Annotated in this window: 46 protein-coding genes; 25 read left to right on the plus strand and 21 right to left on the minus strand. The window is 72.2% G+C overall.

From position 1 onward, the window contains the following. Positions 1–56: 56 nt before the first annotated feature. The 5 genes from E1287_RS23895 to E1287_RS23915 all read right to left on the minus strand — a co-directional run bounded on the left by E1287_RS23895 (position 57) and on the right by E1287_RS23915 (position 3,525). Positions 57–449, minus strand: a complete 393-nt coding sequence (locus E1287_RS23895; RefSeq protein WP_131967290.1) for a nuclear transport factor 2 family protein — start codon at positions 447–449, stop codon at positions 57–59. A gap of 91 nt (positions 450–540) precedes the next feature. Further along, positions 541–1,713, minus strand: coding sequence for a geranylgeranyl reductase family protein (locus E1287_RS23900; protein ID WP_131967328.1), 1,173 nt, complete (start codon positions 1,711–1,713; stop codon positions 541–543). 46 nt (positions 1,714–1,759) lie between these two features. Continuing rightward, a complete protein-coding gene (locus E1287_RS23905; protein WP_131967291.1) occupies positions 1,760–2,176 on the minus strand; it encodes a CBS domain-containing protein in 417 nt (138 codons plus the stop codon). Positions 2,177–2,259: 83 nt separating this feature from the next. Next, positions 2,260–3,168, minus strand: coding sequence for a PAC2 family protein (locus tag E1287_RS23910; RefSeq protein WP_207934418.1), 909 nt, complete (start codon positions 3,166–3,168; stop codon positions 2,260–2,262). A gap of 177 nt (positions 3,169–3,345) precedes the next feature. Further along, positions 3,346–3,525, minus strand: coding sequence for a hypothetical protein (locus tag E1287_RS23915; protein WP_131967292.1), 180 nt, complete (start codon positions 3,523–3,525; stop codon positions 3,346–3,348). A gap of 127 nt (positions 3,526–3,652) precedes the next feature. On the opposite strand from E1287_RS23915, the gene E1287_RS23920 reads away from it, so the two are divergent. After that, entirely contained in the window at positions 3,653–4,852 is a 1,200-nt protein-coding gene (locus tag E1287_RS23920; protein ID WP_131967293.1) for a saccharopine dehydrogenase NADP-binding domain-containing protein, read from the plus strand. 129 nt (positions 4,853–4,981) lie between these two features. Here the strand turns inward: E1287_RS23920 and E1287_RS23925 are convergent, their stop codons facing one another. From E1287_RS23925 to E1287_RS23950, 6 genes are all read right to left on the minus strand, one after another. Continuing rightward, the gene (locus E1287_RS23925) at positions 4,982–6,040 is read right to left on the minus strand and encodes an ion channel (protein ID WP_131967294.1); all 1,059 of its coding nucleotides are present in this window, start codon (positions 6,038–6,040) and stop codon (positions 4,982–4,984) included. Between the two features lie 105 nt (positions 6,041–6,145). Next, the gene (locus E1287_RS23930; protein WP_131967295.1) at positions 6,146–6,496 is read right to left on the minus strand and encodes a hypothetical protein; all 351 of its coding nucleotides are present in this window, start codon (positions 6,494–6,496) and stop codon (positions 6,146–6,148) included. A gap of 54 nt (positions 6,497–6,550) precedes the next feature. Further along, entirely contained in the window at positions 6,551–7,039 is a 489-nt protein-coding gene (locus tag E1287_RS23935; RefSeq protein WP_131967296.1) for a peroxiredoxin, read from the minus strand. A 142-nt stretch (positions 7,040–7,181) separates the two neighbouring features. After that, on the minus strand, positions 7,182–7,610 hold the full coding sequence (locus tag E1287_RS23940; protein ID WP_131967297.1) for a DUF3052 domain-containing protein: 429 nt from the start codon (positions 7,608–7,610) through the stop codon (positions 7,182–7,184). Positions 7,611–7,868: 258 nt separating this feature from the next. Beyond that, positions 7,869–8,276, minus strand: coding sequence for a secondary thiamine-phosphate synthase enzyme YjbQ (locus tag E1287_RS23945; protein WP_131967298.1), 408 nt, complete (start codon positions 8,274–8,276; stop codon positions 7,869–7,871). Positions 8,277–8,392: 116 nt separating this feature from the next. Next, positions 8,393–8,590, minus strand: coding sequence for a DUF1918 domain-containing protein (locus E1287_RS23950; RefSeq protein ID WP_131967299.1), 198 nt, complete (start codon positions 8,588–8,590; stop codon positions 8,393–8,395). A gap of 316 nt (positions 8,591–8,906) precedes the next feature. On the opposite strand from E1287_RS23950, the gene aceE reads away from it, so the two are divergent. Beyond that, positions 8,907–11,696: a pyruvate dehydrogenase (acetyl-transferring), homodimeric type gene (gene aceE / locus E1287_RS23955; RefSeq protein ID WP_131967300.1), complete on the plus strand. Its 2,790-nt coding sequence runs from the start codon at positions 8,907–8,909 to the stop codon at positions 11,694–11,696. Between the two features lie 121 nt (positions 11,697–11,817). Here aceE and E1287_RS23960 read toward each other — a convergent pair whose 3' ends face one another. After that, positions 11,818–12,195 (minus strand): VOC family protein, encoded by a 378-nt coding sequence (locus tag E1287_RS23960; RefSeq protein ID WP_131967301.1) that lies wholly within the window; start codon positions 12,193–12,195, stop codon positions 11,818–11,820. After that, complete coding sequence (locus tag E1287_RS23965; RefSeq protein ID WP_165969158.1) at positions 12,192–12,671, minus strand: ATP-binding protein; 480 nt, start codon at positions 12,669–12,671, stop codon at positions 12,192–12,194. The genes E1287_RS23960 and E1287_RS23965 overlap by 4 nt, the downstream gene beginning before the upstream one ends. Before the next feature lie 207 nt (positions 12,672–12,878). Between E1287_RS23965 and E1287_RS45795 the strand changes: the two genes are divergently transcribed. From E1287_RS45795 to E1287_RS24010, 8 genes are all read left to right on the plus strand, one after another. Further along, positions 12,879–13,748, plus strand: a complete 870-nt coding sequence (locus tag E1287_RS45795) for a DUF5753 domain-containing protein (protein WP_243719390.1) — start codon at positions 12,879–12,881, stop codon at positions 13,746–13,748. Continuing rightward, positions 13,745–13,942: a DUF397 domain-containing protein gene (locus E1287_RS23980; protein WP_131967305.1), complete on the plus strand. Its 198-nt coding sequence runs from the start codon at positions 13,745–13,747 to the stop codon at positions 13,940–13,942. Before E1287_RS45795 ends, E1287_RS23980 begins: the two co-directional genes overlap by 4 nt. Next, positions 13,939–14,124, plus strand: coding sequence for a DUF397 domain-containing protein (locus E1287_RS23985; protein ID WP_131967306.1), 186 nt, complete (start codon positions 13,939–13,941; stop codon positions 14,122–14,124). The genes E1287_RS23980 and E1287_RS23985 overlap by 4 nt, the downstream gene beginning before the upstream one ends. Then, complete coding sequence (locus E1287_RS23990) at positions 14,121–14,321, plus strand: DUF397 domain-containing protein (RefSeq protein ID WP_131967307.1); 201 nt, start codon at positions 14,121–14,123, stop codon at positions 14,319–14,321. The genes E1287_RS23985 and E1287_RS23990 overlap by 4 nt, the downstream gene beginning before the upstream one ends. A 300-nt stretch (positions 14,322–14,621) precedes the next feature. Further along, entirely contained in the window at positions 14,622–15,524 is a 903-nt protein-coding gene (locus E1287_RS23995; RefSeq protein ID WP_131967308.1) for a hypothetical protein, read from the plus strand. Beyond that, on the plus strand, positions 15,521–16,123 hold the full coding sequence (locus E1287_RS24000; protein ID WP_165969159.1) for an ATP-binding protein: 603 nt from the start codon (positions 15,521–15,523) through the stop codon (positions 16,121–16,123). The genes E1287_RS23995 and E1287_RS24000 overlap by 4 nt, the downstream gene beginning before the upstream one ends. Then, positions 16,120–17,658: an ASCH domain-containing protein gene (locus E1287_RS45800; RefSeq protein ID WP_243719392.1), complete on the plus strand. Its 1,539-nt coding sequence runs from the start codon at positions 16,120–16,122 to the stop codon at positions 17,656–17,658. The genes E1287_RS24000 and E1287_RS45800 overlap by 4 nt, the downstream gene beginning before the upstream one ends. A gap of 219 nt (positions 17,659–17,877) precedes the next feature. Continuing rightward, positions 17,878–18,435 carry an aminoglycoside phosphotransferase gene (locus E1287_RS24010; RefSeq protein WP_131967310.1) on the plus strand — a complete coding sequence of 186 codons (558 nt, stop codon included), beginning with the start codon at positions 17,878–17,880 and terminating at the stop codon, positions 18,433–18,435. 67 nt (positions 18,436–18,502) lie between these two features. Here the strand turns inward: E1287_RS24010 and E1287_RS24015 are convergent, their stop codons facing one another. From E1287_RS24015 to E1287_RS24030, 4 genes are all read right to left on the minus strand, one after another. Beyond that, complete coding sequence (locus E1287_RS24015; protein ID WP_131967311.1) at positions 18,503–19,132, minus strand: DUF4360 domain-containing protein; 630 nt, start codon at positions 19,130–19,132, stop codon at positions 18,503–18,505. 126 nt (positions 19,133–19,258) lie between these two features. Beyond that, a complete protein-coding gene (locus E1287_RS24020) occupies positions 19,259–19,969 on the minus strand; it encodes a YafY family protein (RefSeq protein ID WP_131967312.1) in 711 nt (236 codons plus the stop codon). 29 nt (positions 19,970–19,998) lie between these two features. Continuing rightward, positions 19,999–20,949, minus strand: a complete 951-nt coding sequence (locus E1287_RS24025) for an alpha/beta hydrolase (protein WP_131967313.1) — start codon at positions 20,947–20,949, stop codon at positions 19,999–20,001. Positions 20,950–20,965: 16 nt separating this feature from the next. After that, positions 20,966–21,994: a PHP domain-containing protein gene (locus tag E1287_RS24030; protein WP_207934412.1), complete on the minus strand. Its 1,029-nt coding sequence runs from the start codon at positions 21,992–21,994 to the stop codon at positions 20,966–20,968. 84 nt (positions 21,995–22,078) lie between these two features. Between E1287_RS24030 and E1287_RS24035 the strand changes: the two genes are divergently transcribed. The 10 genes from E1287_RS24035 (at position 22,079) to E1287_RS24080 (ending at position 32,249) form a co-directional block, all read left to right on the plus strand. Then, entirely contained in the window at positions 22,079–23,377 is a 1,299-nt protein-coding gene (locus E1287_RS24035; protein WP_131967314.1) for a sensor histidine kinase, read from the plus strand. Next, positions 23,374–24,039: a response regulator transcription factor gene (locus E1287_RS24040; protein WP_131967315.1), complete on the plus strand. Its 666-nt coding sequence runs from the start codon at positions 23,374–23,376 to the stop codon at positions 24,037–24,039. Before E1287_RS24035 ends, E1287_RS24040 begins: the two co-directional genes overlap by 4 nt. Positions 24,040–24,170: 131 nt before the next feature. Beyond that, positions 24,171–25,136 (plus strand): alpha/beta hydrolase, encoded by a 966-nt coding sequence (locus tag E1287_RS24045; RefSeq protein ID WP_207934413.1) that lies wholly within the window; start codon positions 24,171–24,173, stop codon positions 25,134–25,136. Then, positions 25,126–26,256 carry an acyltransferase gene (locus E1287_RS24050; protein WP_243719394.1) on the plus strand — a complete coding sequence of 377 codons (1,131 nt, stop codon included), beginning with the start codon at positions 25,126–25,128 and terminating at the stop codon, positions 26,254–26,256. Before E1287_RS24045 ends, E1287_RS24050 begins: the two co-directional genes overlap by 11 nt. Positions 26,257–26,304: 48 nt before the next feature. Beyond that, on the plus strand, positions 26,305–27,315 hold the full coding sequence (locus E1287_RS24055; RefSeq protein WP_131967316.1) for an alpha/beta hydrolase: 1,011 nt from the start codon (positions 26,305–26,307) through the stop codon (positions 27,313–27,315). A 64-nt stretch (positions 27,316–27,379) separates the two neighbouring features. Further along, entirely contained in the window at positions 27,380–28,552 is a 1,173-nt protein-coding gene (locus tag E1287_RS24060) for a helix-turn-helix domain-containing protein (RefSeq protein WP_131967317.1), read from the plus strand. A 93-nt stretch (positions 28,553–28,645) separates the two neighbouring features. After that, positions 28,646–29,566 (plus strand): ACP S-malonyltransferase, encoded by a 921-nt coding sequence (locus tag E1287_RS24065; protein ID WP_131967318.1) that lies wholly within the window; start codon positions 28,646–28,648, stop codon positions 29,564–29,566. Next, positions 29,563–30,531, plus strand: a complete 969-nt coding sequence (locus tag E1287_RS24070) for a beta-ketoacyl-ACP synthase III (RefSeq protein WP_131967319.1) — start codon at positions 29,563–29,565, stop codon at positions 30,529–30,531. The genes E1287_RS24065 and E1287_RS24070 overlap by 4 nt, the downstream gene beginning before the upstream one ends. A gap of 56 nt (positions 30,532–30,587) precedes the next feature. Continuing rightward, positions 30,588–30,854, plus strand: a complete 267-nt coding sequence (locus E1287_RS24075) for an acyl carrier protein (protein ID WP_131967320.1) — start codon at positions 30,588–30,590, stop codon at positions 30,852–30,854. 87 nt (positions 30,855–30,941) lie between these two features. Continuing rightward, positions 30,942–32,249: a beta-ketoacyl-[acyl-carrier-protein] synthase family protein gene (locus E1287_RS24080; protein WP_131967321.1), complete on the plus strand. Its 1,308-nt coding sequence runs from the start codon at positions 30,942–30,944 to the stop codon at positions 32,247–32,249. Between the two features lie 201 nt (positions 32,250–32,450). Here the strand turns inward: E1287_RS24080 and E1287_RS24085 are convergent, their stop codons facing one another. Then, entirely contained in the window at positions 32,451–32,945 is a 495-nt protein-coding gene (locus E1287_RS24085) for a DUF3145 domain-containing protein (RefSeq protein ID WP_131967322.1), read from the minus strand. Positions 32,946–33,269: 324 nt separating this feature from the next. Here E1287_RS24085 and E1287_RS24090 point away from each other — a divergent pair, with 324 nt between their 5' ends. From E1287_RS24090 to E1287_RS24105, 4 genes are read left to right on the plus strand one after another with little or no spacing between them, the layout of a single operon-like run. Next, the gene (locus E1287_RS24090) at positions 33,270–34,511 is read left to right on the plus strand and encodes a S8/S53 family peptidase (RefSeq protein ID WP_131967323.1); all 1,242 of its coding nucleotides are present in this window, start codon (positions 33,270–33,272) and stop codon (positions 34,509–34,511) included. A gap of 33 nt (positions 34,512–34,544) precedes the next feature. Beyond that, positions 34,545–35,072: a sigma-70 family RNA polymerase sigma factor gene (locus E1287_RS24095; protein ID WP_131967324.1), complete on the plus strand. Its 528-nt coding sequence runs from the start codon at positions 34,545–34,547 to the stop codon at positions 35,070–35,072. Continuing rightward, positions 35,069–35,521 (plus strand): hypothetical protein, encoded by a 453-nt coding sequence (locus E1287_RS24100; protein WP_131967325.1) that lies wholly within the window; start codon positions 35,069–35,071, stop codon positions 35,519–35,521. The genes E1287_RS24095 and E1287_RS24100 overlap by 4 nt, the downstream gene beginning before the upstream one ends. Continuing rightward, positions 35,518–38,037, plus strand: a complete 2,520-nt coding sequence (locus tag E1287_RS24105; RefSeq protein ID WP_243719396.1) for a CHAT domain-containing tetratricopeptide repeat protein — start codon at positions 35,518–35,520, stop codon at positions 38,035–38,037. The genes E1287_RS24100 and E1287_RS24105 overlap by 4 nt, the downstream gene beginning before the upstream one ends. Positions 38,038–38,055: 18 nt before the next feature. On the opposite strand, the gene E1287_RS24110 is transcribed toward E1287_RS24105, so the two are convergent. The 3 genes from E1287_RS24110 to E1287_RS44870 all read right to left on the minus strand — a co-directional run bounded on the left by E1287_RS24110 (position 38,056) and on the right by E1287_RS44870 (position 40,762). Beyond that, the gene (locus E1287_RS24110; protein ID WP_207934414.1) at positions 38,056–38,886 is read right to left on the minus strand and encodes a sulfurtransferase; all 831 of its coding nucleotides are present in this window, start codon (positions 38,884–38,886) and stop codon (positions 38,056–38,058) included. Between the two features lie 110 nt (positions 38,887–38,996). After that, positions 38,997–40,103, minus strand: a complete 1,107-nt coding sequence (locus E1287_RS24115) for a nucleotide pyrophosphatase/phosphodiesterase family protein (RefSeq protein WP_243719398.1) — start codon at positions 40,101–40,103, stop codon at positions 38,997–38,999. 77 nt (positions 40,104–40,180) lie between these two features. Next, positions 40,181–40,762: a DUF5998 family protein gene (locus tag E1287_RS44870; RefSeq protein ID WP_207934416.1), complete on the minus strand. Its 582-nt coding sequence runs from the start codon at positions 40,760–40,762 to the stop codon at positions 40,181–40,183. 36 nt (positions 40,763–40,798) lie between these two features. On the opposite strand from E1287_RS44870, the gene E1287_RS24120 reads away from it, so the two are divergent. Continuing rightward, the coding region (locus E1287_RS24120) for a hypothetical protein (protein WP_207934417.1) at positions 40,799–41,037 on the plus strand (239 nt) is incomplete at its 3' end.

Below are 41,037 nucleotides of genomic sequence, written 5' to 3' on the forward strand. Positions count from 1 at the left end.
GCTCAGACCCGCTTCCTGTGGGGGGACGACCCCCCACACCCCCCGGTTCGCTCCGCTCAGACCATGGCCTGCCGGACGAGGTGCGTGTCGCAGAACTGCTCGAAGCCCGTGATCGCACCGTCCCGCACCCGCCACACATGGACGAACCGGACGCGCATCGCCTGTCCCGTCGCGCGGTAGGTGCCGGAGTAGTGGCCGATCGCGACGACCGTCCCGTCGCCGCCGTCGATCAGTTCCTCGGCGTCGGCGCGGAAGCCCTTCCAGTCCTGGCCGAGCCGACCGAACACCCCGGCCTTGATCGCGTCGGTGCCCACATAGGTGCCCGCGTAGGGGAACCCGGCCATCTCCGTCCAGGCGATGTCGTCGGCGAACGCCTCGACCATGCCGTCCAGGTCGCCGCGGTCGGACGCCGCGTAGTGGGCCTTGATGATGTCGTAAGCCTCGCTCATGTGCTGCCCTCCGTTTTTCGAGCAAGTCCAGCGTCTCGTCCGGCCTGGGCTCTTGGCCATGCCCGAACAGTCCTTGTCTGTGGCGGCATGGTCAGGAGGCCGGGGTGATGCGGGTCAGGGCGGCGGCGAGCCGGTCGGCCGCGGTCGGGGCGGCGGGGGCCGGGAGCCCGCCGACGATCTTGAGCGCGAAGCGCATCAGGGCCGGATGGGACAGGCCCTGCCGGGTCGCCAGGCGCATGATCCGCGGGTCGTCGATGGCGCGGGTGAAGGCGCGGCCGAGGGTGAACGAACCGCCGTTGGCGTGCTTGATGGCGGACGGATACTTCCGCAGGACCCGCTCCGGGAACGCCGACGAGAACGCGGTCGTGATCACGTCGGCGGCGATGCGGGCCGCTTCGAGCGCGTACGCGATGCCCTCGCCGTTGGACGGGTTGACCATGCCGCCGGAGTCGCCGACGAGGAGCAGCCCCGGCAGGTAGTGCGGCTGGCGGCTGAACCCCATGGGCAGCGCGGCGCCGCGGACGGGCCCGACGGCGTTCTCCTCGGTGAACCCCCACGACGGCGGGAGCGGGGCGAGCCAGCGGGAGAGGAGCCGGTGGTAGTCGGGGTGCTCGCCGCGGAGCAGCGCCACGCCGACGTTGCAGGTGCCGTCGCCCATGCCGAACACCCAGCCGTAGCCGGCCGGGGCCAGGTCGAGCCAGCATTCGAGGTGGTCGTCGTCGTGGCGGGGGCTGCGGAAGTAGCGGCGGCCCGCGATGCCGATCGGACGGTCGCGGCGCGCCCGCAGGCCGAGGGCGACGCCGAGCCGGGACGATGCCCCGTCCGCGGCGATGACCAGGCGGGCCTTGTGCTCGGCGTCGTCGGACGTGCGGACGCCGGTGACCCGTCCGTTCGCCTGGAGCGGGGCGGTGACCTTGGTGTTCTCCCGGAGGTCGGCGCCGGCGGCCGCGGCGCCCCGGGCGAGAAGCTCGTCGAGGTCGGCGCGGGTCCGGGTGAGGCCGTGGCCGTCCGGCCAGGGGAGTTCGAGGCGGCGGCCGGCGCCGATGAGGCGGACGCCCTTGTTGGGGAACCAGCCGGGCCCGGTGAGATCGATGCCGAGCGTCCGGAGTTCCTGGACGGCCCGCGGCGTCAGGCCGTCGCCGCAGATCTTCTCGCGCGGGAAGGACGTCTTCTCCAGGACGAGGACGTCCAGGCCGGACCGGGCGAGGTGGCGGGCGACTGCGGATCCGGCGGGACCGGCGCCCACGACGATGACGTCGCGCATCACGGACGCCGATTGAACCACTCGGCGCCCGGCGGGCTCAATGCGGTCACGTATTGGGCGGTTCCGCGCTGATGTCGGCGAGGGCCGATCGTTCGTCGCGCTGGACGGCGAGGTCCCCGATCGAGACCATCCCGATCGGGCGGTCGCCGTCCACGACCGGGATACGGCGTACCGCGTGCCGCCGCATGAGCTGGACGGCGACGTCGGCGTCGGCGTCCGGCGCGACGGTGACGATGTTGGTGCTGCAGATGTCGGCGACGGCCGTGGACATGTCCTTCTGGACGGCGACGGCGCGGACGACGATGTCGCGATCGGTCACCAGGCCCCGGAGCCGCCCCTCGTGGACGACGAGGACGTCGCCGATGCCGTGCTGCCGCATGAGGTCCCCGACCTGCGCCAGCGGCGTGTCCGGGGACACCGCCACGGGCACCGGCGTCATCACCTCGTTCACCTTCTGGGCCATGAGCGAGCCTCCCCTCTCGGGGGCTCGCCTACCCACCGGCGACCGGGATATGTCCACGGCCCGGCCCCGCCGAAGCGCCGGTCCTAGGACTGCGCGTCGGGGCCGTCCTGCTCGGCGAGGAAGCGTTCGAACTGCGCGCCGAGCTCGTCCGCGGTCGGCATGTCCTGCGACTCGGCGAGGAGGCTGTCGCGCTCGGCGGCCCCTGCGAACGCGTCGTACTGCTGCTCCAGGGCACGGACGACCTTCTCCACCTCGTCGTTGCCGTCCACCTGCTCGGCGATGTCGGCGTCGGTCGCGGCGGCGGCCTCGCGGAGCGGCTCGACGGGCAGCACCAGGCCGGTGGCGTCGACGACGGCATCCAGCGCGGCGACGGCGGCGGCCGGGTAGGCCGACTGCGCGAGGTAGTGCGGGACGTGCACGGCGAGCCCGACGGCGTCGTGGCCCGCCTCCCCGAGCCGCAGCTCCAGCAGCCCGGCGACGCTGCCCGGAACCTGGACCTTGTCGAACCACGAGTTCCGGGTGACCAGCTCGGGCCGCGTCGCGTGCGAGGTGATGCCGACCGGGCGGGTGTGCGGGACGCCCATCGGGATGCCGTGGAAGCCGATGACGAGCCCGATGCCGAGCCGCTTGATCAGGTGCAGGACGGACGCGGTGAAGCCCTCCCAGAGCCGGTCCGGCTCCGGCCCGGACAGCATCAGGAACGGGCTGCCGGCGTCGTCGCGGAGGAGCCGCACCACCAGCTCGGGCGCCTCGTAGGACGCCCAGTGGTCGCGGTCGAACGTCATCGGCGGGCGGCGGGCCCTGTAGTCGATCAGCGAGTCGACGTCGAAGCGGGCGACGACGCGGTGCTCCAGCGCCTCGAGGAGGTGCTCGCGCACGAGCTGACCGGTGGACCCGGCGTCCACGAAGCCGTCGAGGCTGTGCAGCAGCACCGGACCCGTCATCGGCGGCAGGTCGGCGTCGAGCTCGTACAGGTCCTCAGGGTTCAGCAACTTCTCCCCCACATCTCCATGTCGTCGTCACAACAGTAGGACATGCGGAGGCCAATCCCCGGATCGCCTGTGACGCCGGTCACCCGAGAGACGCCGCGCCCGGCGCGGGAAGGCGCGGCACCCGAAGCGGTGCCCGGCGCGGTGCCGGACGCGGTGCCGGGAAGGCGCACGACGTCGCTAGGGAAGGCTCCACAGGGAGACCGACAGCAGGCCCAGGCTGACGGCGATGAGGAGCATCGCGACGGACTGGCCGCCCCCGTCGGCGGCGGGCACGGTCCGGCCGCGGGTCACCAGGGCCACGAACCACGCGAAGAAGCCCACGGCGACGACGTCCATCGCCACGGCGAGCCCGGTCACGAGAGCACCATCCTCCTCATCCGAGCAACCCTAGACGAGTGCGGTCGCTCACATCTCCGCCTTGGCGTGCGCAACCCGCGGCATTGGATACAGAATCTAGTTCGGAGACCTGGGAAGGGGCATGCGCATGACCGCCGACCGCGCGTACGACATCGTCCTGTTCGGCGCCACCGGCTTCACCGGCGCCCTGACCGCGGACTACCTCGCCGAGCACGCCGATCCCGGCACGCGGTGGGCCCTCGCCGGGCGCAACCGCGCCAAGCTGCGGGCCGTCCGCGACCGGCTGGAGAAGCTGAACCCCGCGTGCGCCGACCTGCCGCTGCTGCACGCCGACACCACCGACGCCGCCTCGATCGAGGAGGTCGCGAACGCGGCGCGGGTCGTCATCACGACGGTCGGCCCGTACACCGAGCACGGCGAGCCCCTCGTCGCGGCGTGCGCGAGGGCCGGCACCGACTACGTCGACCTGACCGGCGAGCCCACGTTCGTCGACCGCATGTACGTGAAGTACCACGACGACGCCGTCCGCAGCGGCGCGCGGATCGTGCACGCCTGCGGGTTCGACTCGATCCCGCACGACCTCGGCGCCTACTTCACGGTGAAGCAGCTCCCCGAGGGCGTCCCGCTGCACGTCGAGGGGTTCCTGCGGGGGCGCGGGGACGCGTCCGGCGGCACGCTGCACTCCGCGATCGGGATCTTCGGAGACCCCATCGGCATGAAGCGCGCCGAACGCGAACGCCGCCGGATGGAAGAGCGGCCCGCCGGGCGGAGGGTACGCGTCTCGCGGCGTCCTGCCCCGAAGGCCCGGATCGGGGACGGCTGGACGCTCCCGCTCCCCTCCATCGACCCGCAGATCGTGATCCGGTCGGCGGCGGCGCTCGACCGCTACGGCCCCGACTTCAGCTACGGGCACTACGTCGCCGTCAAGCGGCTCGCGGGAGTGGCCGGGCTGGCGGCGGGCGCCGGGGGCCTGCTCGTCCTCTCCTCGCTGCCGCCCACCCGCAACCTGCTGCTGCGGCTCCGCAAGCCGGGTGACGGGCCGTCCGAGGAGCGGCGCGCGCGCAACTGGTTCAGCGTGAAGTTCGTGGGCGAGGGCGGCGGCAGGCGCGTCGTCACCGAGGTCGCGGGCGGCGATCCCGGCTACGGCGAGACGGCGAAGATGCTCGGCGAGTCGGCACTGTGCCTCGTCCACGACGACCTTCCGGACACCGCCGGGCAGGTCACGACCGCCGCCGCGATGGGCGACGCGCTCATCGACCGGCTGGTCAAGGCCGGCATCTCGTTCAAGGTCCTGGACACCGTGTTGCACGGTCGCGGCGGAGGCTGATGAGGTCGTGGCATAGGCCCCGCACGCGCGCGGGGAGGCCCCGGGGTCCCGGACCCGTGTCCCGGGCCGCGCGCGACGCGGTCGCCGGGAGGGCGCCTCGGCGGGCGCGCCGGCGCCCTCCCGGCCCTGTCACAGCTCGTGCCAGGGGATGTCGGGACGGCACGGCGCCACCACGGCGAGGGACTGGCCGCCCCGGATCCGCTCGTCCGGCGTCGCGGTGAGGCGGAAGCGGGCGTTGGGGCGGTGCGACTCGCCGACCGCCAGCAGGGTGCTGCCGCGGCGCAGCAGGAAGACGGCGAGGTCGATGCGGGACCACTCGCCCGCGTCCGCCGGGACGTCCACGCGGTAGAGGGTGCCGTCCGAGTCCAGCGTGCTGGCCAGGTTGTGGTAGATCGCGGCGACGCCCGGGTTCCGGACCGCGACCGCGACGACGGCGGGGTCGTCGATGTCGACCGGCTCGATGTCCGGGCTGATCAGGCTCAGCGCCTCGGTGATCTCCGCGCGGCGGCCGCCGTCGTGCACGCCGGCCAGCAGGTGCACGGACGACACGTCCTTGCGCCGCAGGTAGGCGGACACGCCCAGCATCACCCGGACGGTCTCGTCGTCGGAGCGGCCGACGACGACGGCGGTGCGGGCCGCCTCCAGGCACGCGCGCTCGTAGGCGGTGTCGTCGAAGGCCACCACGTCGTACAGGCCGGGATCGGGGTTCTCCCCCGTCAGCTCGCCCGGCCAGAAGATCGTGACGACGGGCGTCTTGGCGAACTCAGGGTCGGCGCGGAGCTGGCCGATGATGGCCCGCAGGCCGTCCCGGTCGTAGCCGACCATCACGATGTGCTGCTTCTTGTGCAGCTGCGCCTGGCCGTTGGCCCTCATGGTCCGTCCTCTTCCCATCCAGAGCGTCAGCTCGGCGAACATCACCAGCCCCGCGGTGAGCCCTGCCACAATGATGATCACGCCGCCGATCCGGCCGCCGACCGACTCCGGGTACAGGTCGCCGTAGCCGGTGGTCGTGCCGCTGACGAGGAAGTACCAGATGTACTGGTCCGGCCGCTTGATGTCGGCGCCGGGCTCCTCGAACAGCGCGATCAGCAGCCAGCCGGTCAGGAACGCGGCGAGGAGGACGAGCGCGGGCGCCCGCCAGGAGCGCCCGGTGATCCGGTTGACCAGGCGCATCAGCACGATCGGCATCCGCGCAGCGTGCCAGCGGGCAAAATGCCGCGTCAAGTCCCAAATGCGGCGGTCCGGACGACCGGAATTGGTCAGTGCGCGGTTACGTGGCCGGGCCCGGTGCGGTCACGTGGCCGGGCCCCGGCGCAGTACGCGGTTCAGCGCGGCGGCCACCTCCGCGGAGAGATCGCCGTCGCCGGACGCGGCGGGCGGGCCGGGCGGCGCGCCGGAATGGACCAGATCGGCGGGGACGGCCTCGCGGGTGTGCCCGCAGTCGCGGCACTCGACCTCGCCGAGGCGGCACACCAGCGCCGCCGAGCCGCACGCCGCGCAGCGGTCGAGCTCGTCGACCGCGTCGCGGGCGGACTGGCAGCCGGGGCAGATCAGGACCTGGCGGTCCGCCCGCACCCCGCGCTTCCACGGGCTCGCGCCCCGCACGGGGTCGGTCTGCCGCGCCCCGCAGCGAAAGCAGGGCATCACACCTCCAGAGGTGCGGGGACCGGTTCCGGCCATCGGACCGGTCCGTTTCGCTCAGATACCGGCGAGCGCCTTGCGGTACTCGTCGATGTCGCGTGCGTCCGGGATCGCGTTCACGACCTTCCAGCGGACCACGCCCTCGGTGTCGATGACGAAGGTGCCGCGCAGGGCCAGCCCCTTGGTCTCGTCGAACACGCCGTAGCGCTGCGCCGTCCCGCCGTGCGGCCAGAAGTCGGCCAGCAGCGGGAACTGGTACTTCTCCTGGTCGGCCCAGGCGCGCAGCGCGAACATCGAGTCGACCGACACCGCGAGGACCTGGACGTCGTCGGCGTCGCCCAGGGTGGGCAGCTCGTCCCGGATCTGGCACAGCTCGCCCGTGCAGACGCCGCTGAACGCCAGCGGATAGAACACCAGGACGACGTTCTTGCCCCGTCCGCCCTGACCGCCCTGGCCGTCGGCCCGGAAGCCGGACAGCTTCACCGGAGTGCCGTGCTGGTCCTTCAGTTCGAAGTCGGGTGCGACGTCGCCTACCTCAACCGCCAATGCCTCTCCCAGGATTCGGTCTCCGCCCGCGGCGGGGTACGCCCGCCCCCCACGGGCGTGGGGGACGGGCCCAGTCTGCCACCCCGCGGCGCCCGCCGGACTTCGGGCGACCGAACCGGGGCGTTCCGCCGAGTGCGCCCGCCTACTTGCGGACCTTGGGCGCGACCAGCCGCGTCCCGGACCACTCCTTCGCGGCGCTGACGCTGCTGGTCTGCGACAGGCCGGCCGTCTGCGCGGCCTCGCCGATGTCGCTCGGCTCCACATGGCCGTCGCGGCCCGCCTTCGGCGTCAGCAGCCAGATGTCGCCGCCGCCGGTGAGCGGGATCATCGCGTCGGTCAGGCCCTCGAACAGGTCGCCGTCCTCCTCGCGCCACCACAGCAGCACGACGTCGACCACGTCGTCGTAGTCCTCGTCGACCAGCTCGTTCCCCGTGACGGCCTCGACGGATTCCCGGAGCTCCTCGTCGACGTCGTCGTCGTAGCCGATCTCCTGCACCACCTGGCCCGCCTTCAGGCCGAGCCGTTCGGCCAGGCTGCGCTCAGACTGCGCCTGACCCGCGGTCGCGCTCACGAAAGTCCTCCCATTGTCGTCGTCCGCACGGTGTCGTGCATTCGCATTCCGGCCCCCGGGACGGGTGGCCCGCCCGCACCTGTGCGGTGTTTGCCGGACAGTCCACACAAGTGAGGGCCCCTAGCGCAAGTGTCTTCCCGGCTTTTGGTGGCCTCATTGGCCCGATTACGGGGATCACAGTAACCGCGCGTCCACGGAAAGTGACAACTCCTGCGTCATGCCCATGCCCCGCGAGGGGGCGGCATCGGATCGTTTCGCTCATCCTTTAAGGAAAGACAGGCGTACCTGGCGATCCGGGTTGTCCACATTGAGGTCGACCAGGGCCACCGACTGCCATGTGCCCAGCGCGAGCCGCCCGCCGACCACCGGAAGCGTCGCATAGGGCGGGACGAGCGCGGGCATGACGTGCGACCGGCCGTGCCCCCGCGACCCGTGCGCGTGCCGCCAGCGGTCGTCAGCCGGGAGCAGGTCGCCGAGGGCGGCGAGGAGGTCGTCGTCGCTGCCCGACCCGAGTTCGAGGATCGCCACGCCGGCGGTGGCGTGCGGGACGAAGACGTGCAGCAACCCGTCGCCGCCCGCCGCCGCGGCGAACCGCTCGCATTCGGCCGTGATGTCGTGCACGGCCTCGCGCGTACCGGTGGTCACCCGGACCACGGTGCTTTCCATGGTCCCGTGTCTACCCGATCCGCGCGCCCGGACGCATCCGGCGCCGGACGGAACCTCCGCTCCGCGCCGGGCCGATCACGCGGCCACGCATCCGGGCTCGCGGCCGCGCGTCCGGGCTAGCGCGACAGTTCTTCCCTGGGCTCGATCACCGCGTCCGGTCCGGGATAGACCAGCGTCTCGTGGCCGTCGTCGAACCGCACCACGAACGGCGGGCCGCCCTCCGGGCCGCGCACTTCGATGATCTCGCCCGTCCGGTCTGCCTGGCCCACGACGTTGCCGTGAACGTGCAGCCGGTCTCCGACTTGTCCGTTCATCACTCCCCCAAGCTCGTTCGTCCGCCACCGGGACGGACCGTGCCGGGCATGTGGTGCCGTTGTTCCCAGCCTCATACGTTCCCCGCCCGCCGTCGAGGGGAATCTTCCCCGATCCGGGAAAAACCGGGCGGCGCCCAGGTCGGTACCCCGGTCCGCCGGGGAGAATGGTTACCGACTGGTAGAGATGCGTTAGCCGTCATTAGCGGCGACGATGGATCAGATACCGAGGCGACGAACAGTCGGCCGGGGACCGGCGGCCCGCCGCACTGCGGCGACCGGTCCCACCAGCAAAGACGGTAAGGACAGAGGGGACCCCGTGGCTTCCGGACGTCAACGCTTTTCGATCATCAGCGACGGGCTGCCGAGCCAGCTGCCCGACATCAACCCGGACGAGACCCGGGAGTGGCTGGAGTCGCTGGACACGGTCATCAAGACCGAGGGACGCGGCAGGGCGCGCTACGTGATGCTCCGGCTCCTGGAGAGGGCGCGGGAGCTGCAGGTGGGCGTGCCCGGCCTGCGCAGCACCGACTTCATCAACACGATCCCGCCGGAGCACGAGCCCTGGTTCCCCGGCGACGAGCACGTGGAGCGGCGCATCCGCGCCTACATCCGGTGGAACGCGGCGATCATGGTGTCGCGGGCGAACCGCCCCGACATCGGCGTCGGCGGGCACATCGCCACCTACGCCTCCGCCGCCTCGCTGTACGAGGTCGGCTTCAACCACTTCTTCCGCGGCAAGGACCACGGCGAGTCCGGCGACCAGGTGTTCATCCAGGGGCACGCCTCGCCGGGCATCTACGCCCGCGCCTACCTGGAGGGACGGCTCCCGGGCGACAAGCTCGACGGGTTCCGGCAGGAGCACTCGCACCCGGGCGGCGGCCTGTCGTCCTATCCGCACCCGCGGCTCATGCCGGACTTCTGGGAGTTCCCCACCGTCTCGATGGGCCTGACGGCGATCGACTCGGTCTACCAGGCCCGGTTCAACCGCTACCTCTACAACCGCAAGATCAAGGACACGTCCCGGTCGCACGTGTGGGCGTTCCTCGGCGACGGCGAGATGTCCGAGCCCGAGTCGCTGGGCGCGATCGGCCTCGCCGCCCGCGAGGAGCTCGACAACCTCACCTTCGTCGTCAACTGCAACCTCCAGCAGCTGGACGGGCCCGTCCGCGGCAACGGGAAGATCATCCAGGAGCTGGAGTCGTTCTTCCGCGGCGCGGGGTGGAACGTCATCAAGGTCATCTGGGGCCGCGACTGGGACCCGCTGCTCGCCCAGGACGTCGACGGCGTCCTCGTCAACCAGATGAACACCACTCCGGACGGCCAGTTCCAGACGTTCAGCGTCGAGTCCGGCGAGTACATCCGGGAGAAGTTCTTCGGCGCCGACCCGCGGCTGCGCAAGATCGTCCAGCATCTGTCGGACGACGAGCTGCGCAAGCTGTCGCGCGGCGGGCACGACTACCGCAAGGTGTACGCGGCGTTCAAGGCGGCCCGCGAGCACGTCGGGCAGCCGACCGTGATCCTCGCGCACACCATCAAGGGCTGGACGCTCGGCTCCGACTTCGAGGCCCGCAACGCCACCCACCAGATGAAGAAGCTCACCAAGGCCGAGCTGAAGGAGTTCCGCGACCGGCTCTACCTCGACATCCCCGACTCCGCGCTGGAGGCGCCGCTCCCGCCCTACTACCACCCGGGCGAGGACTCCGACGAGATCCAGTACATGCGCGAGCGCCGCGCCGCCCTCGGCGGGTTCGTACCGAAACGCGTAGTACGCGCCAAGCCGCTGAAACTGCCCGGCGACCCGGTCTACAGCGAGCTGAAGAAGGACTCCGGCAAGCAGAACATCGCCACGACCATGGCGTTCGTCCGGCTGCTCAAGGACCTGATCAAGGACGAGAACATCGGCGCCCGGTTCGTCCCGATCGCCCCGGACGAGTACCGCACGTTCGGCATGGACTCGCTGTTCCCCACGTCCAAGATCTACTCGCCGCACGGCCAGACGTACGAGGCCGTCGACCGCAAGCTGCTGCTCTCCTACAAGGAGTCGGAGAGCGGGCAGATGCTGCACGAGGGCATCAGCGAGGCCGGGTCGATGGCGTCCACCATCGCCGCCGGGACCGCATACGCCACGCATGGCGAGCACATGATCCCCGTCTACATCTTCTACTCGATGTTCGGGTTCCAGCGGACCGGCGACCAGATGTGGGCGCTCGGCGACCAGATGGGCCGCGGGTTCCTGCTCGGCGCCACCGCCGGGCGCACCACCCTGACCGGCGAGGGCCTGCAGCACGCCGACGGGCACTCCCCGCTGCTCGCCGCGACGAACCCGGCGTGCGTCCACTACGACCCGACGTGGGCGTTCGAGCTGGCGCACATCGTCCAGGACGCGCTGCGCCGCATGTACGGAACCTCCGAAGATCACCCGAACGGCGAGGACGTCTTCTACTACCTCACCGTCTACAACGAGCCGTACCAGCAGCCGGTCGAGCCCGAAGAACTCGACGTCGACGGCCTCCTCAGGGGCCTGTACCGGTACAAGACCGCGCCCGAGGTCACCTCGGGCAACGGCGAGGCGCCCCGGGCGCAGATCCTGGCGTCCGGCGTCGGCGGCCGCTGGGCCCTGGAGGCGCAGCGGCTCCTCGCCGAGGACTGGGGCGTCGCCGCGGACGTGTGGTCGGCCACCTCGTGGAACGAGCTGGCCCGCGAGGCCCGCGACTGCGACGAGTGGAACCTGCTGAACCCCGAGTCCGACCAGCGCGTCCCGTACGTCACCCAGAGGCTCGACAACGTCGCCGGGCCGATCGTCGCGGTGTCGGACTTCATGCGCGCCGTCCCCGACCAGATCGCCCCCTGGGTCCACGCGGACTTCACCACGCTCGGCACCGACGGGTTCGGCTTCTCCGACACCCGCGCCGCCGCCCGCCGGTTCTTCCACGTGGACGCGGCGTCGATCGTCCTCGCGGTCCTGACCCGGCTCGCCCGGCACGGCGAGGTCAAGCCGGAGACGCTGCAGCAGGCGATCGAGCGCTACCGGCTGAACGAGGACGTCGGCGACGTGTTCGCGGGCGGCGCCGGCAGCGCGGAGAGCAACACCGGCGGCGAGAGCTGACCCGGCCCGGGATGATCGCGGAGGTGTAGGCCGCGATCAGCCGGGCGGCGGTGCGACGCCAAGGCGCCTTCGGCGTGACGGAAGGGCCCCGGGGATCTCGGGGCCCTTTCCGCGTCCGGGGTCAGGAGACGGGCGGGGGCGTGAAGACGCCGAAGCGGTTGCCCGTGGGGTCCTCCAGGTAGGCGAACTTGAGACCGTTGGCCGTCGTCATCGTGGGCTCCGCGACCTTGCCGCCGTTCTTCTCCGTCTGCGCGCAGGTGGCGTCGACGTCCTCGACCATGACCAGGAACATCGCGTGGTTGCGGGACGCGTCGGGCTCGTGCGAGATGCCGCCGCTCGGCGCGTCGCCGCCCGGGTAGGTGACGAGGTCGTAGCCGTCCGAGTCCGGGTCGAGCGCGAACTTCCAGCCGAACATGTCGCCGTAGAAGCGGCGGGCCTCGTCGGGCGCGTCGGTGCCGACCTGGAACCACGTGACGGTGTTGAACGCGGGAACAGTCATCGATTTCCTCCTTCAATCGCTGCCGACACCAGCGTCGTGGAGGCCCGCGACAACCCCCTGTCGGAGTTTCCGGACGAGTTCTCCCCTGACCGGAGTTCCGCCCATACGACGGTGCGGGGGCCGTCCGTCCGGAATCCCCAGCTCTCAGACAGGGCTTCCACGACCCGCAACCCGCGTCCGCCTTCGGCAAGGGTCTCGGCCTTGACATGCGGACGCCTGCCGCCCGCACCGTCGTCGGAGACCTCCAGCCGGTAGACGCCCCGTCCAGCCAGCAGGCTGACGGTCACCCGGCCGCCGTCGCCCGAGTCCGTGTGGGTGATCGCGTTGCAGACGGCCTCGCTCCCGACCGTCACCAGGTCGTCCAGCAGCGGATGGTCCTGCGGCACCATGTCCCGGACGAACCGCCGCGCATACGCGACGGACCTCCGCACATCCGGAAGCGTGAGCGTCCCGACCACGACGAGCCCACCGCTCATCACCGCGCCACCCACGACACACCCCGCCGACCCACCACCGCGGCCCCGTCCTCGCCCGGCCGGGTCCAACACATCTCGGGCGCTCCCATCCTGCGCCTCCTTTCGATTCGGAAACGCCCGCCACATTCGCCGCCCGATGCGTTCGCGTCACCCGCCCTGAACGTTTCCCGACTGAACGTTCAATGCGTGTACGGATAACTACCCTCGGTGACACCCTGGAGAGATGCCTTCCGGGAACGCCCCCACCGTTCGCCAGCGCCGGATCGGCTCGGCGCTCCGCAAAGCCCGCGACCACCGCAACCTGACCGTCGCCACCGCCGCCGGCCGCTTCGGCCGCTCCCAAGGCTGGCTGAGCATGGTCGAAAACGGCCTCCAGACCATCGCCCCAAACGAACTAAGCGCCCTCCTCGACTTCTACGCCATCAAAGACGGCCCCCTCCGCGAGTCCCTCCTCCACCTCGCCACCCAAAACTCGGCAAGTGGGAACGGGCATATGAGGACAGGATCTCCGCCGCAGCGCTCGACCTGGCCAGCCTGGAAGAGGACGCCGCCGAGATCCGCAACTTCGAGTCGAACTTCATCCCCGGCTTGCTCCAGATTCCGGACTACACCAGCAAGATCATCGCTGTCGGGCCCGCTACACACCCGCGCCACGTCAAGATGCTGGTCAATTTCCGGCAGTCCCGCCAGCACGTGTTAAGCCGTCCGGATCCGCCCCGCTACGTCCCAATCATCGCGGAGTCAGTCCTCTACAACCGGGTCGGCGGCGATCCCGCAATCCTGCGTGCCCAGATCCGGCGGCTGGCTCAAGCCGCCCGGCTCGATCACATACACCTGCGTGTCCTCCCGCGCACGGCTAGCGAATATCTCGCGCTCATCACCCCGTGCCTCCTCATCTCCCTGCGCCCGCCTGGGCGTCTCACCGTCTCCGTGAGCGACCAACTCACCAAGAGCATCTTCGTGGAGGACGAGAACGAGGTCGCGTCACATGAGGAGATCTTCAAGCTGCTGCTCTCGGTAACACTGAGCAGAACCGCTTCGCTGGAACTCATCGACGAGATAGCGTCGCAATCATGAACACCCCCGTACCGCCCCGGGTGCACTGGCACAAGAGCACCCACAGTGGCGCTCACGAAAGCAATTGTGTCGAGATTGCTGACTTCGATGACCACATCGCCATCCGCGACAGCAAGTCACCCCACACGGGCCATATCGCACTCACCCGTCAAGCCTTCGCCACGCTCCTCACCAACCTGACAGCGAAGCCATGAAAACTCCGGTTCTCTGGCGCAAGAGCACCCACAGCGGGGCCAACGAAGGCAATTGCGTCGAACTTGCCAACCTCAACGGCCACATCGCCATCCGCGACAGCAAGTCACCCCACACCGGCCACCTCGCCCTCACCCACCAAACCTTCGCCGCGCTCCTCACCCACCTGACATCGAAGCCATGAACACCCCACCACGCTGGCGCAAGAGCTCCCACAGCGGCGCCGTCGAGAACGACTGCGTGGAGAACGCCGACCCGGACGGCCACATCCCCGTCCGCGACAATGTGGTCATCATGGCCCAGGACGTCAGACTTCCCGAAGTCCTTGAACACATCGAAGCAGGCCGACTCGTGATCATCACTCCTGCACCGCCCTCCTAGCCGAGGTCGCGGGAGGAGACAGAACGGCCCCTGACAGTAAGCTCCCACCACCGCACACCTCAACCCTCACCCGCCAGTGCTTCACCGCACTCCTCACCCACCTACAGCGTTGAGGCATGGGAGCGGAGGAGGGGAGGGGGCCAGGCGGTCGGCTCCTCTCACGCCGCTACGAAGTAGGAACCGGGAACTCGTCCAGGGCCACCGAGTCGCGAGGCTGCCCACCCGGTCGCGATCGCAAGACTCGAGTCCCGACCCGGCCGTTCGTTGGGCTTTTTCTGGGCATTGTGTTTTGCTAAGAGCATGCCCACAAAGAGCCCAGGCGAGGGAGAGGTGGTCGCGGCGGTCACGCGCCTGCTGCGGCGCGGGCTGCCGGTCACCCCGGCCAGGGCGGACGCCGCCCTGCTGGACCTGCGCGGGGTCGTGGCCAGGGCGGTCGATCCCGCTGACATCGCCAGTCGCACCGCGGCGCTGGACGGAACCCTGCGCGGGCTGCTGGCCCGGTTTCCCGACACGCGCTACGCCCCGGCGGCCAGGGTGCTGTTCGGGCTGCCACCGGCCGAGCCGGGGTTGAACCTCACCGCACGGCGAGACCTCGCAGCCGAGCAGGCCGGCCACGAGGTCCACCACTTCCGCAAGCGGGTCGAGCCCAAGCTCATCGAGAAGATCGCCTGGGAGTTGCTGGCCGACGCCGACCGGTTCACCCGCACACCGATGATCGCCCCCCGGCTGGCCCCGGTCACCCTCCGCCAGCCTGTCCCGGCCGATCCGTTCGCCTGGGAGGTCACCGAACACGAGGAACAGCTGGCTCGTTTGTGGTCAGCCCTCTACGCCGCTCGTGCCGAACTGATCGCCGTCGAGCGGTTGATCAGCCTCCGCGCAAACCGGATCGACCTGATCCACGCGGCGGTGACCGCGGCCTGGCGCTGGGCTGCCGCCCGCGCCGAGGCGATCGGCTACCCCACCGACTACGCCCCGGAATCCGACACCTCGGTCGACGACCTACTCGCCCTGGCCGGCTGGACGCCGGAGCTGACCGAGTCGCAGGCGTCCCGGCTGACCGAGGCCGCCGCCGGTGGCGCCAGCCGTGACCAGTTCGTCCACGCCCTGCACGACGAAACCGGGCTGGCTAGGACCTGGGCGGACGGTTTGCTCGGCAAAGACCCGCATCCCACCGCCATCGACGAGAACGGATCGGCTCAGTGACAACGACAAACCCGCTTGCGGCGGCGATCGAGGCCGCAGCCGACGGCCCGTCACGCCGCTATGTCATCACCGGCGGCCCGTCGTCGGGCAAGGACGACCTGATCGAGCGGATCCACGCCGCCGGCATCCCCTGCATGCAGGAGGAGCCCGGTCGGGAGATCTACCGCAAGCACCGCGAACGGCTCGGACGGCACCTGCGCCGCGAGGACCGGCGCGAATACTCCCTAGAAGTGCTGGAGGCGTTCATCACCGAATACACCGCGCACACCAGCGGGATCAGGTTCTACAACCGCGGCATCCCCGATGGCTACGGCTGGGAAGGCTTCTTCGGGCTCAAGCCGACCCCCCGGCTGGAGGAGGCGACCCAGCGCTACCGCTACGACGCGATCTTCGTGCTGGACCCGCTGGACACCTTCGAAGACCCCGATGACATCGTCTGGGCCAAGGATCGCGAGATCCGCCGGGTCCACGAGCTAATCGTGCAGGGTTACTACGACGCCGGTTACGAGCCGGTGTTCGTCGCTCCCGACTCTGCCGCCGCGCGGCTGGACTTCATCTGCGCCAACCTGCGCCTGCCCAAACCGAGTCGGGGAGTGTGATCTCATTGCCCCGCAACGGGCAGTCGACGTTGTTGATCTCGCCGAACAGCGTCCTGGCCAACGCCCTGCTGCGCGCCATCGACCTCCTCAGGCCGCGCGTGCTGGCGACCCGGCCGGCACGGATCGAGTTCGTGGTCGGCACCCAGATCAACGGAGCTCCGCATCTCGGCACCAACCTGGTCCAGACCGCCGCTTTCCTGCTAGCCGAGATCGCCCGCCGCGAGTTCTCCATCGACACGATGGTGCGCTTCGGGGCACTGGACAACGCCCCACACGACGTCGTACTCGACCCCGAAACTCATCACGCCTACCAACAGACTTACATCCATGCCCTGGGCAAGGACAAGATCTCCGAACTGATCGACACCTACTATGTCGAGTTCTTCGACTCGCTGTCCGAGGCCACCGACACCGACTACGCGGTGGAGACTTACAGCGGCCAACAGGCAAGGCCGGGGTTCCGGGCGGAGTTCCTGCGCACCCTGGAACGGCTGGAGGACATTCGGTGGTGGATGGCGCCCTCGCACGGCACCGTCCACATCCGCATTCCCTGCCCCGACTGCGGCTGGGCGGAGAAACGCGCCGACCGGACCAAACTGGTCCGGCTCGACGAGGACGGTGCCACATTCACCGCAGTCTGCCTGGACCACGGCCCCTATGAGAGCCACGTCGACCCCGAGGACGATCAGCCCTACCTCGACCTGGCCACTCTCTATCGCAACCTGGTCAAAGAACGCGCATTCGGCCGCGACCGCGACGTCTTGCACGTGATGATGAAGGGCGGCGACTGGGCCTTCGGCTGCCAGCTTGTCGACGGCGCGCTGGGCGCGCTGGGCACCCCTGCCGCGCAAATGCCGATGCGGATCTTCACCCCACAGGTCCTCGCGCCGACCGGAGCGAAGCTGTCCAAGTCGCTCCTGCGCGGACAGGGCAAAGACGACCTGCCCGCCGACGTCGAGCCCTGGATGCTCGACACCACTACCTGGCCCGGCGAACTCGACAACTACGTCGATTCACTCGTCTGGCTCGTCGGCCGGTTACTTACCGATCCCAAGCACTTCTTCCGCTCGTTCACCGTCAAGGAACTCGGCCGCCTTATGACCGCACGACCCGGCACCCTGCCCGTCCGCGCCCACGAAATGGGCATCTACAAGCGCTATTTCGACCTGATCGCCACTGGCCGCAAGACCACCGAGATCCGCGTCAACGACTCCAGCCGCAAGAAGATCAAGGAAGGCTCGCTGATCCGGTTCCGCTGCCAAGGCGATCAGATCCTCACTCGGGTCACCCGAATTGCCCGCTACACCAGCTTCGAGGAAATGTTCGACCACGAGGCCGTCACCTCGGTCAATCCTCTGGCCACCCGGGACGAGCAGCTCGCGAACATCCGGCAGATCTACCCGCCCGAACGGGAAGCCCTGGGCGTCGTCGCCATCGGCATCGAACTCGTCGACCCGCCCCGCACCGACCCGGCGGCATCGTCTCGACATAGAGAACAGGACCCTGATGGCAGTCGAACGGATGCATTGGGCTGAGCTGCCGGAGGCCGTCCGGACGAAGGTCGAAGGCTGGACCGGGACCATCTACTCGGCGACGACCATGCCCGAGGGCAAGAACTCAGCGATAGCCGCCCTGCTCGATACCGACCGAGGAAGAGTCTTCGTGAAGGGGCTGCGCCAAGACCACGCGCGCCGCCGGACTCAGGAGATGGAGGCGGCGGTCGGCCCGTTCGTCGCGGAGATCTCCCCCGCTGCTTGCTCCGGCTGGTCGGCAACGGCTGGGATCTCCTGGTGTTCGAGGCGGTGGACGGGCGGCACGCCAGCTACACACCGGGTTCGCACGACCTTCCGCTTTTGATCGAGACCATGAAGAAGCTGGGCTCGATCCCTGCTCCCGACATTCCCATCAAACTGGCCGAGCAGCGCTGGAAGCCCTACTTCACCGAGCCCCAGCACGCGCACCTCTTGGCGGGCGATGCGCTCCTGCACACCGACTACGCGCCCGACAACGTCATCATCATCGACGGGCGCGCCGTTCTGATCGACTGGGCGTGGCCGACCAGGGACGCTGGATGGGTGGACCCGGCCTGCCTGATTCTGCGGCTCATGGCCGCCGGGCACAGCGCCGCACAGGCCGAAGAGGTCGTGAGCCCGCTCCCGGCGTGGTCGGTCGCCCCACCTGATGTCCTGGCCGCTTTCGCAGCGGCGAGTGCGAACCTGTGGACTGAGATCGCCGGGCACGACCAATCGTCGTGGACCAAAGCCATGGAGTTGGCCGCGCTCGAGTGGGCCGCCTACCGTGCAGCGCGCTGAAGCCGACTTGAGCGCGACGACGAAGTCAGACGAGTTCGAGAGGCGGAGGACGTGGTCGTTCGGCGGGCTAGGGGCAGCGTTTCCAGGTGAAGTGGTAGGTGGTGTGGGCTTCGGCGGCGATGGCGATGAAGCTGGTCTTCGACGGGTCCGAGGTTCCCTTGTCGACTCGGGCCTCGGTGTAGAGGTTGAGGTTCGGGTTCTCGTCGCACGGCTTGAAGGCGAGTTGGTCCGGTGGGGGGCGGTCCGTGAACGTCCACTCGTCGTCGTAGGGGCCGTGGAGGTGGTGTGCGGTCATGTCGGGCCGCGGCTGACCCGTGAAGAAGTGGGTGGCCTTGTAGGTGGCCGTCGCGCCTTCCTCCAGGGAAGCGAGACCGTGGTGGTCCGTCGACGAGACGGCGTAGGTGAACCCCTGCGGGACATGGACCTTTAGCGCGATCTGGCATCTCTTTCGGAAGGCCCAGGGATCCGACAAACCACCCGCCTGCGCCATGTACTCGCTGTAGATGACGGCGAACGCGTCCGCGCCGTTTCTGAGGGCCGCGCGGACGGTGCCGATGGGGCACCCGGAGTCGTGAACGGTCGCGATCTCGATGGCGACTCCGTCCGGGCCGTGGAGGAGGGGCGGACCGGCCGCGGCCGGTGTGACCGGCGTCGTGGCCACGGCGAGCGCGGCGGCCGCGGCGATCCCTCTGCGCATACGAATTTCCCCTTCGCTGGAGCGGACGCCATTGGGGAGGCGGCTTCAGGGCACCGGGAGGCTAACTTTTACGCCGTTCACTTTCAATCGGCAGAGAAGCCGTTCGGGCCTTTGAATTTTCATGCCTCAGACGAGTTCGAGGGAGCGGATGACGTAGTCGGTCGGTGGGGGCGACATCTCGTCGAAGCCGCGTTCTGGGGCGCGTTCGTCCAGGAGGGTGGCGCGGCGGATGCGGTCGGTGCGGAAGACGCGGGCGCCGTCGCGGAGGCGGCACCAGCCGATCAGGTACCAGCGCAGCGAGACCGCGGTGAACGCGACCGGTTCGACGTCGCGTTCGGTTTCGGTGCCGTCGGCGTCGACGTAGCGGAGCCGGACGACGCGGCGGGCGGACATCGCCTCCTCCAGGACGGCGGGCACCGAGGTGGGCGCCGGGTCGGTCCCGTCTGGCGGCGTCATGAAGCGGACGCGTTCGGCCAGCTCGCGGGCCGAGGCGCTGTCGGTCGCCGACATCGCCGCGACGATCTTGTGGAGGGCGGTGCGGGCGGACCGGGAGTACGGCGACCCGCCCGCCCGGGACAGGGTGATCGCGACCGCCACGGCCTCGGCGGGCGTGAAGTTCAGCGGCGGCAGCGTCCGGCTCTTGTCGAGGGTGTAGCCGCCGGCGCGGCCCACGTCCGCGAAGATCGGCACACCGGCCTGCTGCAGCGCGCCGATGTCGCGCTCGATCGTGCGGACGCTGACCTCGTACCGCGCGGCCAGCTCCCGCGCGCTGACCCGGCGCGGCGCGCAGGCCCGCAGCTCCTCGACGAGTGCGTACAAGCGGTCGGTGCGGTTCACGCGGCGACCGTACGCCCCGCCTCCGACATTCAGAGCCCGCGCAGGAAGCCGATCATGGCGTCGTTGACCTCGGCGGGGCGTTCCTGCTGCGTCCAGTGGCCGCAACCGGACAGCCAGACCGTGTCGCGGAGGTTCGGCACGAAGTCGCTCATGGAGCCGACCGCGTCCCGCGCGCCGACGGCGGTGACGTCGCGGTCACCGGCGATGAACAGGGCGGGCGGGCCGATCCGAGCCCGGTGCCAGGCGGCGGTGAGCTCCCAGTTGCGGTCGAGGTTGCGGTACCAGTTGACCGGTCCGGTGAAGCCGCTGGACGCGTACTCGGCCACGTAGGTCGCGATGTCGTCGTCGGTCAGCCAGGCCGGGAGCTTCTCGGGTTCCGCGAGCGTGTCGAGGAAGTCCCCGCCGTCCGGGATGGTCAGCAGGGGCGCGGGGGCCTCGCCCGACAGGCCGTACAGGACGCGGCGGAACGTGGCGGCCCGGTCGCGGTCGAGACCGGCTTCTGGGACGTCCGGCCGCTGGAAATGGACCATGTAGAAGCCGTCGCCGAACAGGCGGCGCATGGACTCGACCGGCGGTCTGCTGCCGCGCGGGCGGTGCGGCACCGACATCCCGATCACCCCGCGCACCAGGTCGGGGCGCATCTGCGCGGCCGCCCACGCGACCGGCGCACCCCAGTCGTGCCCGGCGACCACGGCGCGGTCGGCGTCGAGCGGGGCGATCAGGCCGACGACGTCCCCGGCCAGATGCAGGATCGAGTACTGGGAGACGTCCGCCGGGCCGCCAGTCCGGGCGTAGCCGCGCTGGTCCGGCGCGACGGCGTGGAAACCGGCGGCGGCTAGCGCGGTGAGCTGGTGCCGCCACGAGTACCAGCACTCGGGGAAGCCGTGCAGGAGCAGCACGAGCGGCCCCTCGCCCGCCTCGGCCACGTGCATGCGCAGCCCGCTCTCCGACTGGACGATGCGATGCGTGATCTCGGTCATCGGTACCCCAGGGTCCTCAGAGTGCGGAACGGGTCCAGGCGAGGAGGTCGCCGGCGGGCAGGGCGTTGACGATCTGGGACTCGGGGACGGCGCAGCGTGCGGCCCGTTCGCAGCCGTAGGGCTGCCAGTCGAGCTGGCCGGGGGCGTGGGCGTCGGAGTCGATGGCGAAGCGGCAGCCCGCCTCGACCGCCAGGCGCAGGAGGCGTTTCGGCGGGTCGAGGCGTTCGGGGCGCGAGTTGATCTCGACGGCGACGTCGTAGGCGGCGCAGGCGTCGAAGACGAGTGCGGCGTCGAACTCCGACTCGGGGCGCAGGCCGCCGCGTTTGCCGCCGGCTTTGACGATCCGTCCGGTGCAGTGGCCGAGGACGTTCACGCGCGGGTTCGCGATGGCGGCGACCATGCGTTTGGTCATCGCGACGCGGTCCATGCGGAGGTTGGAGTGGACGCTGGCGACGACGACGTCCAGCCGGTCGAGGAGGTCGGAGTCCTGGTCGAGGGTGCCGTCCTCCAGGATGTCGACCTCGATGCCGGTGAGGATGCGGAAAGGCGCGAGCGACTCGTTGAGCTCGGCGACGGCGTCTAGCTGGCGGCGGAGGCGGTCGGCGGACAGGCCGTTGGCGACCTTCAGGCGCGGGGAATGGTCGGTGAGGGCGAGGTATTCGTGGCCGAGCGCGCGTGCAGTCTCGGCCATTTCCCTGATGGGCGAGCCGCCGTCCGACCAGTCGCTGTGGGTGTGCAGGTCGCCTTTCAGGGCGGCGCGGATGGCGGCGGCGGCCTCGTCCACGGGCTCGCCTTCGGTGGCCTCCAGGCGGCGCAGGTAGACGGGGGTCTCGCCGCGCAGCGCCTCCTCGATCACGAGGGCGGTGACCTTGCCGATGCCGGGCAGGGCGGTCAGCGTGCCCGCCTCGGCGCGGGCGGCGAGGTCGTCGCGGGACGTCCGCCCGGCGAGGTCGGCGGCCGTGCGGAAGGCCCGCACGCGGTAGGTCGGCTCGTGGGCGCGCTCCAGCAGGAACGCGATACGGCGCAGGGCTTCGACGGGCTCCACGCATCGCACCGTACCCAGGTATGACACGACGTGTCCCACCACGGTGTCATCCAGGTACGCCCGGGTCTTCTCTAGCCTGGGCTCATGGCCGGGGAGAACGCGCTGCTGCGGTACGTCCTGCGGGACGTTCTCCTGGCCGCCGCGGTGACGGGCCGGGCCGACCCGGCGCCGCTCGACCGTCCCTGGCCGTTCCTGCTCAGATGGACGCGGTTCGTCGGCGTCGGGCGGGCGCGGTTCGGGGTCGTGGTGAACGCGCTCGGGCTCGCGCTGACCGTCATCATGATCGGCGGGACGATATCGCTGCTGTCGGACGAGTCGATGCGGCGCGGCGCCGAGATGTCCGCCGCGACCGAGCTGTTCATCGCGCTCGCGGTGACGGCGCCGTTCGTGCTGCGCGACCTGCATCCGCTCGCCGCGTGGCGGTGGAGCTTCCTCGGAACGCTGCTGGTCGACGTCGGCGGGTGGCTGAGCACGCCGTACGTCCCGTGGGGCGCGATCACCGCGCTCGCCTGCGTGTACACGGTGGCGGTGCGCTGCTCGCGAGACGTCACGCTCGGCGTCGCGATGCTGTCGTTCGCCGGAGTGTGGCTCAAGGACTCGGAGACGGCTCTCAACGCGTCGGTGCTGCTCGTCCCGCCGCTGGCGGTGGGGTACGCGGTCCGGCTCCGGCAGACCTCGCGGCGGCAGCTGGCCGAGCAGCGGCTGCGGCTCGCCGAGGAGGAGCGGCGGCACCAGGACGCCGAGGCGGTGCTGACCGAGCGGCAGCGGATCGCGCGGGAGCTGCACGACGTCGTCGCGCACCACATGTCGATGATCGCGATCCAGGCGGAGGCGGCGCCCTACAAGGTCGACGCGATCCCGGACGAGACCCGCCGCGACCTCGCCGAGATCCGCGCGACGGCGCTGGACGCGCTGACGGAGCTGCGCCGGGTCCTCGGCGTCCTGCGCTCGGCGGACGGCGCCGAGACCGCGCCGCAGCCCGGCCTCGACCGGCTGGACGACCTCGTGAGCAACGCGCGGGCAGCGGGGCTGCGGGTCACGACCCGGCTGGACGGCGACCTCGCCGGGCTCCCGCCGGGCGTGGGCCTCACCGCGTACCGGATCCTGCAGGAGGCGCTGAGCAACGCGATGCGGCACGCGCCGGGTTCGCAGGTGGAGGTCGAGGCGTCCCGCGCGGACGGCATAGTGTGGCTCGGCGTCGTCAACGGGCCGCCCGCCGACGGCCAGGCCCCGGGCCCGGGGCTTCCTGGCGGGGGCCACGGGCTGGTCGGGATGCGGGAGCGGGCCACCGCGCTCGGCGGCGAGCTGACCGCCCGCCCCACACCGGACGGAGGATTCGCGGTGACCGCCAACCTGCCGGTGAAGGCGCGGGAGCGGACGTGACGGTCCGCGTCGTGATCGTCGACGACCAGGGCATGGTGCGCGCCGGGTTCGGCGTGCTGCTGAACGCGCAGCCCGACATCGAGGTCGTCGGCGAGGCCGTGAACGGCGAGGAGGGCCTGCGCCGCGTCGCCGCGCTGCGTCCCGACGTGGTGCTGATGGACGTCCGGATGCCGGTCATGGACGGTCTGGAGGCGACCCGCCGCATCCTCGCGGACGCCGCCGACGACGCCCCGAAGATCCTCATGCTCACCACGTTCGACCTGGACGACTACGTCTACGAGGCGCTGCGCGCAGGGGCGAGCGGGTTCCTGCTGAAGGACGCGTCCGCGACGGAGCTGGCGGACGCCGTCCGGATCGTGGCGGCGGGCGACGCGCTGCTGTCGCCGTCGATCACCCGGCGGCTCATCGCGGAGTTCTCCCGGCTCGGCGGGCCGCGGGCGCCGTCCCGGGCGCGGCTGGCGGAGCTGACGGAGCGGGAGACCGAGGTCCTGACGCTGGTGGCGCGCGGCCTGTCCAACGGTGAGATCGCGCACGCGCTCGTCGTCGCGGAGCAGACCGTCAAGACGCATTTCGGGCGGATCCTGATGAAGCTCGGGCTCCGGGACCGCCCGCAGGCGATCGTCTACGCCTACGAGGTCGGGCTGGTCCGTCCGGGCGACTGATACTCAGGGCGCATCCGTGGCACCGGGGTCGCATCCCGGAAGACCACACCGCCGGTTGATCCGCGCTACGGCCTCCGGTTTCTAGCTTCCTGGTCAGTGCTTCAAGCCACTGACCAGGGAGGACGTTTCGGGTGCCCAGCGTTCGCAAGGCCGTCGCGGTCGTGTCCGTCCTGGCGATGGCCGGGTCCGCGGCCGGGTCGGCGGCCGCCGCGACCGGTGACGCGGACGTGTACGCGGCCCCCGGCCCGGCGCCCGGCCTCTCGGCGGCGACGCTCGACCTCCGCTACCAGGCCGCCGGCCGGGAGATCGAACGCGCGCTGGCGACCGCGCGGCACGTCCGCGACGGCGACCGGACGCGCGCGTTGACGGCGTTCCTCGGCGGCGGACGGCGGTTCCTGTCGTTCGATCCCCGAGGCCGTGGACGGGTCGTCGAGGTCATCGGCGACCTGCGGCGCGCCGACCGGATCGCCGTCGTGGTGCCCGGCGCGGACAACTCGCTGACCAACTACGACTCCCCCAAGTTCGCGGGTGGCGGCGGCCGGGCGCTCTACCGGCAGGCCCGCGCCGCCGCGCCGGGCGCACGACTCGCCTTGATCGCCTGGCTCGGCTATGACTCGCCGTCGTCGCTCAGCACCGGCGTCCTGACGAGCGGACGGGCCGAGGAGGGCGCGCCGGTCCTGCGCCAACTCCTCACCGCCGTTCACCGCGTCAACGGGCATGGACGGTTCGCGCTGCTCTGCCACAGCTACGGCTCGGTGGTCTGCGCCAAGGCGGCCCCGCATCTCGCGCCACTGCCGGTGGACGAGATCGCCCTGTTCGGCAGCCCCGGCACCACGGCGGACAGCGTCGCGGACCTCCGGACGTCCGCCCGCGTCTGGGCGGGCCGCGCTAAGGGCGACTGGACGCGGTACGTGCCGAACGTCCGCTTCGCGGGCCTGGGGTTCGGGCGCGACCCCGTCTCGCCGGGCTTCGGCGCGCTGCGCTTCGACGCCGGGACGGGCCCGCACAGCGCCTACCTGAGGCCCGGCTCCCGCGCGCTCCGCAACCTCGCCCTGATCGCCCTCGGCCGCGCCGCGGAGGTCACCCGTGCTTGTTGAGCCGGCAGCGCGCCCGGCCGTTCACGACTCGTCCCCTCGCGACCTGGCCGTCGACGCGCTGCGCGCCTTCGCGATCCTGGGCGTCGTCCTCGGCCACTGGCTGGTCACCGCCTTCGTCTCGGACGGCTCCAGAGAGCACCTGCGCGTGACAAGCCCACTGAAGACGATGCCGGACCTCACCCCCATCTCGTGGGTGCTGCAGACGCTCGCCGTGTTCTTCCTCGTCGGCGGCTACGCCGCGGCGAAAGGGCTTCGTCCCGGCCTGCCGTGGGGCCCGAGGCTGCGGCGGCGCCTGGCCCGTTTCGCGCGGCCGGTGCCCGTCCTGCTCCTCGCCTGGCTCCCGGCCGCGGCCCTCCTGCGATGGGCGGGGTTCTCGGCGGACGGCGTCCGCACGCTGATCGAACTGGTGATCAGCCCGCTGTGGTTCCTTGGCGTCTACGTTGTGCTCACGGCGGCGACTCCCCTGATCGCGGCCGTCTGGGCCCGGCTCCGGCTCCGCGGCGCGGCCCTGCTCGTCGCCGCGACCGCCGTGATCGACATCGGCCGCTTCGCACTGGACGCGCCCGCCTGGACGGGCTGGGCCACCGTCCTCACCGGCTGGCTCGTGCCGTTCTACCTCGGCATCGGCTGGGCGGAGGGGGCGCTGCGCTCCCGCCGGGCCGGGCTCGTCCTGGTCGGCGGAGGCGCGGCGGGGACCGCCGGGCTGATCCTGTTCGCCGGGTATCCGGCGAGCATGGTCGGCGTGCCGGGCGCGGCGGTCTCCAACCTCAGCCCGCCCACGCTCGCGGCCGTGTCGTTCGGCCTCGCCCAGACGGGCCTGGCGCTGCTCCTGCACGGCCCGCTGACCCGCTGGACGCGACGCGCCCGGGTGCGGGCCGCGATCTCCGCGTCCGGCCGCTCCGCCATGACGATCTTCCTGTGGCACCAGACCGCGCTGCTGGGCGTCACGGTCGGGGCGCTGCTCGCCTTCGGTACCCTGCCAGGACTGCACACCGCGCCTGACCAGCCGGAATGGGTCGCCGAACGGCTCGTCTGGCTGGCCGTCTTCGCCGTCGCGCTCGCCGCGCTCGGGGTCGGGGCGCGGCGCTGTGAACGGCCCCGCGCGGCGCCCCGGATGTGACACGCGCCACGACGCCCCCGGACGATCTTGGATGGTAGAAAGACGACGATGCCGCCGCCACGCACGATCGTCCCGAAGCGCGCCCGACGGCTCCGTAGAGCCCTGGCCTGCGCCGTGTCCATCACGGCGGTCCTGCTGACGACCGCCGGGACCGGGCACGCCGACCCCTACGCGCCGCCCGTCGCCGTCCCCGACATGGCGCCCTCCACGCTGGACGTCCGGTACACCGCCGAGCGCCGGTCCATCGAGAGGGCCCTCACGACGGCGCAGGACGTCGGCGACACCGACCGGGCGCGGGCCCTCGGCGCGTTCCTCCGGCCGGGCCGCCGGTTCCTCCACTTCGACGCGCGCGGCAACGGGCGGGCCGTCGAGGTCATCGGCGACCTCACCCGGGCGCGGCGGATCGCGGTCCTCGTGCCCGGCGCCGACACGACGCTGACGACGTTCGACACGCGCGGCGGCAAGCCGTGGTCGACGCCGGGCGGCGGCGCGCACGCCCTCTACGCGCAGGCCGCGGCCGGGTCACCCGATCCTGAACTGGCCGTGGTGGCATGGCTCGGATACGCGGCGCCGGAGACGTTCAGCAACGACGTCCTCACCGACGAGCGCGCCGGTGAGGGAGGCGTGGCGCTTCGCCGCTTCCTGAAGGGCGTCCACGCCGTCAACCCGTCCGTCGGCGTCGGGCTGCTCTGCCACAGCTACGGCTCCGTGGTGTGCGGCCGGGCGGCACTGGACGGCCCCGACACCGCGGCCTGGCGGCAGGTCACCGACATCGCCCTCTACGGCAGCCCCGGCACCGCCGCGCCGACGGCCGCGAAACTCGGCGGCGCCGCCCGGATCTGGGCCGGACGGGGCACGACCGACTGGATGGAGGACGTCCCCCACGTCCGCGTCTTCGGGCTCGGGCTCGGCCCCGACCCCGTCTCGCCGGGGTTCGGCGCGCGGGTGTTCGACGCGGGCGGCGGCGGGCACAGCGACTACCTCCGGCCCGGCTCCGCCTCGCTCCGCAACCTCACCGCCATCGCGCTCGGACACGCCGCCGGGGTGACACCCGCCTGACCGGCGCACGGAAAGGTGCGACCGCGATGGGCCGGTCACCTCCGGGTAATGGCACCCTGGGGAGGTGGACACCGCGAGCGAGGCCGAGATACGCGAGCAGACGACCCAGCGCCTGGAGAAGGCGATGGGGACGTTCGGCACCGCGGCGCTGAACCGCATGGAGGAGCAGCTCCCCTGGTTCCGGCGCATGCCCGCCGACCAGCGCTCCTGGATCGGCCTCGTCGCGCAGGCGGGCATCGCCGCGTTCGTCGAATGGTTCAAGAACGAGGAGAAGACCCGTCCGGCCATCGCCGGGGAGGTGTTCGGCACCGCGCCCCGCGAGCTGCTCCGCGCCATCAAGCTGCAGCACACCATCGACATGGTCCGCGTCATCATCGACGTGGTGGAGACCCGGCTGGACGAGCTCGCCGCGCCCGGCGGCGAGGCCCAGCTCCGCGAGGCGATCCTGCGCTACACCCGCGACGTGGCGTTCGGCGCCGCGCAGGTGTACGCCCGCGCCGCCGAGACCCGCGCCGCCTGGGACGCGCGGCTGGAGGCCCTCGTCGTCAACGCGGTGCTGCGCGACGAGGTCGACGACGGCATGCACTCGTGGGCCGCCGCGCTCGGCTGGACGTCCAAGCCCGTCACGGTCATCGCCGGGTTCACGCCGGAGGACGAGGAGCCCGAGGTCACCATCGACCAGATGCAGCTGGCCGCGCGCCGCGCCCGCGCCGACGTGCTCGCGGGCGTGCAGGGGCGCCGCGTCATCGTCATCGTCGGCGGCGACACCGACCCGATGGACGCGGCCCGGCCGATCGCCGCCAAGTGCGGGCCCGGCCCCGTCGTCGTCGGCCCGCAGGTCCCCGACCTGTACGACTCGACCCGGTCCGCGCAGGCCGCCGTCGCGGGGCTGCGCGCCGCCGCCGGATGGCCGGACGCGCCCCGCCCCGTCCAGGCCAACGAGCTGCTGCCCGAGCGGGCCCTGGACGGCGACGACGACGCGCGCCGCCACCTGGTGGAGAACGTCTACAACCCGATGCTCGCCGCGGGCGCCCCGCTTCTCGACACCCTGACGACCTATCTGGAGCAGGGCTCGTCGCTGGAGGCGACCGCGCGGCTGCTGTTCGTCCACCCCAACACCGTCCGGTACCGGCTCCGCCGCGTGACCGAACTCACCGGCCTCGCGCCGACCGACGGGCGCAACGCGTTCACCCTCCGTATCGCACTGGTCCTTGGACGCTTCCAAAAGCGCTGGTAATCACGGGCTTGTAGGGGTTGTACAAAGGGGTCCGACCAAACTTCGTGCTGATCCGCATCGTAGAGCGGGGGGCGTTGCCGTCAGGCTGGTCTGGTGATTCTCCTCGCATCGCCCGGCCAGGGCGCCCAGACCCCCGGCTTCCTGCAGCCTTGGCTAGAGATCCCCGGAGTCGCCGACCGCCTGGCCTGGTGGTCCGCCGTCACGGGGCTCGACCTGGTCCGCTACGGGACGACCGCGGACGCCGAGGAGATCCGCGACACCGCGGTGGCGCAGCCGCTGCTGGTCGCCGCCGCGCTCGCCGCCTACGAGGCCCTGTACGGCGCCGAGGACGGCGTCCCCGCCGTGGTCGCCGGGCACAGCGTCGGCGAGCTGGCCGCGGGAGCGATCGCCGGGGTCCTGTCGCCCGAGGCGGCGCTGGTCCTCGTCCGGGAGCGGGGACGGGCGATGGCCGAGGCCGCCGCCGTCACCGAGACCGGGATGACCGCCGTGCTCGGCGGCGAACCCGACGAGGTCCTCGCCTCCATCGACAAGCACGGGCTCACCGCCGCGAACGTCAACGGCGCCGGCCAGGTCGTGGCCGCCGGGACGGTCCAGGCCCTCACCGGGTTCGCCGACGACCCGCCCGCGAAGGCGCGGCTCCGTTCGCTGTCGGTCGCCGGGGCGTTCCACACCGAGCACATGGCGCCCGCCGTCGACGTGCTCCGCCGCGTCGCGTCCGGCGCGCCCGTCGCCGCCCCGCGGACGCGGCTGCTGCAGAACCGCGACGGCGCCGTCGTCGAGGACGGCCCCGAGTTCGTCGCGCGGCTCGTCGAGCAGGTCAGCGCGCCCGTCCGCTGGGACGCGTGCATGGCGACGATGCGCGACCTCGGCGTCACCGCGATCATCGAGCTGCCGCCCGCCGGGACGCTGACCGGCCTCGCCCGCCGCGAGCTGCCGGACGTCGAGCGGGTCGCCCTCAAGACCCCCGCGGACCTCGACAAGGCCCGCGAGCTGATCAAGGCGGACGCGTCATGACCGGCGGGCTCCGCATCCCCGAGGCGGCGGCCGGCGCCCGCATCCTGGCGTTCGGCGACTACCGCCCCGCTCGGATCGTCACCAACGACGAGCTCGCGGAGACCGTCGACACCAGCGACGAGTGGATCCGCAGCCGCGTCGGCATCGCCGAGCGCCGCATCGCCGGGGACGACGAGGGCATCGTCGAGCTCGGCGCGCACGCGGGCGGGAAGGCGCTCGCGGGCAGCGGGCTCGCCCCGTCCGACATCGACCTGGTGATCCTCGCCACCTGCTCGGCGGAGTCGCCGATGCCGGGCTACGCCCCGCAGGTCGCGCACCGGCTCGGCATCGACGCCCCCGGCGCGTTCGACATCAACGCGGCCTGCGCCGGATTCTGCTACGCGCTCGCGACCGCGAGCGCCGCCGTCCGGGCGGGCAGCGCCCGCAACGTGCTGGTCGTCGGCTCGGAGAAGATGTCCCAGTGGCTCGACTGGACCGACCGCTCCACCTGCATCATCTTCGCTGACGGCGCCGGCGCCGCGGTCGTCGCGGCCAGCGACTCGCCCGGCATCGGCCCGGTCGTGTGGGGCAGCGCCGGCGACAAGCACGACAAGATCATCATTCCGACCCGGCACTCGTTCATCCAGCAGGAGGGGCAGGCGGTGTTCCGCTGGGCGACCACCGCCATCGCGCCGGTCGCGGTCGAGGCGTGCGAGCGCGCCGGGATCCGGCCGGAGGACCTCGCCGCCATCGTCCCCCACCAGGCCAACCTGCGGATCATCGAGGCGATCGCCCGCAAGGTGAAGGCCAAGGACGCCGTCGTCGCCGACGACATCGTCCAGTCCGGCAACACCTCGGGGGCCTCCATCCCGCTGGCCCTCTCCCGCATGATCGAACGCGGCGACGTGCCGTCCGGCGCCCCGGCCCTCCTGGTCGGGTTCGGCGCCGGGCTGTCCTACGCCGCCCAAGTCATCCAGATCCCGTAGGCCGTCACGCCTGCTCGCAGGCTCTGGACCAACCCACCGAAGGAGAAACGCAGATCATGGCAGAAGTCGCCACCGAACAGCAGATCCTGGACGGCCTCGCGGAGATCATCGACGACATCGTCGGCATCGACAAGTCCGAGGTGACCCCGGAGAAGAACTTCATCGACGACCTCGACATCGACTCGCTGTCGATGGTGGAGATCGCCGTGGCCGCGCAGGACCAGTTCGGCGTCGAGATCCCCGACGACGAGCTGCGCAACCTGAAGACGGTGAAGGACGTCGTCAACTTCGTCCAGAGCAACGAAGCCCCGGCCAAGAGCTGACGCGGTCGGGCGTGCCGCCGTCCCGGCGACCCGGGACGGCGGCGTGCCCGCACCCGCCCCCTTTTCAGTCCGCAAGGAGCACCTGCCATGAGCAAGAGCCAGACCAGAGTCGTCGTGACGGGTCTCGGTGCAACGACCCCACTCGGCGGGGACCTGCCGTCGACCTGGTCCGCCCTGCTCGCCGGAGAGTCCGGGGTGCGGCCCCTGACCTTCGAGGGCGTCGAGGACCTGCCGGTCCGGTTCGCGGCGACGCTGAAGGCCGACCCGGCCGACACGCTGCCGCGGCAGTCGCTGCGCCGCCTCGACCGCAACCAGGCGATCGCGCTGATCGCGGCGCGGGAGGCGTGGGCGGACGCCGGGTTCGCCCCGTCGCGCGGCGGCAAGCCGCAGAAGGGCATGGACAAGGCCGGCGTCGACGGCGGGTTCGACGTGGACCTCGACCGGCTCGGCGTCGTGGTGTCCAGCGGCATCGGCGGCCTGCACACCGCCCTCAACAGCTACGACGTCTACCGGGAGAAGGGCTGGGCGCGGGTGTCGCCCTTCACCGTCCCGATGCTGATGCCGAACGGCGCGTCCGGGCACGTCGGCATCGAGTTCGGCGCCACCGCGGGCTCGCACGCCCTGGTCAGCGCGTGCGCGTCCAGCGGCGAGGCCATCGGCTACGCCATCGACATGATCCGCGCGGGCCGCGCCGACGTGATCATCTGCGGCGGCACCGAGGCGTGCATCCATCCGCTGCAGATGGCGTCGTTCGGCTCCATGCGCGCTCTGTCGACCCGCAACGACGAGCCGGAGCGCGCGTCGCGCCCCTACGACAAGAACCGCGACGGGTTCGTCCTCGGCGAGGGCGCGGCGGTGATGATCCTGGAGACGGAGGAGCACGCCCGCGCCCGCGGCGCCCAGATCTACGGGATCGCGTCCGGCGCCGGCTACTCCAACGACGCGTTCGACATCGTGCTGCCCGAGCCGACCGGCTCCGGGCAGGCCAAGGCGATGCAGCGGGCCCTCGCGGACGCCGGCCTGGAGGCGGCCGACATCGTCCACATCAACGCGCACGCCACCTCGACGCCCGCCGGCGACGTCGCCGAGCTCGCCTCGATCAAGACGGGCCTAGGCGAGGAGGTCGCCTCCAAGGTCGTCGTCACCGCGACCAAGTCGATGACCGGGCACCTGCTCGGCGGCGCCGGCGCGCTGGAGTCGATCTTCACGATCCTGGCGCTGAAGGAGGGCCTCGTCCCGTTCGTCGCCAACCTGGAGGACCTCGACGACGAGGCCGACCTGGACATCGCCCGCGACGAGCCCCGCAAGCTCCCCGACGGCCCCGCCGCGGCGCTCAGCAACTCGTTCGGCTTCGGCGGCCACAACGTGTCGGTCGCGTTCGAACGCGCCCTCTGACGGCTCTCGAACGGCCTGGCGGGTTCTCACCCGCCGGGCCGTTCTGCGTTCTGCTCCTGGTGCGGCCGGGTCGCGGCGGCTGCCGGGTCGGCGGCCGGGGTCGCGGCGGCGGCGATCCATGCGGGGCGCGCACGTTGCGGGACGAGAGCGCTCCAGCGGGACGGCGTCGGGCGTCAGACGGCCGCGCGGGTCACCGGGGCGTCACACCGCCGCATGCAGCCAGCGGACGGGAGCGCCGTCCCCGGCCCGCCGGAAGGGCTCCAGCTCGTTGTCCCACGGGGTGCCGAGGAGGCGGTCCAGCTCGTTCTCCAGGGCGACCTTGCCGTGCGCGGCGTTCGCCATGACGGAGCGCAGCCGGTCTTCGGGGACCATGATGTCGCCGCTGGCCCCGATCACGCCCGTGAACACCCCAAGCGACGGGGTGAAGCTGAACCGGACGCCGTCGGTGCCCGGCGTGGGGTCCTCGGTGGCCTCGAAGCGCACCAGCTTCCACGTCCGCAGCGCAGAGGTGATCCCGGCGGCGGTGCCCGGCCTCCCCTCCCAATGCAGCTCGGCGCGCAGCGTTCCCGGTGCGGCCGCCTGATCTGTCCACTCAAGGGAAACGGGCACACCGAGAACACCCGCGGCGGCCCACTCGATGTGCGGGCTCAGCGCAGGCGGCGCGGAGTGGACGTAGAAAACGCCACGTGCGGTCACCGGACCTCCTGGATCTGTACCGAGGCTCGTCTTCCCCTACGGCCTCGTACGTCCCAAGTCGGCGTCCGCGTCCCTCATTGTGCATCATCGGCACGTGTCGCACCACCGTGAGTTCACGGATTATCGAACGCTTGACCACAGGATGCACATCGTTCACGGGCGCTGACCGACCAGGGTAGGGCCTGCGACGCCGCCGCGCGGCGAAAGTTCAAGACGATCGCGTCCGCCTCCGGCCGCGTCCCGATGTCCGTTATCGGTCACGAACCGTCGCCCCGCGGGCACGATGAGTGCAGGGGCCGGGGCCGATGCGAGAGCGAGGGACCGATGTTCGATCAACAGGCGCGGCTGGAACGGGTGCTGGCGCGGCACCGCGACGCGGTCGTGGTGGAGCCGGCGCCGGGGCGCCCGGCGCTGATCCGCCGGGACGAGATCCTGGTCGCCGGGCAGGACGCCGGCGCGGCCGAGGGCCTCGTCCGGCGCTGGTACGACTCGCGGCACGACGAGCGCGGCGTCTCGCGGCTCCGGCTGCGGGCCGCGGCGAAGGTGGACGTGTGCGAGCTCGCGTCCGGGCTCGGCGCGGGCGCCCGGGTCGCGGACGGGCGGCGCCGCCGGCTCAGCGTGTCGCCGAACCATCTCGTCCACGGGCAGCCGATGTGGTGGAGCGGGCCCGCGGACCTGCCCCGTCCGGCCGCGCCCCTCCCCGCGCCCGAGGCCGCCGCGGTGCGCCGCGATGTGGCGGTGGCGATCCTCGACACCGGCCTGTCGCCGCACCCCTGGTACGCGGACGCGGAGTGGTACCGGGAGCAGCACGCCGAGGTCGAGGAGGTCCTCGACGCCGACCTGGACTACGAGCTGGACGCGCAGGCCGGGCACGGCACGTTCATCGCGGGCGTGGTGCTGCGGCACGCGCCGTCCGCGCGGCTCCTGGCGCGCCGCGTGATCGGCGGCGACGGCGTCGGCGACGAGCTGGACGTGATCCGCGCGCTGGAATGGCTCGCGGAGCGCGGCGGCGCCGACGTGGTCAACATCTCGCTCGGCTGCCACACCTACGACGACCGTCCGTCCCCTGTGCTGGCGCGGGCGATCGCGGCGCTCGGCCGCCGGACGGTCGTGGTGGCGTGCGCGGGGAACACGGCGACCGAGCGCCCGTTCTGGCCGGCGGCGATGAAGCCCGTCGTCGGCGTCGCGGCGCTGGACGGCGGCGTCCGGGCCGCGTTCTCCAACCACGGCTGGTGGGTGGACGCGTGCGCGCAGGGCGTGGACGTGGCCAGCACGTTCGTCCGGTTCGACGGGACGCGCCCGCCCGCGGGCGGCATCGACCCCGACCTGTTCGACGGCTATGCGATATGGAGCGGGACGTCGTTCGCGGCGCCCGCGGTGGCCGGGCGGATCGCCGGGCTCGCGGCGGCGCAGGGCCTCGACGCGGTCACCGCGGCCGACCGCGTGCTCGATCCGGTGGCGCACCCCGTCCTCCCGGATCTCGGCGTCGTGGTCGGTCCTGGAGAGCGGCTCGGCCGTGAAGCGGTAATCGCCCACGCGGAGTCACCTGTCGATGCCATAGGGTGAGCGCTTAGCGGGGGGCCTCGGGAGGAGACTTCGGTGGCCCATTGGGACGACAGTACGGATGAGCTGGTGGTCCGGGCGCGCGGCGGCGACGGCGACGCATGGGCCCGGCTGGTGGATCGGCACAGCGGGCTGCTGTGGTCGATCGCCCGCTCGCACGGGTTGGACGACGCCGATTCCGGCGACGTGGTGCAGACCACGTGGCTGCGGCTGGTGGAGCGCATCGACGGGTTGCGTGACCCGGGCGCGACGGCGTGCTGGCTGGCGACGACCGCGCGGAACGAGAGCCTGCGGCTGGTCCGCCGGCGCGCCCGCGACCTGCCGCTCGTGCCCGCGCCGCGCGCGCCGGAGCCGGAGCCCGACCAGGTGGTGCTCGACCGCGAGCGGGTCGGGCGGGTCGGCGCGGCGCTCGACGCGCTGCCGCGGCGCTGCCGGACGCTGCTGCGGCTGTTCGCGCTCGCGCCGAGCCAGGCCGAGCTCGCCGCCGCGCTCGGCATCCCGGTCGGCAGCGTCGGCCCGACCCGGGCGCGCTGCCTGGAGGCGCTGCGGAGGCTCGTGCCGTGAACGACGACGAACTGCTGGCGGGCGTCCGCGACGCGTTCAACGCGCTGGACCCGGTGCCGGACGGCGTTCTGGCGGCGGCGCGCGCGTCGATCGCGTGGCGGGCGCCGGGCGCGACGCTCGCGGAGCTCTCGCGCGACCGGGGCGGCCGCGCGGCGGCGGCCGGGGTCCGCGGCACGGCGGGGCGGGTGCTGACGTTCACCTGCCCCGGCGGCGAGGTGGAGATCGAGGTGGCGGAGCACGGACCGGACCGCGAGCTGACCGGGCGGATCGTGCCGTCCGCGGCCGCGCTCGTCCAGGTCCGGCACCCGGACCTGCCGCCGGGCGGGATCACGGCCCGCGCGGAGACCGCCGGGCTGTTCTGCGTGCCGCGCGTCCCGGCGGGCCTGGTGAGCCTGGTGTTCCGGCTGGACGACGGCACGTCGATCGTCACGAGCTGGATCCGCTTGTGACCGGCTCGGACGAGGACGAGCTCCTCCAACTGGCCGCGTCCGACCCGGCCGACGCGTACGCGCGAGCGCTCGCGCTCCTGGACGAAGGCGGCGGAGTGCTCGCGCTGCGGGTGGCCGGGCTCGCCGCCAAGGAGTTGGGACGGCTAGAGGAAGGTCTCGCTTTCCTTCATCGAGCCTTGGAACTGGCCGACGACGTCTATACGGCGGCACAGGTGCGGATGAACCTCGTCGGGCTGCTCACGGCGCGCGGTGACGTCGCTGGGGCGCTGGCCCACGTGAAGGAGGCGGAGACCGTCCTGGACGGCCCGGACGCAGACCGGCTAGCCGCGAACAAGGCATGCGCCCTGGCAAGAGCCGGACGTCTAGACGAAGCACACGACGTGGCCGCACAAGCCTTGCCCCGCCTAAGGCGCGGGCACGATCCGGCCGCTCTCAATGGCCTCCTCACCAATCTGGGGCTGGCGCGGGCGTTGCGTGGCGACTTCGCCGGGGCGGAGTCGGCGCTCGTGGAGGCGGTCGCTGTGGGCGAAGAGGCTGGGCTGCGTCACCAGACTGCGATGTCCAAGGGCAATCTCGGCTTCGCGATGGCGCGGCGTGGGCACGTCCCGCGCGCGCTTCGTCTCTACGCCGAGGCCGAGCCGCATCTGACAGGTGAACGCCTGGCGCAATGCTGGTTCGACCAGGCGGAAACCCTCATCCTGGCGGGTCTGCCAGACGAGGCTCGTCCCGTCCTGCTTGCGGCTTTGGATGCGACCACGGCGAACGGCTACGGGTGTGACGTCGCGGACGGATTCCTGCTTCTCGCCCATGCTGAACTGGCCGCCGGGAACGCGGAGCAGTGCACGGAGGCCGCCGAACGGGCACGTGCCGCGTTCGCGGAGCAGGAACGCACCGGATGGATGCTGCTGGCTGAGCACGTCCTGCTGCGCGCACGGTGGGCGTCGGGTGAACGGTCGGCGGTCCTGCTGCGTTCGGCCGTGGCCACGGCCGAACGGCTGGAGAGCGGCGGCTGGGCCGACGCCGCCGACGAGGCCCGCATCGTCGCCGCGCGGGTGGCGCTGTCCCTGGGCAGACCGGCGGGGCACCTGCTTTCGCCGGTCGGACGGGCAAGCGGCCCTGCGTCCGCGCAGATCGCCGCCTGGCACGCCGCCGCCCTCGAACGTTCCGCACGGGCCGACCGCAAAGGCGCCGTAGCCGCGGTCAAGCTCGGGCTCCAGGTCTCCGAAGACCACGCCGAAGCGCTCGACGCGCTTGACCTGCGGGCCCGCGCGTCCGGGCTCGCCACGGAACTGGCCGAGTTCGGTCTCGGCCTGGCCTGCTCGCCACGGGAGCTGCTGGCCGTCGAGGAACGGAGGCGGGCGATCGCGCGTCCGGCCCGCGTCCGTCCGCCGAAGGACCCGGAGCGGGCGGCGGCGCTGGCGGCGTTGCGCGCCCTCAGCGTCGAGCGCACGGCCGGCACGGCGCGGGGCGGCGCCGTCCCGCCCGTGCTCTCCCGGGAGATGGCGGACCTGGAGGCGAAGGTGCGGGCGCGGACGCGGCGCCGCCCGGCCGGCGCCTGCCCGCCCCGCTCCGCGGGCCTCGCCGAGATCGCCGCCGCGCTCGGCGACCGCGCCCTGGTCGAGATGATCGCGATCGGGCCGGACCTGCACGCCGTCACGCTCGCCGACGGGCTGCTCCGGCGGCACCGCCTGGGGGCGCGCGACGCGACCGCCCGCGAGACGCGCCTGCTCCGCTACGCCGTGCGCCGCCTCGCCGGGGACGACGGCGACGGGCAGGCCCTCACCGCCCTCGCCGACGCGGCCGAGCGCCTCGACGGCCACCTGCTCGCCCCGCTGCGCGCCGACCTCGGCGGCCGCGAACTCGTCATCGCCCCGACCGGCGCGCTGCACGGCCTGCCCTGGGCGGTGCTGCCGTCCCTGGCCGGGCGGCCGTTCACGATCGTGCCGTCCGCCGGCGCCTGGCTGCACGCCCGCGACCACTCCGGCCCTGCGGACGGGCACACGGTCCTTGTCGCGGGGCCTGGTCTGCGCCACGCCGGACGCGAGATCGACGCCCTGCGACGCCTCCACCCGGACGCCGTCGTCCTGGACGGCGACGACGCACGCGCGGAAACCGTCCGCGACGCACTGGACGGCGCGTCCCTCGCCCACATCGCCGCCCACGGTGAGTTCCGGCAGGGCAACGCCCTGTTCTCGCGCCTGCGCCTCGCCGATGGGCCCCTGACGGTCCACGACCTGGACGAGCTGACCGTCCCACCGCGCGTGATCGTACTGTCCGCGTGCGACATCGGCCGCGCCGACGAGGGCGACGCCGTCCTCGGCATGGCGGGCGTCCTGCTCGCCCTCGGCGCCGCGACGGTGATCGCCAGCGTCGCGCCCGTCCGGGACGCGGCCACGCCCGAGTTCATGTCCGCGTTCCACGCCCGCCTCGCCGCCGGTCAGAGCCCATCGCGGGCCCTGGCCGCCGTCGCCCGACCCCTGGGGGTGGCGGGCCTGCTCTGCATGGGCGCCGGCTGACGGTGCCGGCCCGCGGGTTCAGTGGTCGCCGGTGGCGATCGGGTTGGACGGGTCCGTCACCCAGTTGGACCAGGAACCCACATAGAGCGCGGCGGGGATCCCGGCGAGGCTGAGGGCGAGGATCTCGTGCGCGGCCGTCACGCCGGACCCGCAGTACGCGCCGACGTCGAGCGCGTCGGTCGCGCCGAGCTGCGCGAAGCGTTCGCGCAGCAGCTCGGGCGGCAGGAACCGGCCGTCCACGCCGACGTTCCCGGACGTGGGCGCGTTGCGGGCGCCCGGGATGTGCCCGGCGACGGGATCGACGGGCTCCTGCTCCCCGCGGTACCGCTCGGCGGCGCGGGCGTCGAGGAGGACGCCCGCCGTGGCCAGCTCGGCGGCCCCCTCCGCGTCCAGCACGGGCAGCCGGCCCGGGTTGGCGATGAAGTCGCCCGGCTTGACCTCGGGGTCGTCGGCGCTCACCGGACGGCCCGCCTCCGTCCACGCCCGGTACCCGCCGTCCAGGACGCGGACCCGGTCGTGGCCGAAGTACCGCAGCGACCACCACACGCGGGCGGCCGACGTGGAATCGGCGTCGTCGTAGACCACGACGAGACCGCCCTGCGACACCCCGGCGCGGCGCATGGCCGACTCGAAGGCGACGGGCTCGGGAAGGGGATGGCGGCCGCCTGGGCCCGGCGGCCCTGCCACGTCCTGGTCGAGGTCGACGAACACGGCGCCGGGCAGGTGCCCCTTGCGGTAGGACTCGATCCCCGGGGGGCCCGCCAGATGCCATCGGACGTCCAGCAGGACCACGGGCGTCTGCCGCCGGAGCAGCCGGTCCAGCGCGGGCACTTCGATGAGAGGGTGCACACCGCCAGTTTGACCGCCGACGCCCCGATTAGGGAGGGGCGATTCCTTGTTCATCTCACCTACCCGCGGGTTCGGGACCTGGACGTGGTCAGGTCGGTGCAGGGACGTGGTCAGGGCCGGGACGTGGTCAAGAGCGGGACGAGCTGCTCCGCCGGGACGAGGGAGCCGTGCATGCCGACCATCCGGTCCAGCCACGGCTCCCGCTCCGACGCGACGATCGCGAGGTCGGCGTGCGGGACGGCGATCACGTCCCCGACGCGCTCCAGCATCCCCGGGCCGAGTGGCCCGAACCAGCCGTTCGCGACGGCCTCCTCGCGCGGGACGACCCACGCCCGGTCGCCGAGCAGTGCCGTCCAGGCGGCGAGGACGTCGGCGTGCGCGCCGGGCTCGCTGTAGACGTACCGGGCGCGGGCGTCGCCGCCGAGGAGCGCGACGCCGTCCCGCAGCTCCGGAACGGTGTCGACGTCCACCCGCTCGGTCGGGTCGACCATGCCGTGGTCGGCGGTCACGTACAGGGCCGCGCCGGGCGGCAGGACGGACGCGATCCGCTGGACGAGCATGTCCATGAACCGGAGCTGGTGCCGCCAGTCGGCGGAGGCCGTCCCGTAGCGGTGGCCGGTCGAGTCCAGGTCGGCGTGGTACACGGTGACGAAGGAGCGGTCGCCCTGGCGCAGGGCCAGTTCGGTGCGTCCGACGAGCTGCCCCAACCCGTCGGCGGCGTGGTAGCGGGCGCCGCGCGTGGTGGCGCGGCTCAGCGGGGTGCCCCGGTAGTAGCGGAGCGCGACGTAGCCGACCTCGACGCCGTCCGCCGCCGCCCGCTCGTACACGGTCGGGACGGGCTGGAACTCCTCCGGGACGACGGAGTCGTCCTGCCAGCGCAGGCAGTTCAGCAGCCGGCCCGTGCCCGGGATCGCCACCTGCACGCCGAGCAGCCCGTGCGCGCCGGGCGGGGCGCCGGTGCCCAGCGAGCCGAGGCTGCTGACCGTCGTCGCCGGGAACCCGGAGGTGATCGCGCCGCCGTCCATCGCGTTCAGGTACGGGGCCTCGTCCGGGTGGGCCTTGAGCTGCTGCCAGCCGAGCCCGTCGATCAGCAGGACGCAGACGCGCGGCGACGGCGGCAGGCCCAGGACGTTCACCGCGTCCGCGACGCCCAGCGACGCCAGCACCGACGGCGGAAGATCGGCGAGCGCGCCCGCCCCGTACCGCGGAACAGGCACCTCCGGAACAAGCGGCCCCACGACGGGCGGCCCTGGGACGGGCGTCCTGGGGACGGGCGGCTCAGCGCCGGGTGCGGTCACCGGGCGGTCGCGGCGGACAGTTCCTCGGCGAACGCCAGCACGTGGCCGACGGCGTCCGCGCCGTCCGCGGCCTCGCTGACCCGCAGGGACAGGTCGTCGGACGTGACGCTGCCCGTGTACCCGTGGTCGGCCTCGCAGTTCTCGTCTCCGCAGGTCGCGGGCTCAAGGTCGATGTGGGCGATGGCGCCCCAGCCGATGGTCAGCACGACCTCCGTCGGCGGCACGCCCGGCACGTAGGACGCCGGGTCCGGGACGACCCGGGTCACCGCGACCGACTGGACGCGCTCCAGCTTGACGGCCTCGGTCGTGGTGGACGCGTGCGGCTGCGCCATGCCCTCGCCGGGCGGGTGCTCGTCGGTGTGGCACACCAGCAGCCGGCTGGCCGACAGGACCAGCACCGTCACGTGCCGCCGCACCTCCATCGCGGGGTCGAACGTCGCCTCGTGGTGGACGACGTAGGCGACGACGGGCTCGTCCCCGATGGCCGACTCGACCGCGTCCGCGACCAGGTCCGGGTAGTAACCGCTGCGCTCGATCGCCGTGCGCAGACCGCCGGCGGTCGCTCGGGTTTCCCTCATGGCCCCATCCTGCCCTGTCCGAGGGCGGACGTGCACATGACGGACCGTCCTCCAGCCCCCACCCACCGCCATTCAGCTGACGAGCTCCGCTCGACGGCCCGTGGCACGGTCAGCGCCGCGATCGCCGGGTACGGGGTCTGCATGGACGAGAAGCCGCTTCCCAAGCCGCCGCCGGTGCCGCCGCCCACCCCGGATCCGGCGCCGAACCCGGAACCGCTGGTCCCGCCCACCGAGCCGCCGCCAGGCCCGCCGCCGGGACCCGCGCCGCAGCCTCC

The organism is Actinomadura sp. KC06 (genome assembly GCF_004348735.1).
Taxonomy (GTDB): Bacteria; Actinomycetota; Actinomycetes; order Streptosporangiales; family Streptosporangiaceae; genus Spirillospora.

Excerpts from the sequence above, each read along its gene's own strand:
- E1287_RS23895 (WP_131967290.1), bottom strand. The coding sequence starts at position 449 with ATGAGCGAGGCTTACGACATCATCAAGGCCCACTACGCGGCGTCCGAC.
- E1287_RS23900 (WP_131967328.1), bottom strand. The coding sequence starts at position 1,713 with ATGCGCGACGTCATCGTCGTGGGCGCCGGTCCCGCCGGATCCGCAGTC.
- E1287_RS23905 (WP_131967291.1), bottom strand. The coding sequence starts at position 2,176 with ATGGCCCAGAAGGTGAACGAGGTGATGACGCCGGTGCCCGTGGCGGTG.
- E1287_RS23920 (WP_131967293.1), top strand. The coding sequence starts at position 3,653 with ATGACCGCCGACCGCGCGTACGACATCGTCCTGTTCGGCGCCACCGGC.
- E1287_RS23925 (WP_131967294.1), bottom strand. The coding sequence starts at position 6,040 with ATGCCGATCGTGCTGATGCGCCTGGTCAACCGGATCACCGGGCGCTCC.
- E1287_RS23930 (WP_131967295.1), bottom strand. The coding sequence starts at position 6,496 with ATGCCCTGCTTTCGCTGCGGGGCGCGGCAGACCGACCCCGTGCGGGGC.
- E1287_RS23945 (WP_131967298.1), bottom strand. The coding sequence starts at position 8,276 with ATGGAAAGCACCGTGGTCCGGGTGACCACCGGTACGCGCGAGGCCGTG.
- E1287_RS23950 (WP_131967299.1), bottom strand. The coding sequence starts at position 8,590 with ATGAACGGACAAGTCGGAGACCGGCTGCACGTTCACGGCAACGTCGTG.
- E1287_RS23960 (WP_131967301.1), bottom strand. The coding sequence starts at position 12,195 with ATGACTGTTCCCGCGTTCAACACCGTCACGTGGTTCCAGGTCGGCACC.
- E1287_RS23965 (WP_165969158.1), bottom strand. The coding sequence starts at position 12,671 with ATGAGCGGTGGGCTCGTCGTGGTCGGGACGCTCACGCTTCCGGATGTG.
- E1287_RS23980 (WP_131967305.1), top strand. The coding sequence starts at position 13,745 with ATGAACACCCCCGTACCGCCCCGGGTGCACTGGCACAAGAGCACCCAC.
- E1287_RS23985 (WP_131967306.1), top strand. The coding sequence starts at position 13,939 with ATGAAAACTCCGGTTCTCTGGCGCAAGAGCACCCACAGCGGGGCCAAC.
- E1287_RS23990 (WP_131967307.1), top strand. The coding sequence starts at position 14,121 with ATGAACACCCCACCACGCTGGCGCAAGAGCTCCCACAGCGGCGCCGTC.
- E1287_RS23995 (WP_131967308.1), top strand. The coding sequence starts at position 14,622 with ATGCCCACAAAGAGCCCAGGCGAGGGAGAGGTGGTCGCGGCGGTCACG.
- E1287_RS24015 (WP_131967311.1), bottom strand. The coding sequence starts at position 19,132 with ATGCGCAGAGGGATCGCCGCGGCCGCCGCGCTCGCCGTGGCCACGACG.
- E1287_RS24025 (WP_131967313.1), bottom strand. The coding sequence starts at position 20,949 with ATGACCGAGATCACGCATCGCATCGTCCAGTCGGAGAGCGGGCTGCGC.
- E1287_RS24035 (WP_131967314.1), top strand. The coding sequence starts at position 22,079 with ATGGCCGGGGAGAACGCGCTGCTGCGGTACGTCCTGCGGGACGTTCTC.
- E1287_RS24055 (WP_131967316.1), top strand. The coding sequence starts at position 26,305 with ATGCCGCCGCCACGCACGATCGTCCCGAAGCGCGCCCGACGGCTCCGT.
- E1287_RS24070 (WP_131967319.1), top strand. The coding sequence starts at position 29,563 with ATGACCGGCGGGCTCCGCATCCCCGAGGCGGCGGCCGGCGCCCGCATC.
- E1287_RS24075 (WP_131967320.1), top strand. The coding sequence starts at position 30,588 with ATGGCAGAAGTCGCCACCGAACAGCAGATCCTGGACGGCCTCGCGGAG.
- E1287_RS24080 (WP_131967321.1), top strand. The coding sequence starts at position 30,942 with ATGAGCAAGAGCCAGACCAGAGTCGTCGTGACGGGTCTCGGTGCAACG.
- E1287_RS24090 (WP_131967323.1), top strand. The coding sequence starts at position 33,270 with ATGTTCGATCAACAGGCGCGGCTGGAACGGGTGCTGGCGCGGCACCGC.
- E1287_RS44870 (WP_207934416.1), bottom strand. The coding sequence starts at position 40,762 with ATGAGGGAAACCCGAGCGACCGCCGGCGGTCTGCGCACGGCGATCGAG.